52 protein-coding genes (1 of these 52 only partly in view) are annotated in these 55128 nt (G+C 68.5%); 31 read left to right on the top strand and 21 right to left on the bottom strand.

What is annotated here, in order from left to right:
- The 3 genes from FBZ83_RS29625 to guaB all read left to right on the top strand — a co-directional run.
- A protein-coding gene (locus FBZ83_RS29625) for a Ppx/GppA phosphatase family protein (RefSeq protein ID WP_145690385.1) crosses the window boundary here: on the top strand, positions 1–105 show its 3' end. 924 nt of this gene lie to the left of the window's left edge; only the last 105 of its 1029 coding nucleotides appear in the window; its start codon lies off the left edge, out of view; it ends in the stop codon at positions 103–105.
- Between the two features lie 14 nt (positions 106–119).
- Entirely contained in the window at positions 120–830 is a 711-nt protein-coding gene (locus FBZ83_RS29620) for an RlmE family RNA methyltransferase (RefSeq protein WP_035676587.1), read from the top strand.
- Positions 831–994: 164 nt separating this feature from the next.
- On the top strand, positions 995–2473 hold the full coding sequence (gene guaB / locus FBZ83_RS29615) for an IMP dehydrogenase (protein ID WP_114857453.1): 1479 nt from the start codon (positions 995–997) through the stop codon (positions 2471–2473).
- 84 nt (positions 2474–2557) lie between these two features.
- On the opposite strand, the gene FBZ83_RS29610 is transcribed toward guaB, so the two are convergent.
- Positions 2558–3319, bottom strand: a complete 762-nt coding sequence (locus tag FBZ83_RS29610; RefSeq protein WP_145690383.1) for a TrmH family RNA methyltransferase — start codon at positions 3317–3319, stop codon at positions 2558–2560.
- A 321-nt stretch (positions 3320–3640) separates the two neighbouring features.
- Here FBZ83_RS29610 and FBZ83_RS29600 point away from each other — a divergent pair, with 321 nt between their 5' ends.
- Positions 3641–3889: a DUF1272 domain-containing protein gene (locus FBZ83_RS29600; protein WP_186466228.1), complete on the top strand. Its 249-nt coding sequence runs from the start codon at positions 3641–3643 to the stop codon at positions 3887–3889.
- 7 nt (positions 3890–3896) lie between these two features.
- Here FBZ83_RS29600 and FBZ83_RS29595 read toward each other — a convergent pair whose 3' ends face one another.
- Both FBZ83_RS29595 and mltA read right to left on the bottom strand, forming a co-directional pair.
- Positions 3897–4415: a GNAT family N-acetyltransferase gene (locus FBZ83_RS29595; RefSeq protein WP_145690381.1), complete on the bottom strand. Its 519-nt coding sequence runs from the start codon at positions 4413–4415 to the stop codon at positions 3897–3899.
- 13 nt (positions 4416–4428) lie between these two features.
- A complete protein-coding gene (gene mltA, locus FBZ83_RS29590; protein WP_247888536.1) occupies positions 4429–5571 on the bottom strand; it encodes a murein transglycosylase A in 1143 nt (380 codons plus the stop codon).
- Positions 5572–5872: 301 nt separating this feature from the next.
- On the opposite strand from mltA, the gene FBZ83_RS29585 reads away from it, so the two are divergent.
- Complete coding sequence (locus tag FBZ83_RS29585; protein ID WP_145690376.1) at positions 5873–7219, top strand: RsmB/NOP family class I SAM-dependent RNA methyltransferase; 1347 nt, start codon at positions 5873–5875, stop codon at positions 7217–7219.
- Positions 7220–7268: 49 nt separating this feature from the next.
- Here the strand turns inward: FBZ83_RS29585 and FBZ83_RS32185 are convergent, their stop codons facing one another.
- Entirely contained in the window at positions 7269–8495 is a 1227-nt protein-coding gene (locus FBZ83_RS32185) for a hypothetical protein (RefSeq protein ID WP_247888535.1), read from the bottom strand.
- 884 nt (positions 8496–9379) lie between these two features.
- Between FBZ83_RS32185 and FBZ83_RS32180 the strand changes: the two genes are divergently transcribed.
- The 4 genes from FBZ83_RS32180 (at position 9380) to guaA (ending at position 13677) form a co-directional block, all read left to right on the top strand.
- Entirely contained in the window at positions 9380–10213 is an 834-nt protein-coding gene (locus tag FBZ83_RS32180; protein ID WP_247888534.1) for a calcium-binding protein, read from the top strand.
- Positions 10214–10389: 176 nt separating this feature from the next.
- On the top strand, positions 10390–11409 hold the full coding sequence (locus FBZ83_RS29565; RefSeq protein WP_145690375.1) for a purine-nucleoside phosphorylase: 1020 nt from the start codon (positions 10390–10392) through the stop codon (positions 11407–11409).
- 124 nt (positions 11410–11533) lie between these two features.
- Positions 11534–12091, top strand: a complete 558-nt coding sequence (locus FBZ83_RS29560) for a GNAT family N-acetyltransferase (protein WP_145690369.1) — start codon at positions 11534–11536, stop codon at positions 12089–12091.
- Positions 12092–12126: 35 nt separating this feature from the next.
- Positions 12127–13677 carry a glutamine-hydrolyzing GMP synthase gene (gene guaA, locus FBZ83_RS29555; protein ID WP_145690367.1) on the top strand — a complete coding sequence of 517 codons (1551 nt, stop codon included), beginning with the start codon at positions 12127–12129 and terminating at the stop codon, positions 13675–13677.
- A 177-nt stretch (positions 13678–13854) separates the two neighbouring features.
- Here guaA and FBZ83_RS29550 read toward each other — a convergent pair whose 3' ends face one another.
- From FBZ83_RS29550 to erpA, 3 genes are all read right to left on the bottom strand, one after another.
- Positions 13855–14427 carry a hypothetical protein gene (locus FBZ83_RS29550; protein WP_145690364.1) on the bottom strand — a complete coding sequence of 191 codons (573 nt, stop codon included), beginning with the start codon at positions 14425–14427 and terminating at the stop codon, positions 13855–13857.
- A 73-nt stretch (positions 14428–14500) separates the two neighbouring features.
- Positions 14501–15286, bottom strand: a complete 786-nt coding sequence (locus FBZ83_RS29545) for an exodeoxyribonuclease III (protein ID WP_137105085.1) — start codon at positions 15284–15286, stop codon at positions 14501–14503.
- 60 nt (positions 15287–15346) lie between these two features.
- Positions 15347–15715, bottom strand: coding sequence for an iron-sulfur cluster insertion protein ErpA (gene erpA, locus FBZ83_RS29540; protein WP_040134010.1), 369 nt, complete (start codon positions 15713–15715; stop codon positions 15347–15349).
- Positions 15716–15935: 220 nt separating this feature from the next.
- Between erpA and FBZ83_RS29535 the strand changes: the two genes are divergently transcribed.
- The 11 genes from FBZ83_RS29535 to tatC all read left to right on the top strand — a co-directional run bounded on the left by FBZ83_RS29535 (position 15936) and on the right by tatC (position 26378).
- Complete coding sequence (locus FBZ83_RS29535; protein ID WP_145690362.1) at positions 15936–17135, top strand: deoxyguanosinetriphosphate triphosphohydrolase; 1200 nt, start codon at positions 15936–15938, stop codon at positions 17133–17135.
- Positions 17136–17166: 31 nt separating this feature from the next.
- Entirely contained in the window at positions 17167–18927 is a 1761-nt protein-coding gene (argS, locus tag FBZ83_RS29530; RefSeq protein ID WP_145690360.1) for an arginine--tRNA ligase, read from the top strand.
- Positions 18924–19877 carry an SPOR domain-containing protein gene (locus FBZ83_RS29525; protein ID WP_145690358.1) on the top strand — a complete coding sequence of 318 codons (954 nt, stop codon included), beginning with the start codon at positions 18924–18926 and terminating at the stop codon, positions 19875–19877. Before argS ends, FBZ83_RS29525 begins: the two co-directional genes overlap by 4 nt.
- Before the next feature lie 25 nt (positions 19878–19902).
- On the top strand, positions 19903–20943 hold the full coding sequence (gene nagZ, locus FBZ83_RS29520; RefSeq protein WP_247888533.1) for a beta-N-acetylhexosaminidase: 1041 nt from the start codon (positions 19903–19905) through the stop codon (positions 20941–20943).
- A gap of 70 nt (positions 20944–21013) precedes the next feature.
- Positions 21014–21700, top strand: coding sequence for a site-2 protease family protein (locus tag FBZ83_RS29515; RefSeq protein ID WP_145690354.1), 687 nt, complete (start codon positions 21014–21016; stop codon positions 21698–21700).
- A 4-nt stretch (positions 21701–21704) separates the two neighbouring features.
- The gene (locus FBZ83_RS29510) at positions 21705–22520 is read left to right on the top strand and encodes a segregation and condensation protein A (protein ID WP_145690352.1); all 816 of its coding nucleotides are present in this window, start codon (positions 21705–21707) and stop codon (positions 22518–22520) included.
- Positions 22517–23170 carry an SMC-Scp complex subunit ScpB gene (gene scpB, locus FBZ83_RS29505; RefSeq protein WP_145690349.1) on the top strand — a complete coding sequence of 218 codons (654 nt, stop codon included), beginning with the start codon at positions 22517–22519 and terminating at the stop codon, positions 23168–23170. The genes FBZ83_RS29510 and scpB overlap by 4 nt, the downstream gene beginning before the upstream one ends.
- 108 nt (positions 23171–23278) lie before the next feature.
- Complete coding sequence (locus tag FBZ83_RS29500; protein WP_145690345.1) at positions 23279–24601, top strand: ABC transporter ATP-binding protein; 1323 nt, start codon at positions 23279–23281, stop codon at positions 24599–24601.
- A 99-nt stretch (positions 24602–24700) separates the two neighbouring features.
- Entirely contained in the window at positions 24701–24979 is a 279-nt protein-coding gene (locus tag FBZ83_RS29495) for a twin-arginine translocase TatA/TatE family subunit (RefSeq protein ID WP_145690343.1), read from the top strand.
- Between the two features lie 48 nt (positions 24980–25027).
- Positions 25028–25552 carry a Sec-independent protein translocase protein TatB gene (tatB, locus tag FBZ83_RS29490; RefSeq protein WP_145690337.1) on the top strand — a complete coding sequence of 175 codons (525 nt, stop codon included), beginning with the start codon at positions 25028–25030 and terminating at the stop codon, positions 25550–25552.
- Between the two features lie 22 nt (positions 25553–25574).
- Positions 25575–26378: a twin-arginine translocase subunit TatC gene (gene tatC / locus FBZ83_RS29485; RefSeq protein ID WP_114858907.1), complete on the top strand. Its 804-nt coding sequence runs from the start codon at positions 25575–25577 to the stop codon at positions 26376–26378.
- Positions 26379–26390: 12 nt separating this feature from the next.
- Here the strand turns inward: tatC and FBZ83_RS29480 are convergent, their stop codons facing one another.
- Positions 26391–27602 (bottom strand): GGDEF domain-containing protein, encoded by a 1212-nt coding sequence (locus FBZ83_RS29480; protein WP_186466226.1) that lies wholly within the window; start codon positions 27600–27602, stop codon positions 26391–26393.
- 138 nt (positions 27603–27740) lie between these two features.
- On the opposite strand from FBZ83_RS29480, the gene serS reads away from it, so the two are divergent.
- From serS to FBZ83_RS29460, 4 genes are read left to right on the top strand one after another with little or no spacing between them, the layout of a single operon-like run.
- Complete coding sequence (gene serS, locus FBZ83_RS29475; RefSeq protein WP_145690333.1) at positions 27741–29006, top strand: serine--tRNA ligase; 1266 nt, start codon at positions 27741–27743, stop codon at positions 29004–29006.
- A complete protein-coding gene (surE, locus tag FBZ83_RS29470) occupies positions 29006–29788 on the top strand; it encodes a 5'/3'-nucleotidase SurE (RefSeq protein ID WP_114858910.1) in 783 nt (260 codons plus the stop codon). Before serS ends, surE begins: the two co-directional genes overlap by 1 nt.
- 28 nt (positions 29789–29816) lie before the next feature.
- Positions 29817–30470 carry a protein-L-isoaspartate(D-aspartate) O-methyltransferase gene (locus FBZ83_RS29465; protein WP_145690331.1) on the top strand — a complete coding sequence of 218 codons (654 nt, stop codon included), beginning with the start codon at positions 29817–29819 and terminating at the stop codon, positions 30468–30470.
- 14 nt (positions 30471–30484) lie between these two features.
- Positions 30485–31774 (top strand): peptidoglycan DD-metalloendopeptidase family protein, encoded by a 1290-nt coding sequence (locus FBZ83_RS29460; RefSeq protein WP_247888532.1) that lies wholly within the window; start codon positions 30485–30487, stop codon positions 31772–31774.
- Here the strand turns inward: FBZ83_RS29460 and FBZ83_RS29455 are convergent.
- Positions 31731–32588, bottom strand: a complete 858-nt coding sequence (locus tag FBZ83_RS29455) for an ATP-binding protein (protein ID WP_145690329.1) — start codon at positions 32586–32588, stop codon at positions 31731–31733. The genes FBZ83_RS29460 and FBZ83_RS29455 overlap by 44 nt on opposite strands.
- 138 nt (positions 32589–32726) lie before the next feature.
- On the opposite strand from FBZ83_RS29455, the gene FBZ83_RS29450 reads away from it, so the two are divergent.
- The 5 genes from FBZ83_RS29450 (at position 32727) to FBZ83_RS29435 (ending at position 36955) form a co-directional block, all read left to right on the top strand.
- A complete protein-coding gene (locus tag FBZ83_RS29450) occupies positions 32727–33467 on the top strand; it encodes a hypothetical protein (RefSeq protein WP_145690327.1) in 741 nt (246 codons plus the stop codon).
- Between the two features lie 111 nt (positions 33468–33578).
- Positions 33579–33950, top strand: coding sequence for a preprotein translocase subunit YajC (yajC, locus tag FBZ83_RS29445; RefSeq protein ID WP_145690325.1), 372 nt, complete (start codon positions 33579–33581; stop codon positions 33948–33950).
- Between the two features lie 36 nt (positions 33951–33986).
- Positions 33987–35585 (top strand): protein translocase subunit SecD, encoded by a 1599-nt coding sequence (gene secD, locus FBZ83_RS32175; protein WP_247888531.1) that lies wholly within the window; start codon positions 33987–33989, stop codon positions 35583–35585.
- Positions 35586–35597: 12 nt separating this feature from the next.
- On the top strand, positions 35598–36551 hold the full coding sequence (secF, locus tag FBZ83_RS32170) for a protein translocase subunit SecF (RefSeq protein WP_247888530.1): 954 nt from the start codon (positions 35598–35600) through the stop codon (positions 36549–36551).
- A gap of 26 nt (positions 36552–36577) precedes the next feature.
- Positions 36578–36955, top strand: a complete 378-nt coding sequence (locus tag FBZ83_RS29435) for an Mth938-like domain-containing protein (protein ID WP_145690323.1) — start codon at positions 36578–36580, stop codon at positions 36953–36955.
- 85 nt (positions 36956–37040) lie between these two features.
- Here FBZ83_RS29435 and FBZ83_RS29430 read toward each other — a convergent pair whose 3' ends face one another.
- The 4 genes from FBZ83_RS29430 to FBZ83_RS29415 form a co-directional block, all read right to left on the bottom strand.
- The gene (locus FBZ83_RS29430; protein WP_014197280.1) at positions 37041–37646 is read right to left on the bottom strand and encodes a superoxide dismutase; all 606 of its coding nucleotides are present in this window, start codon (positions 37644–37646) and stop codon (positions 37041–37043) included.
- A gap of 69 nt (positions 37647–37715) precedes the next feature.
- Positions 37716–39026, bottom strand: a complete 1311-nt coding sequence (gene hpnE / locus FBZ83_RS29425; protein ID WP_145690321.1) for a hydroxysqualene dehydroxylase HpnE — start codon at positions 39024–39026, stop codon at positions 37716–37718.
- A gap of 9 nt (positions 39027–39035) precedes the next feature.
- Positions 39036–39986 (bottom strand): squalene/phytoene synthase family protein, encoded by a 951-nt coding sequence (locus FBZ83_RS29420; protein ID WP_145690319.1) that lies wholly within the window; start codon positions 39984–39986, stop codon positions 39036–39038.
- 39 nt (positions 39987–40025) lie between these two features.
- Positions 40026–40898: a squalene/phytoene synthase family protein gene (locus tag FBZ83_RS29415; RefSeq protein WP_040134027.1), complete on the bottom strand. Its 873-nt coding sequence runs from the start codon at positions 40896–40898 to the stop codon at positions 40026–40028.
- A gap of 120 nt (positions 40899–41018) precedes the next feature.
- Here FBZ83_RS29415 and FBZ83_RS29410 point away from each other — a divergent pair, with 120 nt between their 5' ends.
- Complete coding sequence (locus FBZ83_RS29410; protein WP_145690317.1) at positions 41019–41873, top strand: phytoene/squalene synthase family protein; 855 nt, start codon at positions 41019–41021, stop codon at positions 41871–41873.
- A gap of 10 nt (positions 41874–41883) precedes the next feature.
- Here FBZ83_RS29410 and FBZ83_RS29405 read toward each other — a convergent pair whose 3' ends face one another.
- From FBZ83_RS29405 to uvrA, 5 genes are all read right to left on the bottom strand, one after another.
- Complete coding sequence (locus tag FBZ83_RS29405) at positions 41884–43929, bottom strand: methyl-accepting chemotaxis protein (RefSeq protein ID WP_145690315.1); 2046 nt, start codon at positions 43927–43929, stop codon at positions 41884–41886.
- 152 nt (positions 43930–44081) lie between these two features.
- A complete protein-coding gene (trmFO, locus tag FBZ83_RS29400) occupies positions 44082–45446 on the bottom strand; it encodes a methylenetetrahydrofolate--tRNA-(uracil(54)-C(5))-methyltransferase (FADH(2)-oxidizing) TrmFO (protein ID WP_145690313.1) in 1365 nt (454 codons plus the stop codon).
- Between the two features lie 142 nt (positions 45447–45588).
- A complete protein-coding gene (locus FBZ83_RS29395) occupies positions 45589–46065 on the bottom strand; it encodes an SRPBCC family protein (RefSeq protein ID WP_145690310.1) in 477 nt (158 codons plus the stop codon).
- 185 nt (positions 46066–46250) lie between these two features.
- Complete coding sequence (locus FBZ83_RS29390; protein ID WP_137105112.1) at positions 46251–46451, bottom strand: hypothetical protein; 201 nt, start codon at positions 46449–46451, stop codon at positions 46251–46253.
- Between the two features lie 115 nt (positions 46452–46566).
- The gene (gene uvrA, locus FBZ83_RS29385) at positions 46567–49419 is read right to left on the bottom strand and encodes an excinuclease ABC subunit UvrA (protein WP_145690306.1); all 2853 of its coding nucleotides are present in this window, start codon (positions 49417–49419) and stop codon (positions 46567–46569) included.
- A 487-nt stretch (positions 49420–49906) separates the two neighbouring features.
- On the opposite strand from uvrA, the gene FBZ83_RS29380 reads away from it, so the two are divergent.
- On the top strand, positions 49907–50407 hold the full coding sequence (locus tag FBZ83_RS29380) for a single-stranded DNA-binding protein (protein WP_145690304.1): 501 nt from the start codon (positions 49907–49909) through the stop codon (positions 50405–50407).
- A 567-nt stretch (positions 50408–50974) separates the two neighbouring features.
- On the opposite strand, the gene FBZ83_RS29375 is transcribed toward FBZ83_RS29380, so the two are convergent.
- From FBZ83_RS29375 to FBZ83_RS29365, 3 genes are read right to left on the bottom strand one after another with little or no spacing between them, the layout of a single operon-like run.
- Positions 50975–51799 carry a glycosyltransferase family 2 protein gene (locus FBZ83_RS29375; RefSeq protein ID WP_247888537.1) on the bottom strand — a complete coding sequence of 275 codons (825 nt, stop codon included), beginning with the start codon at positions 51797–51799 and terminating at the stop codon, positions 50975–50977.
- A 5-nt stretch (positions 51800–51804) separates the two neighbouring features.
- The gene (locus tag FBZ83_RS29370; RefSeq protein WP_145690299.1) at positions 51805–52200 is read right to left on the bottom strand and encodes a hypothetical protein; all 396 of its coding nucleotides are present in this window, start codon (positions 52198–52200) and stop codon (positions 51805–51807) included.
- An 8-nt stretch (positions 52201–52208) separates the two neighbouring features.
- Positions 52209–54917 (bottom strand): glycosyltransferase, encoded by a 2709-nt coding sequence (locus tag FBZ83_RS29365; protein WP_211101716.1) that lies wholly within the window; start codon positions 54915–54917, stop codon positions 52209–52211.
- Positions 54918–55128 lie beyond the last annotated feature (211 nt).

The following is a 55128-nucleotide window of genomic DNA, read 5'->3' as shown; positions in this document are numbered from 1 at the left end:
GCGCTGTGCGACTGTTGGCCGGTGGAGCGCCTGCGCATCGCCGACCGCGGCTTGCGCGAGGGCATCCTCGTGGAGCTGATCGGGTCGACGCGGCAAATCTATTAAGGAAATGTGAGACCATGGTTGGAAAGCCTCCGTCCTCCTCGACGCCGGGTGGGCGCCGTGCCACCGTCCGCGTGAAGTCTGCGGCCAAGCGCACCACCTCCTCGGCCCGCTGGCTGGAGCGGCATCTGAACGACCCCTACGTGCACGAGGCGACGAAGCGCGGCTTCCGCTCCCGCGCCGCCTTCAAGCTGCTTCAGCTGGACGAGAAGTTCCATCTCCTGGGGCCGGGCAAGCGCGTGGTCGACCTCGGCGCCGCCCCCGGCGGCTGGACCCAGGTGGCGGTGGACAAGGTGCAGACCGGGCGCGAAGGCTGGAAGGTCGTCGGGCTGGACATCCTGCCCATGGACCCGGTGCCCGGCGCCACCACCATGCAGGCCGACTTCTTGGAGGAAGGCGCCGCCGAGCGTCTGAAGGAGGCGCTGGGCGGCCCCGCCGACGTGGTGCTGAGCGACATGGCCGCCCCGACCATCGGGCACCAGTCCACCGACCATCTGCGCATCATGGCGCTGGCCGAGGCCGCCTACGACTTCGCGGAGGAGGTTCTGGCCCCCGGCGGGGCGTTCGTCGCCAAGCTGTTCCAGGGCGGGGCGGAGAAGTCCCTGCTGGAGCGGCTGAAGCGTGATTTCACCACGGTGCGCCACGCCAAGCCGCCGGCCAGCCGTGCCGAATCCTCCGAAACCTATGTGGTCGCCACCGGTTTCCGTGGGGCCAACATGAACGACTAGGTCCACCTCCGGCTGCGGTCCGTTCGCGCAGGTCATGGCTGGCTTGCGCGGATGAGGCCCGGCACACGACAGTTTGTGGTTCAGGCGCCTTCACAAGCCCACGGTCTTGTGTATAGTGCGCCAAATTTTTTTCCGGCCCCTTTTTATCTCCCGGGAGACCGCCGATGGCCCGCTCGTCCACGATCCGCGAAGCTCTGACCTTCGACGACGTCCTCTTGGTTCCGGCCGAAAGTTCGGTCCTGCCGAACGAGGTGGACACCCGGACGCGCCTGACCAAGACCATCGAATTGGGCATCCCGCTGATGTCCTCCGCGATGGACACCGTGACCGAAAGCAGCCTCGCCATCGCCATGGCCCAGGCCGGCGGCATCGGCGTGGTCCACCGCAACCTGACCATCGAGCAGCAGGCCGAGGAGGTCCGCAAGGTCAAGCGGTACGAGTCCGGCATGGTGGTCAACCCGATCACCATCACGCCGGGCCAGACGCTGGCCGACGCGCTCCAACTCATGGCCGACTACCGCATCTCCGGCATCCCGGTGGTGGAGAGCCGCGATTCCCGCGGCAGCGGCAAGCTGGTCGGCATCCTGACCAACCGCGACGTCCGCTTCGCCACCAACCCGAACCAGCCGGTCAGCGAGTTGATGACCAAGGACGTGGTGTCGGTGCGCGAGGGCGTCAGCCAGGACGAGGCCAAACGCCTGATCCATCAGCACCGCATCGAGAAGCTGCTGGTGGTGGACGAGGCTCACCGCTGCATCGGCCTCATCACGGTCAAGGACATGGAGAAGGCCCAGGCCTACCCCAACGCCTGCAAGGACGCCCAGGGCCGTTTGCGCGTCGCCGCCGCCACCGGCACCGGCTCGGACGGGCTGCGCCGTGCCGAGGCGCTGTTCGACGCCGGCGTCGACGTTCTTGTGGTCGACACCGCCCACGGCCATTCGCTGAAGGTGCTGGACCAAGTACGCGCCGCGCGCAACATGTCCAACTACACCCAGGTGATCGCCGGCAACGTGGCGACCGCCGAGGCGGCGAAGGCGCTGGTCGATGCCGGCGCGGACGCCGTGAAGGTCGGCATCGGCCCCGGCTCCATCTGCACCACCCGCATCGTGGCGGGCGTCGGCGTGCCGCAGCTCACCGCCATCATGGACGTGGTCGAGGCCTGCGAAAAGATGGGCATCCCGGTGATCGCCGACGGCGGCATCAAGTTCTCGGGCGACCTCGCCAAGGCCATCGCGGCGGGCGCCAGCGTGGCGATGCTCGGCAGCCTGTTCGCCGGCACCGACGAGAGCCCCGGCGAGGTCATCCTCTACCAGGGCCGCTCCTACAAGAGCTACCGCGGCATGGGCTCGGTGGGCGCCATGGCCCGCGGCTCGGCCGACCGCTACTTCCAGCAGGAAGTCTCGACCATGAAGCTGGTGCCGGAAGGCGTCGAAGGCCGCGTGCCCTACAAGGGGCCGGTGTCGGCGGTGATCCACCAGCTCGTCGGCGGCCTGCGCGCGGCCATGGGCTACACCGGCAGCCAGTCCATCGCCGAGATGCAGACGAAGTGCGAGTTCGTCCGCATCACCAACGCCGGCCTGCGCGAGAGCCACGTCCACGACATCACCATCACCAACGAGTCGCCGAACTACCGTCAGGGCTGATCGGACGCTCCTTTGGGGTGAAGGTCGAGAAGGCGAGGGGCGTTCCCCTCGCCTTTTTCATGTCCGGGTTTCAGCGTTTCTCTGTCAGCGGTTGGCGGCGAAGTGGCTGAACAGCGCCACGCTGGCCGCAACGGTGGCGTTGAGGGATTCCACGGCGCCCGTGGTCGGGATGGACAGGCGCTGGACGGGCAGGGCGGCGGGAATGCCCTGGCCCTCCTCGCCCAGCACCAGACGAACGTCGCGCGGCCAGCGGTAGGCCGCCATGTCGGCGCCACCGGCATCCAGGGCGACCAGCGGCCCGGCGGCCCGGTTCACATCCTCCCACCGGCCGCCGCGCAGCAGGGTCAGCTCGAACTGGGCGTTCGACGCGGCGCGCAGGCATTTGGGGTGGTAGGGGTGCGCCGCCCCGTCGAGCAGGATCACCCGCCGCGCGCCGAAAGCGGCGGCGCTGCGCAGCAGGGCGCCGAGGTTGTTGGGATCGCCGAGCGCGCAGATCAACTCCAGCCCCTGCGGCGGTTGCGACAGGTCGATCAACGGCGTGTCCGGCACCGTGCCGACGAGCAGGGGAAAGCCGGTGCCAGGAGCGTCCAGCGTGCGGAACAGGGCGGGAGCGAGTTGAACGATCTCCAGCCCCGCGGGCAGGCGCCAGCCCTCGGCCTGCGCCGGGTCGGTGACGAGCAGGGTGGAGAAGCGCTCCGGCCAGCGGGCCAGCGCTTCCGGCACCGTCTTCAGCCCCGCGAGCAGGAACCTGCCCTGTTTCTTCAGGCCGCGGCTCTCCAGCAGCGACTCCCACAGCTTGAACTGCGGATTCTGCGGGCTTTCGATCAGGCGCGGCGGGCGGATCATGCGGGACGGGCTTTCCAGGGCGGGCGGTCGTCAACGTTGCTGCGGACCTTAAGGCGCGGGGCGCCGCGTTGGGAAGGGGCATCAAAGGCCTTTGCCTGGGTTGGCCTTGATAGCCCTCTCCCCTCTGGGGAGAGGGTGGCCCGGAGGGCCGGTGAGGGGGTTCCGCATAGCGGAACGTCCGGCAAAAGTGCACCCCCCTCACCCCAAACCCTCTCCCCAGAGGGGAGAGGGAGCTTCGGAGGCGGGGGCTGCGCCACCGCCTGTTCTCCCACCGCCTTCCCGCTGCTATCATCGCGGAACCACGGAAAGGCGATCCCCATCATGCTTGCGCTGCGGCCCAACTGCGAATGCTGCGACCGGGATTTGCCCCCGGACTCCCGCGATGCCTACATCTGCTCCTTCGAATGCACCTTCTGCGGTGACTGCCGGGATGGGTTGCTCAAGGGGCATTGTCCGAACTGCGGCGGCGAGCTGGTGCGGCGGCCCGTCCGTCCGGCGGCGAAGCTGGCCAACAACCCGGCGTCCACGCAACGGGTGCTCAAGGCCGACGGTTGTCCGCCCGCTTTCTAAACGGTGCTCAATCCAGGCGTCGGCCGAGGAACAGCAGCGCTCCCCGCTGGGTCGCCGTGGTGAAGCCGGCGCGCTGGTAGAAGCTGACGTTCCGCGCGAACACCCCGGTCACCAGATGCAGGCCGGGCAGGCCATCGGCGCGGCAGTCCTCCGCGAAGCGGTCCACCAGCGCCCGCCCGACCCCGTGATCGCGGAAGCCGGGCCGGACGTTGACGTGGAGATGGGCGGGAAAGGCGGCGAAGCGGTCGGCGAAGACTTGGTATTTCGGGATGATGCGGGCGAGGTCCAGCGCCCCCGCGCTGTCCTTGCAGCCGGTCAGATAGCCGATGATGACGCCATCCCCGGCCAAGGCGAACCACACGTCGTCCGGCGCCCGCTCCACATACCAGCCGGTCCAGGTCCGGAAGAAGGCGTCGCGCTCCGCCGCCGAGGCGAAGTCCTTGCGCAGCGTGGACAGGAAGAAGATGTCCTCCAGCGCGGCGAGGGCGGCCTCCCGGTCGGGCAACTCCGGCAATCGTACCAGCATCGGCGACCAGACCTCAGCGGCGTTGCGCCAGCGTGAAGGAGGTGGTGCGCGGCGCCAGCATTGTGTAGCGGCCCTTGGCCTTCATCACGCCGGCGCCCTCCGCGGCCTCCGCCCCGTGGCCCCAGAACAGATCGCCGCGCACCGCCCCCTTGATGGCGCCGCCGGTGTCCTGGGCGACGACGAGACGCTTGATCTCGCCCTGCGGCACCGGCGCCTCGCGCACGTCCAGCCACAGCGGCACGCCGAGCGGGACGTAGCCCGGATCCACGGCGAGGCTGCGGCCCGCCGTCAGTTCCATGTTGCGCGCCCCGCGCGCGCCGACGTCGGGGCGGAGCTGGAAGAAGACGTAGGACGGGTTCAGGTTCATCACCCGCTTGGCCTCGCCGGGATGCTCGGTCAGCCAGCGGCGGATCAGCGGCATGGTCACCTGCTCCGGCGTGGCGTAGCCGATGTAGATCAGGTGCCGCCCGATGGGGACGTAGCGGTGTCCGTTTTGCCCGCCATAGCCCAGAGCCACCACCGACCCGTCCGTCATCCGCACGCGGCCCGACCCCTGGATTTCCAGGAAGAAGGCGTCGATGGGGTCGTCCACCCACAGGATCTCCAGCCCCTTGCCCTTCAGCGCGCCGTCGGTGATGCGGGCGCGGCTGGGCAGGCCGCGTTTGGTCCGCTTGGGCGCCTTGTAGAGGGGGACGTTGTAGCGCTCGGTCCGGGTCCAGCTGCCGCGCAGTTCGACCTCGTAGTAGCCGGTGAACAGGCCCTCCTGCCCCTCGGACAGGGCGACGGGAGTGAAGTGATCCTCGAAGAAGCGGCGGGCCGTTTCGGGCTGGGCGTCGGGCAGGCCGCGCAACGCCTCGCAGATCGGGCGCCAGTCCGACGTGGTGCCAGCGGCGGGGTTGGGGCCGAGCGGCTTGCCGGCCGGCTGCGATGCCACCCAACGGCAGGTGCGATGAAGGGCGGGCAGGGCCTGCGCGTGGTCGTCGTCGATCCAGCCCGGCAGGCCGCGGAAATCCGCGGAGACCTTCTCCATGCCCGGCCGCCAGGACGCTGCGGTGAGGCCGCCGCCCGGTCCCGACCCGGTCGCCGCGTCGCCCGCACAGCCCGCCAGCAGGCCGAACGCAAGAAGGGTGGAGACGCGCGCCAACGCACGCGCCATGACACTGCCGACCGCAGCCGTCATCGCGGACCCCGCACCAGATTTCAAGAAGACGCCGAAGAAGAGGAAGCGCTGGACTTGCCGCCCGCAAGAGAGCCGGCGCAAGAACAACTACCCCTTTTTTGCCTCATTCATGGGATTGCGGTCAACCGCTCTTCGTGCGGATGGTTTCGATCGGGCCGTCTTGTCACAGGGCGCGTGCCCTGGAGCGGCGACTCGAAAGGCTGCCGCGCGTGCGCGGGGGATGACAAGCGCCCCCTGCTCGGGTTATCGAGCAGGGAATCTATCCGAGGACCATCCCATGACCCCCGCCGCCCGCCTTCAGGCGGTCATCGACCTGCTGACCGAGATCGACGAAACCCCGCGCCCCGCCGACGCGGTGATGAGCGCCTATTTCCGCGCCCGCCGCTACATCGGGTCGAAAGACCGCACCGCGGTGGCGCAGACGGCCTACGCGATCCTGCGGCGGCACGCCCGGCTGTGCTGGTGGCTGGAGCGTCAGGGCCATCCGCCAACCCCACGCGCCCGCGCGCTCGCCAACGAGATCCTGGCCGAGGGCAAGGCCGCGGCGACGGTGAAGGCGCTGTTCGGCGCCACCAAGTTCGCCCCGGACCCGCTGGCGCCGGAGGAGGCCAAACTCGCCAACGAGCTGGACACCCACACGCTGGAGCATCCGCAGATGCCGGAGAGCGTGGCCGTGGAATGCCCTCCCTGGGCGGAGGAGCCGATGCGCGCCGCCATGGGCGACCGCTTCGCGGTGGAGATGCGGACGTTGCTGGACTCGGCACCGCTCGACCTGCGCATCAACCCGGTGAAGGCCAACCGCGAGAGCGCGATCAAGGCGCTGGCCCGCGCCCACATCACCGCGGAGCCGACGCAGTGGTCGCCGCTGGGCCTGCGCGTCCAGGGCCGTCCGCCGCTGGGCACCGTGGACGCCTTCAAGGATGGTCTAGTCGAGATCCAGGACGAGGGCTCTCAGCTCGTGGCGATCGCCGTGGCGCCGAAGCCGGGGCAGCAGGTGGTGGATTTCTGCGCCGGGGCCGGCGGCAAGACGCTGGCCATCGCCGCGCTGATGAAGAACAAGGGCCGCGTCGTCGCCTGCGACGTGCTGGCCGGGCGCCTGAAGCGCGCCGCCGAGCGGTTCCGCCGCGCCGGTCTGCACAACATCGAGGCGCACCCGCTGTCCAGCGAGCGCGACCCCTGGGTGAAGCGGCACAAGCGCAAGTTCGACCGCGTTCTGGTCGATGCGCCGTGCAGCGGCACCGGCACCTGGCGCCGCAACCCCGACAGCCGCTGGCGCCAGCTCGGCCCCGGTCTGGCGGAGTTGGTGCCGCTTCAGGCCAACATCCTGGACAGCGCGGCCCGTCTGGTGAAGCCCGGCGGACGGCTGATCTACGCCACCTGCTCCCTGCTGCCGGAAGAGAACGAGAAGCAGGTGGCCGCCTTCCTGGAGACCCATCCCGACTTCACCGTGCTGCCGGTCGCCGAGGTTTGGGCCGAAGAGGAAGCGGGCACCCCGCCCGCCGAAGGGCCGTACCTGCGCCTGACCCCGGCCCGCCACGACACCGATGGCTTCTTCGCCGCCGTGATGGTGCGCAAGGCGGAAGAGGAACCGGTGGAAGCGGCTGACGAAGAAAAGCCCGAGTGACAGGCTGCCGCGCGGCGTCGGCCACGGTGTGGCAAGACGCCCGTGGGGGCTACCGGTAATCGAAAGCCCCCTCGCCGATCAGGCGACGGACGGTGTCGCCGAAGGCGCCGAACGGATTCAGGCTGATGCCAAGATCGGCGATCCTCTTCGCCGAATCGTCGCCTCCCTCCTCAATGGCGAGGAAATAGGCGTTGGCCTGAGCGTCCCTGCCGGTTGCCGGGGAGGATGAAGACGATGGCTTGTCGACGCGGATCGGGGAGTTGTCCGGCTGCGTCGGCCTGTCCGACCGGCGCTGGCCGCGCTCAAGGAGTGGCGCTCCGCCGAGCGCGCGATTAGCGGCTTCCGAATCAAGATCGACGGCGGCAACATCGACCCCGGACTGAGCGAAGCCGACGCGTTTCAAACGTGTCGTCAAACCCTTCGCCACGTCGTCGCTGGTCAGGCCGCCAACGCGCACGGCGTCATCCAGTTTTCGGCGATCATCCTCGGTCAGCGCCTCCTTGAACATGGTGAGGGCATTGCCTTTGAGCGCTTCGGCCAGTTTGAGCGTGAGGCCGGAGTCCGAGGGTTTGTCCGTGACGGCTTGATTGTCCAGGCCGGGCGGCGGCGCGGGCGCGTCGGATTTGCGCCCGACGCCGGGAATGTCCACGGTTTCCGCGAATTTCTGGAACGCGTTGCCGAAGACGGTCCGGTCGAAGCCGAGTTCCTGAAGCTTCTGCTCGGCGGCTTCGCCGGCCGGCGCGTACAGATCCGTGAAGCCGGCGTCCTCCCCCATGGAGGCCAGCGCGGACTTGAAGCCCTGAAAGTTTTTCGTGAATCCACTGGCGTCGCTCAGAATGGCCGTCTGGTCGGTCGGCTTTCCATAGGCGCCACGGGTCGCCGCGATCTCGCCCTTGAACGCGTCCTGGACCGGCTTCAGGCGTTCGTTCATCTCGTCCATCGAGATGTCGCCGCGCTGCTGGGCTTCCTGAATCTCCTGGGTTTTGCGCCCGACCTCGGACAACGCGCCGGACATCCGGCTGCCATAGGCCTGCAGTTTCTGCCAAGCGGCCTCCGAGTCGGCGAGCCGCTGCTTGTCCTCCTCGTCACGGGGGCGTTCCGCGACGTAGCGGTTGAAGGTCGCCTTGGTCGCCAGCGATTTCAGCCCGGTCACCGCGTCTTCGGCGCTGATCTTGCCGGAACTGACGAGCCCTTCCAGCATGCCGCGCGCCTTGGCATCGAGCTGCTTGAACGCGTCGGCGGCGGCCCCGCCCAACGCCTGCCCGAGCTTGCTCACGGACACCGCGTCCGTCTTTCCGCTGCTTCCCGCGCTCAAGGGTTGAGGCCCGAAGGAGCCGTTCCCGGACGGCACAGGTTTCCAGTATCCGACGGCGGACGAGGAAAGAGAGGAAATGTTTGAACTCCCGACCATGGGTTTTCTCCCTGCCTGTCGGTGACGATCAATTCTTTGATTTCAATGAAGCAATAAATGCTAAAACCATATTAATGATCGTTAGGTTTCTAAGTATAAATCCGAAGCAAAGGGGAACTTGTTAGTTCATTAGGTAATTTTATCTCGTGATTCTTGTCTTGAGTGATGGGGCGTGTGGCGGCTTCCCGGCCTGTATGGCTTCCCGTTCTCTTCCAGACGGCACCCATGAAAAGGCTGTCGCAGGACTTGGGCGCGATCAGAGCGGTGAGGCGATTGGCGGTGGAAGGAAAACCGCCGACACCGATCTCGGGCGGAACGCAAGCCGGCTTGCCCTGCCCACCATCGCGGCATGATCGTGCGACACTGCCTTTGCGCTAACGGCTCATTCTCTTTGCACCATTGGACGACCGGCTTCGGCGGCTGGAACGGCGCCGGGAACCTGGGTTGTCGGTCACGCCAATCTTGAAATCATTATTCCTATGGAAAGGCCGCCCTTTTTGCTGCGATAACCCCTTTGGTTGCGCTTTTTCGGCGGAGCGCATACTGTGATATGTATCGCAAAGGAATGAGCGTCAATGGCAAGAAATCCGTACTGGAGTGACAACCTCGCGACCCAGGTGCGTCGGCTTGAGGCGTGGCAGCATCCTGACGCCCATGTGTCATTTGCGAAAAGCAGCTCAACATTCTATGAAAATGACGGCGGCGCCAGAGGCTCCTTCACATCGACCGAAACGCTGGATTTCGTGACGGTGAACCTCTCGACGAACGCCGAATACACGTTTGTGGGGGTCGGGACTTATCAGGTATCCATCAACCTGTACGACTCCGGCGGGTATCTTCTCCTGACGGTGGACGGGGACGACATCGGCTACCGCGATCCCTACCGCGCCGACTCCATCGTCCAATTCCGCCCGGACGCCCCGGGCACCTATTATCTGAGCATCTCCAACTCGTACACGGCCGGCTCCGGCGATTGGGGGCTCGGAGTCGCCGAGGATATCGGTGGCGATGAGAAGAACAGCGGCCCGGCGGCCCCCAGCGTTTCGGTGACCATGAAGCGCACCGTGGGCGGCGTCACCGAGGACGTGAGGGTGGCCGCCTATGACGGGCCGGTTCCCGGTCTGCAATGGACCTTCCTGGGTGACGCCCGCAACGAGGTGCTGGGCGGGTCCGACGGCAACGACTTCATCAACCTGCTGGGCGGAGACGACGCGGCGACGGGCGGCGCCGGCGACGACGTGCTGGACGGCGGATCGGGGTCCAACTGGTTGGTCGGCGGGGCCGGCAAGGACACCTTCTTCGTCGATGGCCGCGGGGGTGTAACGACCTGGTCCACGGTCACCGATCTGGAACGTGGCGAGTTGTCCACCCTGTGGGGCTACAAGGAGGGCGTCTCCAAGCTGTCCTGGGAGGAGATTGGCGGTGCCAGCGGCTACAACGGTGCCACCGTCCACTGCGACATCGATGGCAACGGCACGATCGACGCCAGCATGACCTTCAGCGGAAAAACCGTCGGGGCGATGACGTTCTCGACCGGCACCACCGCCGATGCCAACAGCTACGTCGCCTTCTTCCAGGCCTGAGGCGACCGGCGGGCTTCGCTGTGGCGGCCCCGTTCCCTGCCGCCGACATGATGCGGGTCCGGATCGCCGCCGCCACTCATGCGGGGACACACGGAGGGGCCTGCTGATTTGTAGCGGGTCATAGCGTGAGGTTTGCGGTTAGGGTGCGACCTTTCCCCGCATGTTGGAGCGCAATGATGTGGAACACGTCCCGCTGGCGGAGCGCCGCCCTGTCCGCCCTTTTCCTGTTGGGGCTGGGCACTTCCGCCGAGGCGGCTGAGCCGGTCAAGGTCAAGGTGTTCGTCGGCGCCATGTTCGAGATCGGCAAGAACACCGGCGACCGCGCCGGAGAGTTCCAGAACTGGTACGAGCGCTACTGGCAGTCCGCCGAGCCGATCGCCGTGAAGGGCGCGCTGAACCCCGTCTACTGCAACGCCGACGGCGTCTGCGGCGCGGTCCTGGGGATGGGCAAGGTCAGCTCCTCCGCGTCCATGCAGGCGATCCTGCTGAACCCGCAGCTCGACCTGTCGCAGGCCTATTTCATCATCTCCGGCGTGGCCGGCACGCCGCCGTCGCGCGGCACCATCGCCGAGGTCAACTGGGCGACTTGGTTGGTGGATTACGATCTGGGCCACCGCTGGGCACCGGAGGAGGGCAAGCCGGGCGAGCCGACCTTCATGCCGCGCAAGGGCTACGAGTCCGTCCGCCTGTTCCAGATGAACCCGACGCTGGTGTCCTGGGCGATGAAGCTGACCGGTGATACGCCGCTGAAGGATTCCGACAGCGCCCGTGCCTACCGCCAGCGCTATCCGCAGGATGCCGCCCGGCGCGCGCCCTTCGTCGGCACCGGTACGCACATGACCGGCGACACCTTCTTCCACGGCCCCGGCATGTCCGAGCAGGCGCAGTACATCGCGAAGCTCTATGGCGCCGACGATTACGTCATCACCGAGATGGAGGCCGCGGCGATCACGCTGGTCATCAAGCGGACGCTGGGCTCCGACCGGGTGATGAGCTTGCGTGGCGCGGTCAACTTCGACCAGGGCAACCCCAAGGAAACCACGCTGGAGCATCTCGACCCGAAGCCGGGCGAAACCGCCGGCGGCTTCGCCGAGACGGTGGAGAACGTGGCGGTGGTCGGTGCGCGCATGACCGACCACATCGTGTCCCACTGGGACCAGTGGCAGGCGGGCGTTCCGGCCCTTCCGGCCCAGTAACCCGAAGGCCGGCGGTGCGGCGGCCGTCCACCGTCGCTCCGTTCCGGCCCATTTGGCTGACTGGACATCCTCCAGCCCGGCTCCCAGTTTCCAATGGGGTGGGAAACGGGTCCGGAGATGTCCCATGGATGAAGCGCTGGTGATTCGCGACGCGCGGCCGTCGGACGCGGTGGGCATCGCCAAGGTCCATGTCGCCACGTGGCAATCCACCTATCCGGGGCTCGTCCCCGATGCCTACCTCGTCAACCTGTCGGAAGCCGCCGCGGCGATGCGCTGGCACAACGCCGTCCAGGCGCACGGGCCGGGGCAGGGCGCCCTGGTCGTGGCGGACGCTGCGGACTCGGTGGTGGGATTCGCCACCTACGGCGGGCGCCGCATTCCCGTCGAGGGGTACGAGGGGGAATTCTACGCCCTCTACCTGCTGGACGAGGTGCAGGGGCGGGGGCATGGCCGCCGCCTGATGGCGACGATGGCGGAGCGGCTTCAGGAGGGCGGCAAGCGCACCGCCGTGGTCTGGTGCCTGCGCGAGAATCCGGCCCGCTGGTTCTACGAGCGGCTGGGCGGTGTCCGCGTGGCGGAGCGGCCGATCCGCTTCGCCGGGAAGGAACTGGTGGAGATCGCCTATGGCTGGCGCGACCTCGCGCCGCTTGCACGCTTGTCCACGGGCCCCGAAATGCGGTAGTCAGGGGCTTGTCCCCCCGCATCAGGTTGTCGTCCATGTCCGCCGAGCGCGTTCTCATCCTCGATTTCGGGTCGCAGGTGACCCAGCTCATCGCCCGCCGCGTCCGCGAAGCCGGCGTCTATTGCGAAATCCATCCGTTCAGCATGAGCGAGGAGCGGATTCGCGAGTACGCGCCGAAGGCGATCATCCTGTCGGGCAGCCCGGCCTCCGTCACCGAAGAGAACGGCCCGCGCGCGCCGGAGCTGGTCTTCACGCTGGGCGTTCCGGTCCTGGGCATCTGCTACGGCCAGCAGACGATGTGCCACCAGCTCGGCGGCACCGTGTCGGGCTCCGACCACCGCGAGTTCGGCCGCGCCTTCATCGAGGTGAAGCAGACCTGCGCCCTGTTCGACGGGCTGTGGGCGGTCGGCTCGCGCGAGCAGGTGTGGATGAGCCACGGCGACCGCGTCACCGCCCTGCCGGACGGCTTCCAGGCGGTGGCGGTCAGCGACGGCGCGCCCTTCGCCGCCATCGCCGACGACGCCCGCCAGTTCTACGGCGTGCAGTTCCACCCGGAGGTCGTGCACACCCCGCACGGCGCGCAGCTCCTGTCGAACTTCGTGCACCGCGTCGCGGGCCTGAAGGGCGACTGGACGATGGCCGCCTTCAAGCAGCAGGCCATCGAGAAGATCCGCGCCCAGGTCGGCACCGGCAAGGTGATCTGCGGTCTGTCGGGCGGCGTCGATTCCTCGGTGGCCGCCGTGCTGATCCATGAGGCCATCGGCGACCAGCTCACCTGCATCTTCGTCGACACCGGCCTGATGCGCGCCGGCGAGGCGGAGGAGGTGGTGACGCTGTTCCGCGACCACTACAACATCCCGCTGGTCCACCGGAACGCGTCCGAGCTGTTCCTGGGCAAGCTGGCCGGCGTCACCGACCCCGAGCAGAAGCGCAAGATCATCGGCGGCCTGTTCATCGAGGTGTTCGACGAGGAGAGCGCCAAGGTCGGCGGCGCGCAGTTCCTGGCCCAGGGCACGCTGTACCCCGACGTGATCGAGAGCGTGTCCTTCACCGGCGGCCCCTCGGTCACCATCAAGTCGCACCACAACGTCGGCGGCCTGCCGGAGCGCATGAAGCTGAAGCTGGTGGAGCCGCTGCGCGAGCTGTTCAAGGACGAGGTCCGGGCGCTCGGCCGCGAACTCGGCCTGCCGGCCGCCTTCATCGGGCGCCACCCGTTCCCCGGCCCCGGCCTCGCCATCCGCGTCCCCGGCGAGATCACCCCGGAGAAGCTGGACATCCTGCGCAAGGCCGACACGGTCTATCTGGAGGAGATCCGCAACGCCGGCCTCTACGACGCGATCTGGCAGGCCTTCGCGGTGCTGCTGCCGGTGCGCACCGTGGGCGTGATGGGCGACGGGCGCACCTACGACCATGTGCTGGCGCTGCGCGCGGTGACCTCCACCGACGGCATGACCGCCGACTGGTATCCGTTCCCGCACGACTTCCTGGCCCGCGTGTCGAACCGCATCGTCAATGAGGTGCGCGGCGTCAACCGCGTCGTCTACGACATCACCTCGAAGCCGCCCGGCACGATCGAGTGGGAGTGACGCTCAAGGTTTCGGCGGCGCGGCAGCCGGTTCGGTTGCCGCCCGGATAGGGCTGGGGCACATCCGCTGTGGGGAGGTCCGTGGGGACACCCCCGCGGCGGAGACGCCGGAAGGAGCGGGCTCGATCACCAAGCCGTGGTCCGGGGCCCTTGGGCGCGGCCGTCCCACGCGGGTGCGTCACATCCGGATCGGGCGGCCGAGATTCGACAGCCGCTTCGTCGGCTTCGGCGGTGTCGGGGAATCCGAGAAATCGGGCAGGCTCGGCGCGCGGCTGATGACCTTGCGGATCATGACGCCGGTCGCCTCCAGGTCCTCGATCACCGTGGCCGACACGCGGCCGGCGTAATGCGGGCGGTCCAGCTTGCCGCGCATCTCCTCGATGATCCTCAATTCCGGCTCGAACAGCTCGCGCGCCCCGATGGGAAGCGCCTGATCGTCCCGCATGCGTTCGAAGTAATTCCGAGTGGCGCGGGCCAGCAGGCCGGTCAGCAGCAGGTCGATCCGCTCGAACTCCGTGCGCAGGTCGGCCAGCTTGGCCGTGTTGACGGTGGTCAGGCGCTCTTCCGTTAGGGCGACGAGGGCACGCACCTCCTCCACCTTGCGGCGGAAGCCGAGGAAGGAGGAGAAACGGTCCTCCTCAATGTCGCGCTGCGCGCGCGCTCCCAAAGCGATGGCTTCGCCGGCCTGCTGCTCGATGGCCGTCAGCAGTTCTTCGATCGCTCTGCGGCCGCTGTCCTGTCCCCAGACCATCGTCTTGCCGCCTCTCCCTGCGGGTGGACGCTCGCTCGGTTTCCGAGTCGGTCTTGAGGATGCGTGAAAAAATTTAAGAAATGTCTGACCCGTCGCGCAGATCGAGCAGGACGGGCGTGTGGTCGGACGCTTTTTCGGCGCCGCGCGGGCGGCGGTCGATGCGGCACTCCACCAGACGGTCGGCGGCCTGCGGGGACAGCAGGAAGTGATCGATGCGCAACCCGAGATCGCGCGGCCAGCAACCCGCCTGATAGTCCCAGAAGGTGTAGGCGTGGTCGTCGTCGTGCAGGGCGCGGTAGGCCTCGGTCAGCCCCAGATTCAGCAGGGCGCGGAATTTCGCCCGCGATTCCGGCTGGAACAGGGCGTCGCCGGCGAAGGCCACCGGATCGAAGACGTCGCGCGGTTCCGGAATGATGTTGTAGTCGCCGCCCAGGACGAAGGGGATCTCCTGAGCCAGCAGGCCGCGGGCATGGGCATGCAGCCGGTCCATCCAGCGGAGCTTGTAGGCGAACTTCTCCGTCCCGAGCGGGTTGCCGTTGGGCAGGTAGAGCGAGGCGATGCGCACGCCGGCCACCGTGGCCTCGACGTAGCGGGCCTGCTCGTCCTCCGGCTCGCCGGGCAGGCGGGTCAGCACATCCTCGTGCGGCGCCTTGGAGAGGAACGCCACGCCGTTGTAGGACTTCTGCCCCACCGGCGTGACGTGATAGCCCAACTCCTCGAAGGCGGCGCGGGGGAAGGCCGCGGTCTCGCATTTGATCTCCTGGAGAAGCGCGACGTCCGGGGACTCCGCGCGCAGCCAGTCGGTGATCAGCGGAAGGCGGGCCTTCGCCGAATTGACGTTCCAGGTGGCGATCTTCACGTCGTGTTCTTCTTGTTCGGCAAAGGCCAGGAGGGAAAGGCCAAGGGGTAAAAGGTCCCGTCAGGCGGCGAAGGAGTTGCCGCAGCCGCAGGATGCCGTGGCGTTCGGATTCTTGATCTGGAAGGCGGCCCCCATCAGGTCCTCGACATAATCGAGGGTGGAGCCGGCCAGCAGGTCCAGCGAGACGTCGTCGGTGACCACCTTCACGCCGTTCTTCTCAAACACATGGTCGTCCTCGTTCGCCGTGGCGTCGAAGGCGAAGCCGTACTGGAAGCCGGAGCAGCCGCCGCCCGACACGGTCAGGCGCAGCATCAGGGCCGGATCGCCCTCGTGCTCGATCAGGAAGGCGACGCGCTTGGCGGCGCTGTCGGACACGGTCAGAACGCGCGCACCCTCTTGCGCGGTGGCGGGAAGGGCGGTGTCGGGCATGGGACGGACCTCGGTGTTTCGCGGGCGGGGTTTCGCGGGACAGACGACACGATGACGAATGTAAGGGTGTGTCCGCCTTTCGTCAAAGGCATGTCCGGCGAACTCATGCCTGACCTGCGGTTCGCCTGCGCCCGAATGCCTGCAAGCGGCTGCCGGATGTCTCGGCCGGTCTCCGCCTTCGCCGTTGCACAGTGCGGTTTGCGTCGGTAGTGTCCGCGCCATGACGGCGGACTTCTTCCAGGATCGCCCGGCGCCCTATGGCTGCGACCCCGCACAGACGCGCGGCCGGCTGTTCCCGGAGCCGGAAAGCCCGACGCGCTCGTGCTACCAGCGCGACCGCGACCGCATCGTGCATTCCGGTGCCTTCCGCAAGCTGAAGTACAAGACGCAGGTCTTCGTCTATCACGAGGGCGACTATTTCCGCACCCGCCTGACCCACAGCCTGGAGGTGGCGCAGATCGCCCGCTCGATCAGCCGCGCGCTCGGGCTGAACGAGGATCTGGCGGAGGCGGTGGCGCTCGCCCACGATCTCGGCCACACCCCCTTCGGCCATGCCGGCGAGGACGCGCTCGACGCCTGCATGGCGCCCTACGGTGGTTTCGCCCACAACGACCAGACGCTGCGCATCCTGACGATGCTGGAGCGCCGCTACGCCGACTTCGACGGGCTGAACCTGACCTGGGAAGCGCTGGAGGGTGTGGTCAAGCACAACGGCCCGCTGCTGCCTCTGCGTGATGGTGGAGCGCTGCCGACGACGCTGGCCGCCTTCCAGGAGCGCTGGGATCTGGAGCTTCACACCAACCCGGGCGCCGAGGCGCAGGTGGCGGCCCTGGCCGACGACATCGCCTACAACAATCACGACATCGACGACGGGCTGCGCGCCGGCCTGTTCACGGTGGACGAAGTGGCGGAGCTGCCGCTGGTCGGCCCGGTGGTGCGGCAGGTCTGCGACCGCTATCCGGGGCTGGAGCGCTCCCGTCTGATCCACGAGACGATCCGGCGGATGATCAACAACATGATCGTCGACCTTCTGGCCGAGACGCGGGAGCGGCTGGACCGCCACCGTCCGGGCAGCGCCGCCGAGCTGCGTGCCCTCCCGGAGCCGGTCGTCAGCTTCTCCCCCGCGATGGTCGAGGCGCAGCGGCCCTTGCGCGCCTTCCTGAAACAGCGCATGTACCGCCATTACCGGGTGAACCGGGAAATGAGCAAGTGCAAGCGGGTGGTCACCGCCCTGTTCGACCTGTTCCTGGCCGAGCCGAACACCCTGCCGACGCAGTGGCAGGAGGAGATCGCCAAACAGGGCGGGCACGGCGATCGGACGGTGCTGGCGCGGCTGGTCGCCGACTACATCGCCGGGATGACCGACCGCTACGCGCTCGCCGAATACGCCCGCCTGTTCGACATGGACGCCAAGACCTAAACGGCCCAGACCTAAAGCAAGAATTGAACCGATGAACATCTTCAAGGTCTTCGAGAACGACATCCGCAAGCTGCTGGACGAGCTGGCCGCCGAGGGCCAGATCCCGGCGGGGCTGGACACCGCGCGCCTGACGGTGGAGCCGCCGCGCGAGGCGGCGCACGGCGACCTGTCGACCAACGCGGCGATGATCCTGGCCAAGCCGGCGGGCAAGCCGCCCCGCGCGCTGGCCGAGCTGCTGGTGGCGAAGCTGAAGACCCGCCCCGACGTGGCGAGCGCCGAGATCGCCGGTCCGGGCTTCGTGAACCTGCGCCTGACGGCCGACGTCTGGCGCGACCGCATCCGCGACGTGCTGACCGCCGGCACCGCCTATGGCGAGAGCACGCTGGGCGGCAAGCGTCCGGTCAACGTCGAGTATGTGTCGGCCAACCCCACCGGCCCGCTGCACGCGGCCCACGGCCGCGGCGCCGTGTTCGGCGACGCGCTGGCGGCGCTGCTGGAGAAGGCCGGCTACGCCGTCGCCCGTGAATATTACATCAACGACGCCGGTGCCCAGGTCGACGTGCTGGGCCGTTCGACCTTCCTGCGCTACCGCGAGGCGCTGGGCGAGGAGATCGGCGAGATCCCGGCGGGTCTCTATCCCGGCGAATATCTGAAGGAGGTTGGGCAGGCCCTGGCCGAGCGCGACGGCAACAGGTGGGTCGGCGCGGACGAGGCCGACTGGCTGCCGGCCTGCCGTGACTTCGCCATCGCCACGATCATGGAATGGATCAAGGAGGACCTCGGCGTCCTCGGCGTCCGCATGGACGTCTACAGCTCCGAACGCGCGCTGGTGAAGGCCGGGGCGGTGGACACGGCGCTGAAGGCGCTGGAGGACCGCGGCCTGATCTATGTCGGCGTGCTGGAGCCGCCGAAGGGCAAGAAGCCCGACGATTGGGAGCCGCGCCCGCAGACCCTGTTCAAGTCCACCGACTTCGGCGACGACGTCGACCGCCCGCTGAAGAAGTCGGACGGGTCCTTCACCTATTTCTCCAACGACATCGCCTACCACTACGACAAGCACCGCCGCGGCTTCGACCTGCAGATCGACGTGTGGGGCGCCGACCATGGCGGCTACGTCAAGCGCATGCAGGCGGCGACCACGGCGATCACCGAGGGCAAGGCGTCGTTGGACGTGAAGCTCTGCCAGCTCGTCCATCTGATGAAGAACGGCGAGCCGGTGAAGATGTCCAAGCGCGCCGGCACCTTCGTGACGCTGCGCGACGTGATCGAGGAGGTCGGCCGCGACGTCGTCCGCTTCATCATGCTGACCCGCCGCAACGACCAGACGCTGGACTTCGATTTCGCCAAGGTCGTCGAGCAGTCGAAGGACAACCCGGTCTTCTACGTGCAGTACGCCCACGCCCGCTGCCGCTCGGTCCTGCGCCACGCCGCGACGGCTCTGCCGGGGGCCGACCTGTCGCTGGCGGCGCTGGCCGCCAAGGCCAACCTCGCCCGCCTCGACAGCGAGGAGGAGAAGGCGCTGGCCAAGCGCATGGCGACCTGGCCGCGTCTGGTCGAGTCCGCCGCCGAGGCTCACGAGCCGCACCGCGTGGCCTTCTACCTCTACGATCTCGCCAGCGACTTCCACGCCCTGTGGAACAAGGGCCGCGACGACACCAGCCTGCGCTTCCTGATCGAGGGTGACGAGGAGGTGACGGTGGCCCGTCTGGCGCTGATCAGCGCGGTCGCCACGGTGATCGCTTCCGGTCTCGCCGTGATGGGCGTGGAGCCGGTGGAGGAATTGCGGTCATGAGGTATGAGGGCGATGTCAACCACGCCAGCGATCCCTACGGCACGCCGCCGCAGCGGGGAGGTCGGCGCGGTCTGCTCGGCCTCGGTCTGGCGGTGGTCGGCATCGTGGCCTTCGCCGGCGCGATCGTCGTGGTCTATGGCGGCAAGGGGCAGAGCACGCAGGACGGCGGTCCGCCGCTGCTGATGGCCGACAGTGCGCCGACCAAGGCCCGCCCGGAGCAGCCCGGCGGCATGGAAGTGCCGCACCAGGACAAGCTGGTCTACGAGCGGCTGAACGACCGCGGATCGAAGTCGCAGATCGAGCGCCTGCTGCCGCCGCCGGAGGAGCCGCTGCCGCGGCCGGTCGTGGCGCCGCAGGTGCCGCCGTCGCCGACCCTGCCGGAGGCGCCCGCGGTGGCCCAGTTGCCGCCGCCCCCGCCGGGCTCCACCACCACGGTGCCGCGCCAGGACGGGGAGGGGGCACCGCCGCCCGCCGCCGCTCCGGCCCCGCCGCCCGCCGTGGCCGCCCTTCCGGCGCCGGTGCCGGCGGCTCCGGCGCCCAAGCCGCAGCCCGCACCGCCCGCTGCCAAGCCGGCGCCCGCTCCCCCGCAGGCCCAGACGCCGCCCCCGCCGCCCGCCGCGGCGCCCAAGCCGCAGCCTGCGCCGGCCGCCGCCCCGGCTCCGCAGCCGGCACCCGCCCCGGCACCCGCCAAGGCATCGGGTGGGGGGAACTGGCGAGTCCAGCTCGCCGCGGTGCGCAGCGAGGCCGAGGCCTCGACGGAATGGAAGCGTCTGACCAGCCGCTACGGTGCGGCGCTCGGCGGGCTGTCCATGCAGGTCGCCAAGGCTGATCTGGGCGAGAAGGGCATCTTCTACCGCATCCAGGGCGTCGGCCTCGACGAGGAGCGCGCCAAGTCGGTCTGCGCCCAGCTCAAGTCCCAGAATGTGGGGTGTGTGGTTGTCCGTCCCTGATCCGGCTTTGCCGAACGCTCACGCCGTGACCGAACACGACCGCGCGGTCCATCGCGCCGTGGTGTTCGGCGCCGCCGGCACCGCCCTGACCGCGGACGAGCGCGCCTTCTTCCGCGACGCCGATCCGCTGGGCTTCATCCTGTTCCGGCGCAATTGCGAGACGCCAGAGCAGGTCCGCGCGCTGGTGGCGGAGATGCGCACGGCGGTGGGCCGCGCCGACGCTCCCGTGCTGATCGACCAGGAGGGCGGTCGAGTGGCCCGGATGCGCCCGCCGCACTGGCCGGCCTTTCCGCCGATGCGCGCCTTCGGCGACCTCGCCGCCCGCAACGCTGCCGCCGGGCGGGAGGCCGCCCGGATCAACGCCCGGCTGCTGGCGCTGATGCTGGCCGATTGCGGCGTGACGGTGGATTGCGCCCCGGTCTGCGACGTGCCGGTGGAGGGCGCCCACGACATCATCGGCGACCGCGCCTTCTGCGGCGATCCGGCCCGCGTGGCCGATCTGGCGCGGGCGACCTGTGAGGGGCTGATGGCCGGCGGCGTGCTGCCGGTGGTCAAGCATCTGCCCGGCCATGGCCGGGCCTTCACCGACAGCCACGCCGAGCTGCCGGTGGTGGACGCCCCGCGCGCGGCGCTGGAGGCCACCGACTTCGCGCCCTTCCGCGCCCTGGCCGACATGCCGCTCGGCATGGTCGCCCATGTGGTGATGAAGGCCATTGATCCGGACCAGCCGGCCAGCACCTCGGCGATCGTGGTGCGCGACGTGGTGCGCGGCTCCCCCATCGGCTTCGACGGGCTGCTGTTCAGCGACGACCTGTCGATGGGCGCGCTGGCCGGCGGCATGCGCGGCCGGGCCGAGGCGGTTCTCGCCGCCGGGCTGGACGTCGTGCTCCACTGCAACGGCGTGATGGAGGAGATGGCGGCGGTGGCCGAGGGCGTTCCGGCGATGAGCGGCGCGGCCGTCCGCCGCTGGGCGCGGGCCGAGGCGCTGCGCGGCCCGGCGCCGCCGGTGGACGCCGACGAGCTGCGGGCGCGTCTGGCGGAACTGCTGGGAACTCCCCAAGTTTAAGGCCGGCCGGATTCAAGGCCATGCTCAGGCTTCCCGGACGGGTCCGGGGGGCATAACGGGAGAGACGGGCGTGCTGGAAGGTCTGATAGACCGCATACCGATGATCTTCGCGGTCGCCATCCCCGCGATCCTCGCCATCACGATGCACGAGGCGGCGCACGGATTCGTGGCGATGTGGCGCGGCGACGACACGGCGTGGCGGCTCGGCCGGGTGACGCTGAACCCGCTCCGCCACATCGACCCGCTGGGCACGGTGGTGCTGCCGGCGGTGATGTATTTCACAACCGGCTTCGTCTTCGGCTGGGCCAAGCCGGTGCCGGTGAATTTTGGGCGTCTGCACCACCCGCGCCGCGACATGGTGTGGGTGGCGCTGGCCGGCCCGGGGGTGAATTTCGTTCTGGCGCTGGTCTCCGCGATCATCTGGGGCTTCACCAGCCCGCAGGGAGGGGCGACCGAGATGTGGGTCCGCGCCGCGCTGGAGGTGTCGGTCCTGGTCAACGTCGTGCTGATGGTCTTCAACATGATCCCGCTGCCGCCGCTCGACGGCGGGCGCGTGGCGGTCGGCATCCTGCCCGACGCGCTGGCCTTCCCGCTGGCCCGGCTGGAGAAGTACGGCATGCTGATCCTGATCGGCGCCTTCTTCCTGCTGCCCTTCATCGGGCGGGAGCTGGGCATGGACCTCAGCGTCTTCTCCTGGGTGCTCGGCCCGCCGATCGACTACATGATCGACCTGATCCGCATCCTCAGCGGCAACTGACGGCATGGTCGCCCAAAAGCCCCCGGAGCGTGAGGAGGAGAGCGAGGCGGCCAGCCCGGCGGAACAGCTCGTCCTTGTCCTGGACGGGTTCGAGGGGCCGCTCGACATGCTGCTGGCACTGGGGCGCGAGCAGAAGGTGGACCTGACGAAGATTTCCATCCTCCAGCTCGCCGACCAGTATCTCGCCTTCATCGCCGAGGCGCGGAAGGTGCGTCTGGAACTGGCGGCGGATTATCTCGTCATGGCGGCGTGGCTGGCCTATCTGAAGTCCCGCCTGCTGATCCCCGAGGTCGAGGACGAGGAGCCCTCGGGCGAGGACATGGCGGCGGCGCTGGCCTTCCAGCTCCAGCGGCTGGAGGCGATGAAGGGGGCGGCGGCCAAGCTGTTCGCCCGCCCGCAACTCGGGGTGGACCGCTTCGCCCGCGGCGCCCCGGAGGACCTTGACATCCTGCGCAAGTCGGTCTTCCAGGTCACGCTCTACGACCTGCTGAAGGCCTATGGCGAGCACAAGAAGCGGCAGGAGGGCGGCGTCCTGCACATCGAGCCGGTGCGCCTCTATTCGCTGGAGGACGCGGTGCGCCGTCTGTCCGAGCTGCTGGGCCGCATGCCGGACTGGGCCACCCTGTCGAGCTTCCTGCCGGACGGCGTGCGCGGCGGGCTGCTGACCCGCTCGGCGCTGGCCGCCCATTTCGCGGCGACGCTGGAACTGGCCAAGGCCGGGCGGGTGGAGCTTCGTCAGGACGGCGCCTTTTCCCCCATCTACGTCCGCCGGGCATCGCGCCGGCATGAGCACCAGCATGAGCAGGGCGACGAGGAATGAGCGGACCCGACGGCATGATCCAGGAGATCGAGAACCCGGAGGAGGTCGAGCGGCGCTTGCGCGATCTGCGCCTGCTGGAGGCGTTGCTGTTCGCCTCCGCCGACCCGTTGGACGAGGAGACCCTGGGGCGGCGGCTGACCCGCGACGCCGACGTGCGGGCGTTGCTGGAGGAACTGCGCGTCCATTACGCGGCGCGGGGCGTGAACCTGATCCGCACCGGCGCCGGCTGGTCCTTCCGCACGGCGCTCGACCTCGCGCCGCTGCTGCGGCCGGAGGAGGAGGTCTCCAAGAAGCTGTCCCGCGCCGCCATCGAGACGCTGGCGATCATCGCCTACCACCAGCCGGTGACCCGCGCCGAGATCGAGGCGATCCGCGGCGTGGCGACCAGCAAGGGCACGCTGGACATCCTGATGGAGAACGGCTGGATCCGGCCGGGCCGCCGCCGCGAGACGCCGGGCCGCCCGCTGACCTGGATCACCACCGACCATTTCCTCGACCATTTCGGCCTGGAGACGCTGCGCGACCTGCCGGGGGTCGAGGACTTGCGCGCCGCCGGCCTGCTCGATTCGCGGCCCGTGCTGCTGGGCATCGGCGGAGCCGGGCTGGAGGATACGGAACCATCGGAAAACACTGACGATTCCGATACCTGAGCGGAACGCTCGAAAATAAGAACCATTTGCATCGGGGTCGGCGCACCGGTACTAAGGTCAATCGACCGCCATCAAACGACCCCCGGGCCGCTTCAGACTGGGACCGCCATGGATCGTCCGTCCGTCACCGACGCCCGCTCTTTCTCCGCTGCCGGAGACGCCGTTTCCGAACCCCGGCCGGCCGGCCTGCGCACCGCGCTGCGCGACAAGGCCTCGGCCCTGTTCAGCCGCGGGACCGATCCGCGGCAGGGCGCGCCCTGCGAGGCCGCGCCGGTCACGCTGCCGGTCAACGGGCGGCATCTCGACGCCTCCGGTCCGCAGGGCGGCCCCCAGGGCGGCGGCGCCGCCATCACGATGGAAGCCCTGGCGCTGAACGGCGTCACCCACCGCTACGGGCGCGTCGTCGCCGTCGACGATGTCAGCGTGACCATCGGGGCGGGGGAGATCGTCTGCCTGTGCGGGCCGTCGGGCTGCGGCAAGTCCTCGCTGCTGCGCATCGCGGCGGGGCTGGAGGCGGTGCAGACCGGCTCCGTCCGGATCGGCGGCACGGTGGTGGCGGACGAGCGCGGCGCGGTGCCGCCGGAACGCCGCGGTGTCGGCCTCGTCTTCCAGGATTACGCGCTGTTCCCGCACCTGTCGGTGCTCGACAACGTGCGCTTCGGCCTGACCGCCCTGTCCGGCGAGGCGCAGCGCAAGCGCGCGCTGGAGACGCTGGGGCAGGTCGGCATGGCCGGCTACGCCGACTCCTTCCCGCACCATCTCTCCGGCGGGCAGCAGCAGCGCGTGGCGCTCGCCCGCGCGCTCGCCCCGAACCCGGCGGTTCTGCTGCTCGACGAGCCCTTCTCGGGCCTGGACGCCCGGCTGCGCGAGCAGGTGCGCGACGAGACGCTGCACGTGCTGAAGCAGAACGGCGCGGCGACCATGCTGGTCACCCACGACCCGGAGGAGGCCATGTTCCTGGCCGACCGCATCGCGCTGATGCGCGCCGGCAAGGTCGTTCAGGTCGGCAACCCGGTGGACCTCTACACCCGTCCGGTCAACGCCTTCGCCGCCGAGTTCTTCGGCGAGGTCAACCGGCTGTCCGGCGTCGTGCAGGGCGGGGCGGTGGACACCCCGGTCGGCCCGATCCCCACGGAGGTCGCCGACGGCACCGCCGTCGACGTGCTGATCCGCCCGGAGGCGCTGAAGCTGTCCGCCCAGCCCGCCGCCACCGTTCCCGCCGGCGACCTGCCGGTCCTGGCGCGCGTGATGGCGGCGCGCCTGCTGGGCCGGACCAGCCTCGTCCATCTCGATGTGCCGGACGGGAAGGGCGGTTCGGTGCATCTGCACTCCCGCATGCCGGGCCAGTTCCTGCCCGCCGAACAAAGTCACGTTTCGGTGTGCATGGACCTGTGTCAGGCCTTCGTTTTTCCAGCCGGTGCACCCACTTAGTCGTTTGAGCGGTTTCGCCCGACCGATCGTTGCGGGAGGGGAACCTTTCTGCCATAGTGCCGCCCCGCCATTGGGCTGCCTGTTCAGGAAACGTGTGTCATGGGATTCTCCAGCGTCTGGCATTGGGTCATCGTCCTTCTGATCGTCCTGCTCCTGTTCGGCGCCGGCAAGCTGCCGAAGGTCATGGGCGACCTCGCCAAGGGCATCAAGAACTTCAAGGCCGGCCTGAAGGACGAGGAAGAGGGTACCGCCACCGGTGCCGACTCCAAGGTCCTGCCGAACCAGCCGGTCCCGCCGGCCCAGCCGGTGTCCTCGGTGCATCCGGTTCCGCCTGCCGCCGATCCCGGCGTGAAGAAGGACGAGACGGCCCGCACCTGACCGTCCGGCGCCCGTCATCCCCGCGCCGCTTCGAAAGGCTGAGGAGCCATGTTCGACATCGCATGGTCGGAACTGATGGTCATCGCGGTCATCGCCCTCGTGGTGATCGGCCCGAAGGACCTGCCCAAGGCCATCTACACCCTGGGAAAATGGGTGAAGAAGGCGCGCCTCGTCGCGCGCGATTTTCAGGGCCACATCGACGACATGATGCGCGAGGCGGAGCTCGACGAGCTGCGCAAGGAAGCCCTGAAGGTCCGCGACACGAACCTCCAGAAGATGGTCGAGAACACGATCGATCCGAAGGGGGAACTCAAGGGCGCCTTCGACGTGGCGGCCGACATCGGGGCCAACGGCGGCCATCCCGGCAGCCCGCCGGAAGATGGTCCCGCTCCCGTGCCTCCCGTCGGCTCGCCGCAGGTGACCGCGGCCCAGCCGCTGCCGGCGACCGAGCCGCCGGTCACGGCCCCGCTTCCGCCGGCTCCGCCTGCGGAGTTCGTCCCGGCTCCGGCCCAGCCCCCGGTTCCGGCCTCCGCCGACTCCGCTGCGGCGGCAACCACGAACAAGCAGGCGTGATCCAGTGTCCGGCGAAACGCGCATGACCGGCGAGTCCGACGACGAGCTTGAAGAAAGCAAGATGCCGCTGATCGACCATCTGGTCGAGCTGCGCAACCGGCTGATGTACGCGACGCTGGCGATCCTGATCGCCTTCTTCGTCTGCTACGCCTTCTCGGACCGCATCTACAACTTCCTCGTCCAGCCCCTGGCCGACATCCTGGCCGGGCAGGGGCGGCGGATGATCTACACCGGCCTGACCGAAGCCTTCTTCACCTACGTGAAGGTGGCTTTCTGGGCCGGCTGCTTCCTGTCCTTCCCCATCGTCGCCAGCCAGATCTGGATGTTCGTCGCGCCCGGCCTCTACAAGCACGAGCGCAAGGCCTTCCTGCCCTTCCTGGTGGCCACCCCGATCCTGTTCTTCCTGGGCGGGGCGATGGTCTATTACTTCATCTTCCCGCTGGCTTGGCGCTTCTTCCTGGGATTCGAGTTCCACCCGGGGATGGACGCCGGCGCCCTGCCGATCGAGTTCGAAGCCCGCGTCAGCGAGTATCTCGGCCTCGTGATGCATCTGATCTTCGCCTTCGGTCTGGCCTTCCAGCTTCCGGTCCTGCTGACCCTGCTGATCCGGGCCGGGCTGCTGACGACGGAGACGCTGGCCGCCAAGCGGCGCTACGCCATCGTGTTCGTGTTCATCGTCGCGGCGGTGCTCACCCCGCCGGACGTCATCAGTCAGGTCGGGCTCGCCATCCCGCTGCTGGCGCTCTACGAGGTGTCCATCCTGATCGGCCGCCGCATCGAGAAGACGCGCGGCGACGCCGACGAGACGGAAGCCGAACAGGCGTAAGGCCGTCGCGCCCTACGCCGTCGCTTCGTCGACCACCACCTGATTGCGGCCGTTCCGCTTGGCCCGGTAGAGGGCCAGGTCGGCGGCCGCCAGAGCGGCATCGAGATCCTCACCGCTGCGGCAAGCGGCGATGCCGATGCTGACGCTGGCGGCGATCTCGTGGCCCTGGAAGGGCAGCGGCCGCGCCGCCACGTCGCGTCGCAGCGCCTCCGCCAATGCTGCCGCCCCGCTCCGGTCGGTGTCGGGCAGCAGAAGGCAGAATTCCTCCCCGCCATAGCGCCCGAACAGGTCGGTGCGGCGCAGCCGCGTCGTGACGGTCTCGGAGAAACGCCGGAGAAGCGCGTCGCCGGCGAGATGGCCGAAGGTGTCGTTGACCCGCTTGAAGCGGTCGAGGTCGAGCAGCAGCAGGGTCAACGGCGCCCCGTTGCGTTGCGCCCGCAGCAACTCCCGCTCGGCGTGCTTGAGGAAGGCCCGGCGGTTGTAGGCGCCCGTCAGCGGGTCGATGGTGCCGATGCGGTCCAGATCGGCCTGAAGCTTCTCGCTGGTCATGGCGAGGAAACCGAATCCCCAGCCCGTGACCGCCAGGATGGCCTCCAGGAATCCGGCGCTCTGCACCAGGTTGGGTGACAGGATGCTGTCCACCGGCCCGCCCCAGGCGGTCAGCACGGCGCGCCCTGCCACGAACAGGGCGTGGGCCAGGAAAACCAGGGCGGTGACCCGTTGCGCCCGGCGCGGCCGGTCCCCCGGCCCCGTCCACCACAGCTCCAGAGCCGCCAGCAGCGACAGGCCGGTGATTCCGGCGGACATGATCAGGACACGCGCCGTCACGTCGTTGGTTGCCACCACGAACCACGCGATGCCGGCGGTCAACACGGCGAGCAGCGCCATCCCGAAGCGCCAGGGGATGGACCGTCCGGCGAAGCTGCGCACGCCGAACCAGTTCAGGATGTAGGTGGCGGCCACCAAGGCGTTGCTCAGCGGCACGACGGCGGCAGCCGGCCAGACGCCGTAAGCGGTGACCATGGCCATCCCGACGGTGCCGAGCAGCGCTCCCCCGGCCCAATAGGCCAGCGCGGTGATGTGGCGGTGCGCTCTCCAGGTCAGGAAGGCGGCGATGGACAGCAGAGCGCCGATGCCCACCAGGACGATGATGAGGGTGCGGGTGTCGAGGATCATGTCCGGAGTGGAGAGGGGCAGCGGTCGATTCCGGGGTTCTGCACGCATTCGCGTTCCCGGCGCCACCGATAAGTATAGGACACCAATCATTTCAGGGTCTTTCCCATCGGCGGGGCTCCGCCTCTGGACCTTCACCCGGCGGCGGACTATAACCAGCCTCCCACCCATTCCGTATCGCCGTGAGCCATGCACGACCTTCGCGCCATCCGTGAGAACCCCGAATCCTTCGACCGCGGTCTCGCCCGCCGGGGCCTTGAGCCGATGTCGCCGACGGTGCTGGACCTCGATTCGCGCCGCCGCGCCGCGCAGACCCAGTTGCAGGAGATGCAGGCGCGCCGCAACGAGGCGGCGAAGGAGATCGGCCTCGCCAAGCGGGAGGGCCGCGACGCCCAGCCGCTGATGGACGAGATGGCGCAGCTCAAGGAACGGCTGCCCCAGGTCGAGGAGGAGGAGAAGGCGCTGGGCGCCGAGCTGGAGGGTCTGCTCGCCTCCATCCCGAACCTGCCCGCCGACGACGTGCCGGAAGGCCCGGACGAGAGCGCCAACGTCGAAATCCGCCGTTGGGGCGAGCCGAAGGCGATCGCCGACGCCAAGCAGCATTTCGAGCTGGGCGAAGCGCTGGGCCTGATGGATTTCGAGGCGGCGTCGCGCATGTCGGGCGCCCGCTTCACCGTGCTGAAGGGCGGCCTGGCCCGGCTGGAGCGCGCGCTCGCCGACTTCATGCTGGATATCCACACCGGCGAGCACGGCTACACCGAGATCGCGCCGCCGCTGATGGTCCGCGACAACGCCCTGTTCGGCACCGGCCAGCTTCCGAAGTTCGAGGAGGACCTGTTCCGCACGGGCGACCACTACCTGATCCCGACCTCGGAAGTGCCGCTGACCAACCTCGTCAACGACCAGATCGTGGCGACGGAAGAGCTGCCCTACCGCTACACCGCGCTGACCCCCTGCTTCCGCGCCGAGGCCGGGTCGGCGGGCCGCGACACCCGCGGCATGATCCGCCAGCACCAGTTCTGGAAGGTCGAGATGGTCAGCGTCACCGCGCCGGACCAGTCGGAGGCGGAGCACCAGCGCATGACCCAGTGCGCCGAGACCATCCTGCAGCGGCTGGGGCTGCCCTACCGCGTGGTCACGCTGTGCACCGGCGACATGGGCTTCTCCGCGCGCAAGACCTACGACATCGAGGTCTGGCTGCCCGGCCAGAACATGTACCGCGAGATTTCGAGCTGCTCGAACTGCGGCGACTTCCAGGCCCGCCGCATGAAGGCCCGCTGCCGTCCGAAGGGCGAGAAGCAGACGCAGTTTGTCCACACGCTGAACGGCTCGGGCGTGGCGGTCGGGCGCTGCCTGATTGCGGTGCTGGAGAACTACCAGCAGCCCGACGGCTCCATCCTGGTCCCCGAAGCGCTCCGGCCCTACATGCGCGGGCTGGAAAGGATCACCGCCTGATGTTCGATCACCCGCTCGACCTGTCGAACGCGCGCATCCTCGTCACCAACGATGACGGCATCCACGCGCCGGGCCTGAAGGTGCTGGAGGCCATCGCGCGCTCCCTCACCGACGACGTGTGGGTGGTGGCGCCGGAGATGGAGCAGTCGGCGGCCAGCCATTCGCTGACCATCAACCGGCCGCTGCGCCTGCGCCAGCTGGACGAGCGGCGCTTCACGGTGGACGGCACGCCGACCGACTGCGTGCTGCTGGCGGTCAACAAGGTGATGCGGGACGCCCGGCCGACGCTGGTCCTGTCCGGCGTCAACCAGGGCTCCAACATCGGCGAGGACGTGACCTATTCGGGCACCATCGCGGCGGCCATGGAGGCGACCCTGCTGGGCGTTCCGGCCATCGCGCTCAGCCAGCATTACGAGACCCGCTCCCAGATCGACTGGTCGGCGGCGGAGCGCTGGGGGGCCGAGGTGGTCCGCAAGGCGGTGTCCACGCCCTGGCCGAAATACGTCCTGCTGAACGTGAACTTCCCGGCCTGTCCGGCGGACCGGGTCACCGGCATCCAGGTGGTCCGCCACGGCAAGCGCAAGATCGGCGACGAGCTGGTGGAGCGTGTCGATCCGCGCGGCAAGCCCTATATCTGGATTGGGACGCTGCGCGGCGAGGCGGACGTGGCGCCGGACACCGACATCCATGTGGTCTTCCACGGCGGCATTTCGGTGACGCCGGTCTATCTGGACCTGACCCACACGCCGACGCTCCAGACGTTGCGGCACGCGTTCGAATAGAGGTGTTTCCGAGGGGAATGGGCAGGGTGTGACCGTCGAGGCACGCAAGATCCGGCTTCTGATGGCGTTGCGCCGCAACGGCGTGACCGACACCCGGGTTCTGGCCGCGATCGAACGGATCCCGCGCGAGCGCTTCGTCCCAGACCCCTTCCAGGATCAGGCATGGGAGGACACGGCGCTTCCCATCGATCTGGGCCAGACCATCAGCCAGCCGCTGATCGTGGCGCTGATGACCCAGGCGCTGGAGCTTGGGGAGCGCCAGCGGGTGCTGGAAATCGGCACCGGCTCCGGCTACCAGGCGGCGGTTTTGTCGCGGCTGTGCCGGCGGGTCTACACCGTCGAGCGGCTGCGCCCGCTGCTGACCGAGGCGGAGAGCCGATTCCAGGCTCTGCGCCTGCACAACATCACGACCCGCCACGGCGACGGGACGAAGGGCTGGCCCGAACAGGCGCCGTTCGAGCGCATACTGGTCACGGCTGCCGGAGGTCCCGATGCGCCAAAGGACTTGACGGATCAGCTCGCCGTTGGTGGTGTCATGGTCATCCCGCTGGGGGGCGACTACCGCGGTCAGCGGGTCGTCCGCATCCGGCGGACCGAAACCGGTCTTACACGGGAGGATTTGTGGCCCGTCCGCTTCGTACCGTTGCTGTCCGACCCTCCGTCCCCTCCCGGAACGGAGTAGCCGGCCCGTTCCGCGTGTCCGGGCGCGCCCTCCTCGCGGCGCTGACGATGATCCCGCTGCTCGCCGCCTGCCAGCAGCGCACGGGAGAGCTGGCGCCGGTCACCTCGGTGTCCAACACCCCGGATTCCATCGGCGGCGCGGTGATCGTGCAGCGCGGGGACTCCGCTTATTCGCTGTCGCGGCGCTACAACGTGCCGCTGCGCGACCTGTTGGAGGTCAACCACCTGTCGCCGCCCTACCAGCTCCAGGTCGGGCAGCGCTTGGTCCTGCCGGTGTCGCGCCAGTACATCGTCCAGCGCGGCGACACGCTCTACGGCATCTCCCGCATGTTCAGCGCGGACATGAGCGAGCTGACCCGCCTCAACGGCCTGACCGCCCCTTACGCGGTACAGGCCGGGCAGCCGCTGCGCCTGCCGGGCGGTGGCGATGCGTCGGGGGGCACCGCGGTGGCCCAGGCGCCGTCCTCCAACGCCGGGGCCGCGGTCGGCGGCGTGGTCGCCTCGGCGCCGGTCAAGCAGGTGTCGCGCGGGTCCATCCAGGCGGCGGAGCTGCCGCCGCCGGGCGCCTCGGCTCCGGCACCGGTCGAAAGGGCCCCGGTGGACAGCCCGCCGTCGACCGCGACCGTCCACGCCCCGGTGCCCGCCGCCAAGCCGGGCGCCGCGCCGGAGGCGACGACCGGAGCACCAGTCTACCAGCCTGGGCAGGCCCCGACATCGCTGCGCCCGCCCGGCCAGAAGCCCGCCGTTCCGGAGCCGGCGCCCGCGCCGCGCGTCGTCGAGGCCGCTCCGGTCCCGGCTCCGCCGCCGGCACCGGCCCAGGAGGTCGCCGCCGCCCCGCCCCCGCCGCCAAAGGCCGCGGAGCCGGCGACGGCGCAGCGCGCCACCGGGCGCCTGCTCTGGCCGGTGAAGGGGAAGGTGATCTCGACCTTCGGGCCGAAGCCGGACGGCCTGCACAACGATGGCCTGAACATCGCCGCCACCAAGGGAACGACCGTGGTCGCCGCCGACAACGGCGTCGTCGCCTACGCCGGCAACGAGCTGCGCGGCTTCGGCAATCTGCTGCTGGTGAAGCATTCCGACGGCTTCATCACCGCCTACGCCCATCTCGACCGCATCGACGTGGAGCGGGGCGTGGCGGTGAAGCGCGGGCAGGCCATCGGCACGGTCGGCCAGACCGGGTCGGTGACGAGCCCGCAGCTTCACTTCGAACTGCGCAAGGGCAGCCAGGCGGTCGATCCGCGCGACCGCATGGAGCCGCGGGTCAGCGAAGGGGCTTCTCCAGACGGCCAGCCAGGTCCTGGATGAACTGCCAGGCCACCCGGCCGGAGCGGCTGCCGCGGGTCACCGACCATTCCACGGCCTCGGCCCGCAGCTGCTCCGCCGGGATGTCCAGCCCGAAGCGGGCGGCGTAGCCCTCGATCATCGCGAAGTAGGTCGGCTGGTCACAGTTGTGGAAGCCCAGCCACAGGCCGAAGCGGTCGGACAGCGACACCTTCTCCTCGACCGCCTCGGCCGGGTTGATGGCGGTGGAGCGCTCGTTCTCGATCATGTCGCGCGGCATCAGGTGGCGGCGGTTGGAGGTGGCGTAGAACACCACATTCTCCGGACGCCCCTCGATCCCGCCCTCCAGAACGGCCTTCAGCGACTTGTAGTGGGCGTCGTCATGGTCGAAAGAGAGGTCGTCGCAGAACAGGATGAAGCGGCGCGGCTCGTCCTTCAGCCGGACGAGCAGGCGGGGCAGGGTGGGAATGTCCTCGCGGTGGATCTCCACCAGAGCCAGCGTGCCGGGATGCTCCTGCGCCACCGCGGCGTGCACCGACTTGACCAGCGAGCTTTTGCCCATGCCGCGCGAGCCCCAGAGCAGGGCGTTGTTGGCGGGCAGGCCGGTGGCGAAGCGGGTGGTGTTGTCGAGCAGGATGTCGCGCTGCCGCTCGACGCCGCGCAGCAGGCCGATCTCGACCCGGTTGACGGTGGGCACCGGCTCCAGCCGGTCGGGATCGGCGTGCCAGACGAAGGCGTCGGCGGCGCCGAGGTCGAGCCGGCCCGGCGGCGGCGGGGCGAGCCGTTCCAGGGCTTCGGCGATGCGGGTGAGGAGGGGCAGCAGTTGGGCGTCCGACATCGTGTTCCTTCGCAGGCGTTTCTTCCGGTTTCGTTGCGCCGACCCTAACCCGTCGCTGCGCCGCCGGACAAGGCGGCGCGCTTGCGGGGGAGGGGTGCGCGCCGCTAAGGTGCGCGCAACGCGAACCGAGGGCCGGCCATGCACGCAGAACGTTCCGCCGATCTCCCCAACCCGGCCGGAAGCGCCGCTCATGTCCTGCGCCGGCTGGAGGAGACGCCCTTGCGGGAGGACCCTTTCCCGCATCTGGTGGTGCCGGACGCCCTGCCGGCGGACCTCTACGCCCGCGCCGTCGCCCAATGGCCGAGGTTCGAGGCGCTGGCCCTCCTGCAGATGGACACGCTTCCCCAGCGCCATCAGATGGTGCTGACCGACCGCGCCCTGAGGGAGATGGAGCCGGAGGCCGGAGCGGTCTGGCGGGAGGTCCGCGATTGCCTGTTCGGTCCGGAGACGCTGAAAAGGCTCGCCCCGCGCTTCCCCTCGCTCGCCGCCAAGCTGGAAACGCCCGTCGCGGCCCGGCCGGCGACGGTCTACGCACGGCTGGTCGAGGACCATGCGGGCCACGCCATGCTGCCCCACACCGACGTGTTCGGCACCTTCCTGTCCATGCTGCTCTACATGCCGGCGGACGGCCGCCGTCCCGATCTCGGCACGGCTCTGTACCGGCCCCGCGACCCGTCCTTCACCGCCAACACCGGGCGCTCGACGGAGCGGTTCCCGCGCGAGGATTTCGAGTTGGCCGGCACCGCGCCTTTCCTGCCGAACCATCTTCTGGCCTACGCGCCGTCCGACCGATCCTTCCACGGGGTGGAGCCGGTCGAGGCGCCCTGCGTGCGCCGCTTCCTGCTTCTCTTTGCCGTGATGGACAGCCGCGGCCCTTGAAGCCCGGCGGGCGTACCCCTATTCCATTGCATCGACGGCCCGGACCGTTATAGTCGCCGCGTCCGCGAGCGCCCGCTGCGCCTTCGGAACCAAACCACAGGGAGCCTCCAGATGTTCGTTTCGACGGCCTATGCACAGACCGCCGCGCCCGCCGCCGGTGGGGCCGACATGATCGTGCAGTTCCTGCCGCTGATCCTGATCTTCGTCGTCTTCTATTTCCTGCTGATCCGTCCGCAGCAGAAGAAGATGAAGGAACACAAGGGCATGCTGGAGGCCATCCGTCGCGGCGACCGCGTGGTGACCGGCGGCGGCATCATCGGCACCATCACCAAGGTCGGCCCGGACGACGAGCTCCAGGTCGAGATCGCCGAGAACGTCCGCGTCCGCGTCATGCGCTCCACCGTGAATCTCGTGCTGTCGAAGTCCGAGCCGGCCAAGAGCGCCGACGAGAAGGCTGAAGAAAAGGTTGCGGACCGCAAGTAACGCGGTTCTCCGGTAGCGAACGGGACTGGTTTACGAATGCTGTATTTTCCGCGCTGGAAGATTTTTCTGATCGTCGCGATCTGCGTGCTCGGGACCATCCTCACGCTGCCGAATTTTTTCAGCCGCGAGACGCTGTCGGCCCTGCCGAGCTGGTACGCACACAGCCGGGTCAATCTCGGCCTCGATCTGCGCGGCGGGTCGCACCTGCTGCTCGAGGTGGACATGGGCGCGGTCATCCGTGACCGCGTCGAAGGCCTGGTCGATTCGGCGCGCACCCAGCTGCGCAACGACAATGTCGGCTACACGGCGATCAACCCGGGCGACCGCGGCATCACCGTGCAGCTCCGAGACCCGGCGCAGGCCGACACGGCGGTGCGGGCGCTGCGCCAGCTCGCCAACACCATCGGCGGCGGCCCGCTCGGCGGCGGCCAGCCGGACCTGGAGGTCGCCTCCAGCGGTGGCAGCGTCACCGCCCGGCTCAGCGAGATCGCCCTGCGCGAGCGCGCCACCCAGGCCATCGAGCAGTCCATCGAGATCGTGCGGCGCCGCATCGACGAGACCGGCGTCAACGAGCCGACCATCGCCCGCCAGGGCGCCGACCGCATCCTGGTCCAGCTTCCCGGCGTCGAGGACCCGGACCGCGTGAAGCGGCTGCTCGGCACCACCGCGAAGATGACCTTCCGTCTGGTCGACATGAACGCCGACCCGAGCGCCGGCCGCGCCCCTCCGGGGACCGACATCCTGCCCTCGGCGGAAGGCGGGCGGGCGCAGAGCGCCTACGTCATCCGCAAGAAGGTCGAGGTGGACGGCGCCAACCTGACCAACGCCACCGCGGGCAGCAACCCGCAGACCGGCGAGTGGGTGGTCAATTTCGAATTCGACAGCATCGGCGCCCGCCGTTTCGCCGACGTGACCCGCGCCAACGTCGGCCGGCCCTTTGCCATCGTGCTCGACAACAAGGTCATCAGCGCCCCGGTGATCCGCGAGCCGATCACCGGCGGACGCGGCCAGATCAGCGGCAGCTTCACCGCCGCCGACGCCAACGATCTCGCCGTCCTGCTGCGCGCCGGCGCGCTGCCGGCCCCGCTGAAAGTGATCGAGGAGCGCACGGTCGGCCCCGACCTCGGCGCCGATTCGATCCGCGCCGGCCTGATGTCGGTGGGAATCGGCTTCGTGCTGGTCTGCGCCTACATGATCGCCGCCTACGGCCTGTTCGGAGCCTTCGCCTGCTTCGCCCTGCTGGTCAACACCGTCCTCACCCTGGCCGCGCTGTCGCTGCTCCAGGCGACGCTGACGCTGCCGGGCATCGCCGGTGTCCTGCTGTCGCTCGGTCTGGCGGTCGACGCCAACATCCTGATCAACGAGCGCATCCGCGAGGAAACCAAGAAGGGGCGTGGCGTCTTCGGCTCGGTCGAGGCCGGTTTCAACCGCGCCTACTCCACCATCGTGGACGCCAACCTGACCACCGCCATCAAGATGGCCATCCTGTTCGTGCTGGGCACCGGCGCGATCAAGGGCTTCGCCGTCACCATCACCTTCGGCATCCTGATTTCGCTGTTCACGGCCACCGTGCTCGTGCGTCTCATGATGGTCAGTTGGCTGCGCAAGACGCGGCCGGCCGCCCTGCCGGTGTAAGAGGTCATTCCCATGTTCCGGCTTCGTCTGGTCCCTGACAACACCAACATCCAGTTCATGCGCGGGCGACACGCCGGCCTGATCGTGTCGGCGTTCCTGTCGATTGCGTCGGTGGTGCTGTTCTTCTATCCCGGCCTGAACTACGGCATCGACTTCCGCGGTGGCATCGTCATCGAGGCGCGGACGCCGCAGGCCGCCGACTTCGCCTCGCTGCGCCACACGCTGACCCAGCTCAACATGGGGCAGGTGGCGTTGCAGGAGTTCGGTTCGCCCCAGGACGTGCTGATCCGCCTGGAACGCCAGCCGGGCGACGACGCGGCGCAGCAAGTGGCCGCCGACAAGGTGAGGGCCACGCTCGCCCAGGAGATTCCCGGCACCACCGTGCGCCGCGTCGAGGCGGTCGGCGCCTCGGTCAGCGGCGAGCTGTTCTTCAACGGCATGCTGGCGCTCGGCCTCGCGCTGCTGGCGATGCTCGTCTACATCTGGTTCCGCTTCGAATGGCAGTTCGGCTTCGGCGCCATCGTGACGCTGCTGCTGGACGTGACGAAGGTGGTCGGCTTCTACGCGATCACCGGGATGCAGTTCAACCTGACGGCCATCGCGGCGATCCTGACGATCATGGGCTATTCGACCAACGACAAGGTCGTGGTCTATGACCGCATGCGTGAGAACCTGCGCATCTACAAGAAAATGCCGTTGCGCGAGCTGATCGACCGCTCGATCAACGAGACGCTGAACCGCACGCTGGGCACCTCCATGTCGACGCTGCTGTCGATCCTGCCGCTGGCCTTCTTCGGCGGCGAGGCGCTGCAGGACTTCGGCATCGTGCTGATCTTCGGCATTTTCCTGGCCACCTCCTCGTCCATCTTTATCGCCGCCCCCATCTTGCTGTTCCTGGGCGAGAACCGGCTGCGCCGCAACGCGCCGGCGGAGAACGCGGCCCCGGCCGCCAACCCGACGCCCTGAGCGACAAGAACAGGAACGGATCAGAGATGGCGGACATCACGCCGATCATCCCGTCGGACCGTCAGGTCATCGACGGCTACGGGGACGGGCAGTTCTGCGTGTCCGGGCAATGGCGCACCGGGGCGGTCGTGGTCCTTCCCGACCGCACGGAGCCCTGGCGCCCCCGGGACTTCGCCGCCCTGACGGCGGAGGACTTCGCCCAGGTCATCACGGCGGAGCCGCGGGTGGAGTTCCTCCTCCTCGGCTCCGGCGCCCGGATGCAGCTTCTGCCCAAGGCGCTGCGCCAAGGCCTGCGCGACGCCGGTCTGGTGGTCGAAGTGATGGACACCGGGGCGGCATGCCGCACCTACAACGTCCTGCTGGCCGAAGGCCGGCGGGTGGGGGCGGCGCTCTTGCCGGTGTGAGCCGGGTCTGTAGCCCGGCCGGAATGGAGCAACAAAAAAGGCCCCCGATCGGGGGCCTTTTCCGTTCTGGCGATCCGGGGAAGGATCAGGCCGGGGCCTTCGACAGGCGCTCGGCCACGAATTCCCAGTTCACCAGGCTCTCCAGGAACGCCTTCACGAAGTCCGCGCGGCGGTTCTGGTAGTCGACGTAGTAGGCGTGCTCCCACACGTCGGCGGTCAGCAGCGGGAAGTGACCCTGGGCCAGCGGGGTGTCAGCGTTGGAGGTCTTGGTGACCTTCAGCTTGCCGCCGTCGATGTACAGCCACGCCCAGCCCGAGCCGAACTGGGTGATCGCGGCGTTCGAGAACTCTTCCTTGAACTTATCGACGCTGCCGAAGTCGGCGATCAGGCGCTTCTCAAGCTCGCCCGGGATGGCGCCGCCACCGTTCTTCTTCATGCTCTGCCAGTAGAAGGTGTGGTTCCACACCTGACCGGCGTTGTTGAACAGGCCCTGCTTGGAGGCGTCGCCGTAGCTCTGCTTGATGACGTCTTCCAGGCTGGCGTCGGCCAGCGGGCTGTCCTTCGTCAGGTTGTTCAGGTTGGTGACGTAGGTCTGGTGGTGCTTGTCGTGGTGCAGGTGCAGCGTCTCCGACGACATGAACGGCTGCAGAGCATCATAACCATACGGGAGCGGCGGCAGTTCGAACGCCATTGAGTTACCCTCTCTTCTTGGATTGTCCCATCTCGGCCCGCGCCTTGGCGGCACGGCACCTCCGTCCGCTCAAATAGGCCCGCGGCGCGGCAAAGTGAAGGCTGGAAAAAGGCCGAGGCGCGAAAAGGTGGTAATCCCAGCGGTTAGAACCGCCCGCGCGGCGAACTCGCCGGAGCGGACCGCACCTTCGAGCGTTGCCGGAAGCCCCATGTTCGTCCAATCGCCGGCCAGAACGAGGTTTTTCAAAGCGGTTCGGGCACAGGGGCGATTCGCCGCATGGACAGGGGACTGGTCCGGAGTCGCCCGGCGCTCCTTGATGATTCGGAAAGGCGGCAGGGCTGCATCGGGGGTGCCCAGCGCTTGTGCCGCGTCGCGCCACAGCGTGGCGGCGACCGCGTCGGTGGGCTGGGCAGCCAGCGCGTCGGCATCGCTGACCGTTACCGACAGCACGTCGCCGCGCCGGAACAGCCAATCGGCGGTGCCACCGACCAGCCCGAGGAAGGGCAGGCCGTCCGGCAGCGCCGTTGCGGCGGGCAGCCGGAAGTGGGCATTGACGATGGCCCGGCCGGCGGCGGGAACGGGTACGGCTTCGGGAAGCAAGCGCGCGGCGATCCAGGCCGGCGCCGCCAGGATCACCACGTCACCGCCGCCGAGGGCGATGCGCTCCCCATCCACCGACAGGGCGGCGATGCGATCCCCCGCGCGCTCCAGCCCATCCACCCGCGCGCCGGTGCGCAGCTCGGCGCCGTGCCGGTCCAGCCACGCCACCGCCGGATCGACCAGGGCGGCCGACAGACCCTTCTCGGCGAACAGGGGGCGGCAGGCGGCCTCGCCGCGCAGCAGCGTTTCCCGCAGCACGGCGCCGAACAGCCGGGCGGACACCCGCTCCGGCGCCCCGTTCATCACCGACACGGCCAGCGGCCGCCATAGGCGGTCGTACAGCGCTCCGCCGGGGGGCAGGGCATCGGCGACCGCCGCCTCGGGGCGGGCGGTCAGCGTCCGCAAGGCGGCGAGGTAGTCGGCGGGGCGGCTTTCCGGCACGCGGCGCGCCTTGTCGAACAGCCACATCCCGCCGGGCCGCAGGCACCAGCGCTCGCCGCTGCTGAGATCGAGGAAGGGAAAGGCGGCGGGGCGCAGTTCGGTCAGGGCGCCGCCAGCGCCGACCCGCTCTAGATAGCCGAGCAGGGAGCGGTTGCCGCTGAGCGCCAGATGGCTGCCGTTGTCCACCACACGGTCCAGCGTGGCGTCGTAAAAGGAGCGGCAGCGTCCCCCGGCCTGCGGCGCGCTCTCGTGCAGGATGACCCGGCGCCCGGCCTCGGTCAGGCGGACGGCGGCGGACAGACCGGCAAGGCCGGCGCCGACGATGTGGACGGTGCCCAAGCCGGCCCGTCAGGCGGCGGGCGGATAGCCGAGCGCGCAGCGCACGGCCACCAGGGCGCATTCGCGCTTGCCGACCCGCACCCGCCGGCCGAGATCGCGCCAGCCCCGTGCCCGCAGCCGCACCAGAAGCCGGTGGTACAGCACCATCATGGCGACCGCCGCCCACAGCGAGCCGCGACGCCCGGCGGACTGCCCCTCGGCAAGCGCCCGCCGCGCCTCGGCGAATCGCTCCTCGGCGAGCACCGCCAGCGCCTCGCAGGTCTGCGGCAGGTTGGGGTGGGCGAGCACCGTGGCGGGGTCGGAGCTGCCGATGCCGGCCTCGTCGAGCAACTCGCGCGGCAGGTAGAGGCGGCCGATGTCGGCGTCCTCGGTCAGGTCGCGCAGGATGTTGGTCAACTGCAGGGCCTCACCCAGCGCCAGGGCGAAGGCCTCGGTGGAGGCGTCCGCCCGGTCGAACACGCGAATCGCCAGCATGCCCACCGCGCCGGCGACGCGGCGGCAATAGAGCCGCAGGGTCGGCAGCGCCGGGCCGGTCATACCCCCGCTGTTGCCGGCCCCGTTGCCGCCGGTCCCGTTGCCACCATCCGCGGGAATGTCCATCGCCATGCCGTCGATCAGCGCTTCAAGCTCGCCGCGCGGCAGGCCGTAGCGCTCGATGGCGCCCTTCAGCGCCGCACCCAGGGAACTGGACGGCGCGCCGCCGGCGTAGAGGCCGCGAATCTCGGTCCTCCAGGCGTCGAGCGCCGCGCGCTTCTCCGCAGGGTCTCCGGGCTCGTCCGCGATGTCGTCGATTCGCCGGCAGAAGGCGTAGATGGCGAACATCGCCGCCCGCTTGGAGCGGGGGAGAAGCAGCATTGGCCAGTAGAAGGTGCTGCCCGACCGCCCGGTCACCGCCGCCGCCGCGGCAGCCGGGCTGCCGGCGGTGTCGCTCTGCGTCGAATCCAGCGATGGCTGCGGCATACGTCGGTCCTGCGTGGTGGCGGTCGAAGGGGGCGGAGTCTATTTGCTCCCGATGGCGCGCGCCAGCCCGCGTGCGGTGGCGAACAGCTTATGATGCGTGCCGAGCACCACCCGCTTCTTCAGCGGGTCGCGGCTGCGCAGCCGCTGCGCCAGCGACTCGGCGAGGCTGAGGATCACCGACGCCTCCATCCGAAGGCCGCGGTGCTGGATCAGGCCGGGCAGGGGGGCGGCGCGCTCCAGCAGCCGGTCGGTGTGTTCCAGCGTGCGGTCGAAGATGGCGCGCAGCTTGGCGTCGCTCTCCGTCTCGACCAGCCGTTCGACGCTGATCGCCGAATCGTCGAACCAGACCAGTGGGATGTAGCAGCGCCCGAGCTGGCTCCAATCCTCCCGGCAGTCCTGGAGGTGGTTCAGCACCTGCAGGGCGGTGCACAGCGCGTCCGACGCCGGCCCGGCGGCCACGCCCTCGCCGTGCAGGTCCAGCAGGTAGCGCCCGACCGGGTTGGCGGAGAAGCGGCAGTAGAGCAGCAGGTCGCTCCAGCTGTGGCAGCGCGCGCCGACCGCGTCGCGCCGGAAGGCGCGCAGCACCTGCCGGGGGTGGCGGTCGCTGACGCCGGTCGCCTGCAGGCTGGCGCGCAGATCCAGCGCCGGCTTCAGATAGGCGTGCTTGGCTTGGCCCGTAGTCAGCGAGCGTTCCAGCGCCTCCAGATAGGCGAGCTTGGTCTCCGGCTCGAGATCGGGATCGTCGGCGATGTCGTCGCCCAGCCGGACGAACCGGTAGAAGGCCATGACATGCGGCCTGAGATGCTTCGGCAGCAGGCGCGAGGCGACCGGAAAATTCTCCGAGTCCGTGTCCTTGCGGGCGACCGGGCTGGGTTTGCGGGGCTTGGTGGGGGCGACGTTGAAATCGGCCATTGTTCCGCCTGCTGCGCGTCGGGGCTGGTGTGGAGAGCCTGTCTGCCTAATATAAGGCGCGAGCGGGCTTTGCCCCGCTTCCAAACTGTGCCACCCCCATTTTTCCAGAACAGGCATCACATGGCGAAGGCGACCCCCGACCTGTCCTATTGCGGACGGGAGGTGAGGAAATATGACAACGACCGTTTCCTGACGTGCCTTTTCGCCCCGGCGGAGCGCCGCGAATCGCTGTTCGCCCTCTACGCCTTCAACCTGGAGATCGCCAAGACCCGCGAGGTGGTGACGGAGCCGGTGCTGGGGCAGATGCGGCTGCAATTCTGGCGCGACGGGCTGGACAAGGTCTACGAGGGGGCCGCCGTGCCCAAGCACGCGGTGATGGAGCCGCTGGCCGCCGCCGTACGCGAGAGCGCGCTGAGCCGTTCCCTGTTCGACCGGCTGATCGACGCGCGGGAGGCCGATCTGGACGACACGCCGCCGGCCAACCTGTCCTGCCTCGTCAATTACGCGGAGGTCACCGGGGCGCCGCTGGTCCAGCTCGCTCTGGAAATCCTCGGCGCGAGGGATGCCGACGCGGCGGAGGCCGGGCGTCAGGCCGGGATCGGCTACGCGCTGGCCGGCATCGCCCGGGCGGTGCCGTTCCACGCCCGCCAGCACCGCCAGCTTCTCCCCGCCGACCGCATGGCGGCTCACGGCGCCAAACAAGGGGATCTGTTCGAGCTGCGCTCCACTCCCGAACTGCGCCCCGTGGTGCGCGAGGTGGCGCAGGCCGCCCGCGACCATCTGGCGAAGGCCCGCGCGCTCCGCCGGTCCGTGCCGCGCGGCGCCTTGTCGGCCCTGCTGCCGGCGGTGCTGGCCGGGCTGCATCTGGACGCGCTGGCGAAGGAGGGCGACGACCCCTTCGCCCCGCGCGTCCTGATGCCCCACCCGCTGCGCCACGCCAAGCTGGCCTGGGCGGCGCTGCGCGGGCGGTTCTGAGCCCTTTCGGTCAGGCGGCGCGGATCATCGCCACGAACCGCTCCACCTCCTGGCGGAGCTGGTCGGCCTCCCGCGACAGGTCGCCGGCGGCGCCGAGCGCCTGATCGGCCATCGTGCCGGTGGAGCCCGCCGCCTGGGTGACCCCGCCGATGTTGGCGGACACGGCGGCGGTGCCCATCGACGCCTGCTGGACGTTGCGGCTGATCTCCTGGGTGGCGGCGCCCTGCTGTTCCGCCGCGGCGGCGATGGCGGTGATCGTCTCGTTGATGGCGATGATGCTCCGCCCCACCGTCCCGATGACGCTGACCACCGTGCCGCTGACCGTCTGCATGTCGGCGATCTGGCGCGAGATGTCCTCGGTCGCCTTGGCCGTCTGGTTCGCCAGATTCTTCACCTCGCTGGCGACCACGGCGAAGCCCTTGCCCGCCTCCCCGGCGCGGGCGGCCTCGATGGTGGCGTTGAGCGCCAGCAGGTTGGTCTGCCCGGCGATGCCCTGGATCAGATTCACCACGTCGCCGATCTTCTGCGCGGCGGCGGACAGTCCCTCCAGAGTGGCGTTGGTGCGCTCCACCTCGGCCACCGCCTCCGTGGCCATCTGCGAGGACCGGCCGATCCGCTCGTTGATCTCGCGGATGGAGCAGCTCAGCTCCTCCGCCGCGGCGGCCACCGTCTGGACGTTCTGGCTGGCCTCTTCGGCGGCGGTGGAGACGGCGGCGGCCTGACGGTCGGTCTGGGTGGCGATGGCCGACAGGTTCTGCGCGGTGCCGCGCATCGCGCCGGCCTGTTCCGACACGTTGCGCACGACACCGCCCACCGACGCTTCAAACCGGCTGGCGACGTCGGCGAGGTCGCGCTTGCGGCGTTCGGCGGCGCGCTGCTCCTCGCGGTGGCGCTCCTCCTCCAGTTCCGCCATGCGGACGGCGTTGTCCTGGAACAGCTTCAGAGCCTTGTTGATGGCGCCGATCTCGTCGGTGCGGCCGGTGTCGGTGACGACCACGCCGCGGTCTCCGGCGACCACGGCGTCCAGCGTCGCGATGGTGCGACGCAACGGCAGGCCGACGATGCGGCGGCTGGCAAACAGAAGCGCTGACACCAGGGCGGCCAGCAGGACCAGACCGCCGATGATGGTGACGTTGCGCAGCTCGCGGACCGGGGCGTTGACCTTGTCGAGCGGCAGGTTGACCTGCAGGGCCCAGGGGGTTTCCGTTCCCGCGACCTTCACCGGCAGGAACAGCTGCTTCACGGGCTGCCCATCGGCGACCGCCGTCTGCTCGAAACTCCGGCCCGCGCGGATGGCCGGCTTGGCGGCGTCGAGCGCTGGATCCGACTTGCCGATCGGTTGCCCCATCCGCTCGCTGTCGGGATGGCCGGCCCAGACGCCGTCGTTGGAAATCAGGTGGATGGACCCGCTGTCGAACGGCTTCACCGTCTTCAGCATGGACCAGATGCCGTCGGTGGACAGATCGATGCCGGCAACCCCGATGACCCGGCCGTTCTCGACGATCGGGGCGGACATGGACACCATCAGCACCTTCCGGCCGGCGACCGTGTAGCTGTAAGGCTCCACCACCATGGCGCGCCCGGTGCGCTTGGGGATCTGATAATAGGCGCCGTCGGAACCCGGATCGTCGTAACCGACAAGGGCCTCCAGCGCCACCGCCCCCGACCCGCGGTTCCAATAGGGGAGGAACCGGCCGGAGGCGTCGGAGCCCGGCTTGTTGGCGAACTCAGCGTCACGGCCGTCCAGGGCGTTCGGCTCCATGCCCACCCACACGCCGAGGAAATCCGGGTTGGCCTCGGCGATGCTCTTGAGCCAGGTGGAGAGCTGCTCCCGGTCGGCCCGGCCCGTGGCCTTCAGGCCGACCAGGGAGGCCGCAATGAAGCGGCTGGCTTCCATCGCGGTGCCCAGCCGGGCCTGCACCATCTCGCCATAGCGGTGGCCAAGCTGCTCTCCGCTCTGGAACGCCAGGGATTCGATGTCCGACCCGCTCTTGGTTGTCAGGGCCGCGATCCCCGCCGCCAGGGAAACGATCGTCACCATCACGATGATGATCACCTGTTTGGCAACCAATGATTTTGTTTTAATCATAACCATCCCGTTGGAAGACTTTTCCGCTCTTTCGAAAGAAAGTGTTCCACGGAGATGGTTAAGCCTCACTTATGATCTTTATTATGGTTCAGTAACATTTTGACTGGAATCACCGCTCCTCAGGCCGTGACGCCGGGCGCGGCGGCGAGCCAGCCGCCCAGATCCTCAAGCGCGCGGCGGGTGTAGGCCAGCTTGCGGTCGCGCCCGCGGATGCGCTCGTCCACCGGAGGGAACAGGCCGAAATTGACGTTCATCGGCTGGTAGGTGTCGGCGTTGGCGCCACCGGTGATGTGGCCGAGGATCGCCCCCAGCGCCGTGGTGACCGGCGGGGCGGACGGTTCGCCGCCCAGCCGCTCGGCGGCGGCGAAGCGCCCGGCGAGCAGGCCCACGGCGGCGCTTTCCACATAGCCCTCGCAGCCGGTGACCTGCCCGGCGAAGCGGATGCGCGGCTGCGCCTTCAGCCGCAGCGCGCCGTCCAACAGGCGCGGGCTGTTCAGGAAGGTGTTGCGGTGCAGGCCGCCCAGCCGCGCGAACTCCGCCTTTTCCAGGCCGGGGATCATGCGGAAGATCCGCGTCTGCTCGGCGTGGCGCAGCTTGGTCTGGAAGCCGACGAGGTTGTAGAGCGTGCCGAGCGCGTTGTCCTGGCGAAGCTGGACCACCGCGTAGGGGCGGCGCTCCGGCTTGTGCGGGTTGGTCAAACCGACCGGCTTCATCGGGCCGTAGCGCAGCGTGTCCACCCCGCGCTCCGCCATCACCTCGATGGGCAGGCAGCCTTCGAAGTAGGGCGTGCTCTTCTCCCACTCTTTGAAGTCCACCTTCTCGGCGGTCAGCAGGGCGTCGATGAAGGCGCGGTATTCGTCCTTCTCGAAGGCGCAGTTGATGTAGTCCTTGCCGGTGCCGCCGGGGCCGGGCTTGTCGTAGCGCGACTGGAACCACGCCTTGGACAGGTCCACGCTCTCCAGATAGACGATGGGGGCGATGGCGTCGAAGAAAGCCAGCGACTCCTCGCCCGTAAAGCCGCGGATGGCCTCGGCCAGCGGCGGCGAGGTGAGGGGGCCGGTGGCGATGACGACGCTGTCCCACTCCTCTGGCGGCAGGTCGGCGACCTCGCCGCGCTCCACGGTGATGAGCGGATGGCCGGTGATCGCCTCGGTCACCGCACCCGCGAAACCGTCGCGGTCCATGGCCAGCGCGCCGCCCGCCGGCACCTTGTGCGCGTCGGCGCAGCGCAGGATCAGCGAGCCGCAGCGCCGCATCTCCTCATGCAGCAGCCCGACCGCGTTGTACTCCGCGTCGTCCGACCGGAAGGAGTTGGAGCAGACCAGCTCGGCGAGTTGGTCGGTGCTGTGCGCCTCGGTCGGGCGGACGGGCCGCATCTCGTGCAGCACGACGGGAACGCCGCGCTGGACGAGCTGCCAGGCGGCTTCGGACCCGGCGAGACCGCCGCCGATGACGTGAACGGGGGAAAGGGACGTGTCGACCATATCAGCAACTTTCACAAAGTTGCCGAACAAGTAGTCCGTCATTGTCGCCACGGCAAGGCCAACCCGGACCACGGTGAGGAATCGCGGCCAGGATCGTCCGCCGGTTCCGGCGATCCTGGTCGCTCCGCCGAACAGCGGTGACTTACTGGGCGGCGAGCTTCTGCTTCAGCCCGTCGAAGCCGGAGGTGAAGATGCCGGAGATCACCTTGCGCGATTCCTCGTCGCTGGCGCCGTTGGAGGTGTAGCGCGCCTTCCACACGACGCGCGTGCCCTTGCCCGCCGGTTCGGCCGACAGGGAGGCCGCGTAGTCCTTGACCGGCAGAGGGCTGGTCAGGATCGAATAGCGGATGCGGTGGCTGCTGGCGGAGGAGGAGAGCAGCCGCTCCTCAATGGCGCCGCCGCCCTTGAGGGCCAGCACGCGCTCCTGCGCGCCGTCCTTCCGGCGCAGGGTGCAGCTTTCCACCGCCGGGTGCCAAGTGCCGAGGTTGCAGAAGGGGCCGATCTGCTGCCAGACCTTTTCGACCGGGTAGGGCAGGGTCGTCGATTCCGTGACTTCGACGGCCAGGGCCGGGCTTTCCAGAGCGGCCAGGATGGCCGCGACCGCGAACAGGGTGCGCATGGGGTTCCCTCCGTTGTTCGGCTGTTCCGGCGCGCATCGTTGGGCGCGCATTGAAATCCTAGCCGAGCGGGAAGGGCTTGAAACTTGTACGTTGGTAGGACGAACAGGTGAAGGATCGGCAAGACAACGGCCGGTCCCGCCTGTGCGGAGCCGGCCGTTTCATTTGGGAGCGAAACGGAAAGTCCTTATTCGCTCTTGGTCGTCGTCGTGCGCTCGGTGGTGGTCGACCCGCTGCCCGGCGGGGTGGTCAGGCTGGAGTTGCCGTAGTTGGGCGAGGTGGTCGTGGTGGTGGTCGTGGTGCTGGTGGTCTCGTCGGTTCCGCAGGCGCTGACCAGCAGGGCCGCGCCGAAGGCCAGCGCCACACCGGACATCATGGTCCTGGACATGCTCCGTCTCCATCCTGTTTGGCGAACGATGAAGAGGAAACGCCCCCGCCGCGGCTTTGTTTCCGAGGCAAAAATCGGTCGAAAGAAAAAGGCCGGGGATGACCCCGGCCCATCTTCACGCCCTCTTCCGGCTTTTCGGCTTCGCCTTCAGGTAGGGGGCGAGATACTGGCCGGTGTAACTCCGCTTGACCTTCACCACATCTTCCGGGGTGCCCTCCGCGACGATCTCACCACCGCCGGTCCCGCCTTCGGGGCCGAGATCGATGATCCAGTCGGCGGTTTTGATGACCTCCAGATTGTGCTCGATCACCAGCACCGTGTTGCCCTGGTCGACCAGCGCGTGGAGCACCTCCATCAGCTTCTCGACGTCGGCGAAATGCAGGCCGGTGGTCGGCTCGTCGAGGATGTAGAGGGTGCGGCCGGTGGCGCGGCGGCTCAGCTCCTTGGACAGCTTCACCCGCTGCGCCTCGCCGCCGGACAGAGTCGTGGCGGGCTGGCCGATGTGGATGTAGCCGAGGCCCACCCGCTCCAGGGTCTCCAGCTTGTCGCGGATGCCCGGCACCGCCTTGAAGAACTCCTTGCCCTCCTCGACCGTCATGTCGAGCACATCGGCGATGGTCTTGTCGCGGTAGGTGACCTCCAAGGTCTCGCGGTTGTAGCGCTTGCCGTGGCAGACGTCGCAGGTGACGTAGACGTCGGGCAGGAAGTGCATCTCGATCTTGATGACGCCGTCGCCCTGGCACGCCTCGCAGCGCCCGCCCTTCACGTTGAAGGAGAAGCGGCCGGGGCCGTAGCCGCGGGCCTTGGCCTCCGGCAGGCCAGCGAACCAGTCGCGGATCGGGGTGAAGGCGCCGGTGTAGGTGGCCGGGTTGGAGCGCGGGGTGCGGCCGATCGGCGACTGGTCGATGTCGATGACCTTGTCGAGATTCTCCAGCCCCAGCAGTTCGTCATGCTCGGCCGGATGCTCGCGCGCGCCCATCAGCTTGCGCGCCACCGCCTTGTAGAGCGTTTCGATGATCAAGGTGGACTTGCCGCCGCCTGACACGCCGGTCACGCAGGTGAAGGTGCCCATCGGGATGCGCGCCGAGACGTTCTGAAGGTTGTTGGCGCGCGCGCCCTTCACCTCCAGGAACTGGCCCTTGTGGCCGGGGCGGCGCTCGTCCGGCACCGGCACGAAGCGGGTGCCGTTGAGGAACTGGGCGGTGACGCTGTCGGGGTTGGCCTGGACCTCCTCCGGGGTGCCCTGGGCGATCACGGTGCCGCCGTGCTGGCCAGCGCCGGGGCCCATGTCCACCAGATAGTCGGCGGTGCGGATGGCGTCCTCGTCATGCTCGACCACGATCACGGTGTTGCCGAGGTCGCGGAGCCGCTTCAGGGTCGCCAGCAGCCGGTCGTTGTCGCGCTGGTGCAGGCCGATCGACGGCTCGTCCAGCACGTAGAGCACGCCGGTCAGGCCGGAGCCGATCTGCGAGGCCAGCCGGATGCGCTGGCTCTCGCCGCCGGACAGCGACCCGGAGCCGCGGCTGAGCGTCAGGTATTCCAGCCCCACCGCGTTGAGGAAGCCCAGCCGCTCGTTGATCTCCTTGAGGATGCGGTAGGCGATCTCCTTGTCCTTCGGACGCAGATGGTCGTTCAGCGTGCTGAACCACGCCGCCGCGTCAGCGATGGACATCTCCGCCGCCTGGGAGATGTGCTGGCCGTGCACCTTGACGGCCAGCGCCTCCGGCTTCAGGCGGGCGCCCTTGCAGGTCTCGCAGGGCTGGGAGGACTGGTACTTGGACAGCTCCTCCCGCATGTGGGCGCTTTCCGTCTCGCGGTAACGCCGCTCCAGGTTGTTGACGATGCCTTCGAAGGCCTTGTTCGTCTGGTAGCTGCGCAGCCCGTCGTCGTAGGTCATCGTGATCGGCGCGCCGTCGGAGCCGTAGAGGATGGTCTGGCGGACCTTCTCCGGCAGCGTCTCCCACGGCGTGTCCATGGCGACGCCGAAATGCTTGGCGATGCTCTCCAGCGTCTGCACGTAATACTGGGAGGAGGAGCCGGCCCAGGGGGCAATGGCGCCCTTCTTCAGCGACAGCCGCTCGTCCGGAACGACCAGCATGGGATCGAAGTAGATCTTGCTGCCCAGCCCGTCGCAGGCCGGGCAGGCGCCGAACGGGTTGTTGAAAGAGAACAGCCGGGGCTCGATCTCCGGGATCGTGAAGCCGGACACCGGGCAGGCGAATTTCTGTGAGAAGACGGTCTGCTCGTGCGACTCGGCGTCCTCGACGAAGACGATCCCGTCGGCGAGGCCGAGCGCCGTCTCCAGCGAATCGGCGAGCCGGTTGCCCAGCCCCTCGCGGACGACGATGCGGTCGACCACCACGTCGATGTCGTGCTTCAGCTTCTTGTTGAGCGCCGGGACCTCGTCGATCTCGTGCATCGTGCCGTCGACGCGCACGCGCTGGAAGCCGCGCTTGCGGAGGTCCTGGATCTCTTTCTTGTACTCGCCCTTGCGGCCGCGGATGAGCGGCGCCAGCAGCAGCAGGCGCGTGCCCTCCGGCATCGCCAGGATGCGATCGACCATCTGGCTGACCGTCTGGCTCTCGATGGGCAGACCGGTGGCCGGGGAGTAGGGGATACCGACCCGCGCCCACAGCAGGCGCATGTAGTCGTAGATCTCCGTCACCGTGCCGACGGTGGAGCGCGGATTCTTCGAGGTCGTCTTCTGCTCGATGGAGATGGCCGGCGACAGCCCCTCGATCGAATCGACGTCCGGCTTCTGCATCAGCTCCAGGAACTGGCGCGCGTAGGCCGACAGGCTCTCGACGTAGCGTCGCTGGCCTTCCGCGTAGATCGTGTCGAACGCCAGCGATGACTTGCCCGATCCCGACAAGCCGGTGATGACGATCAGCTCGTCCCGAGGCAGATCGACATCGACGTTCTTGAGGTTGTGCTCCCGCGCGCCGCGGACACTGATGTGCTTGTTCATGGAGTGTTCTTAGCCGAAACCGGAGGGGAAGGGAAGGCGCCAAAAAAGCTCCGAAAGCCCGGACAGATATGTGCCACGCGCAGGCGTTTGCCACCGGCGCGCGTCCCTTTCCGGCCGCGTCGGACGCAGGGGCGGGATGCGGGAACCCTGGGAGGTGGTGGGGAGGCGCCGGGGAGACGATGATGGGGAGCCCCCAAGGAATCGGTTGGCGGCACGGACTCTCTCTGCTATGTTTGTTCATGGAGTGTTCTCTTCCGTGCGGGCCGGGCGGGTTGTTCCGGACGGAAGGGGCAAGGCGCTCCGGCGGCGGCGGTTGACCCGTGCCTGTCCCCCGTGCTTTGTGAAGCGCAAGGCGGGGCGGGCATGGACCGGACCACGGATCAAACCGGCCCTGCGAACAGACACCCCCGGTATCTGGACGCCCTTCCGCCGGGCGCCCGAACGGGTCGGATGGGATACCGGGAACCCGCGCTAGGAGACACGTGCGATGAATGTATGGACGTTTACGGGGCGCCTCGGCGCGGATGGCGAGCTTCGCTCCACGCAGAGCGGTGAAAAGGTTCTGGGCTTCCGCGTTGCCAACGACGTCGGGTTTGGCGACCGCAAGACCACCCAGTGGGTGGACTGCTCCGTCTGGGGCCGCCGTGCGGAGGCTCTGGCACCGCACCTGACCAAGGGCAAGGCCGTGGTGATCTCCGGCGAGGTGACGCTCCGCGAGTTCGAGAAGCGCGACGGCACCCGTGGCGCCGGCCTGTCGGTGCGTGTCGCCGAGATCGATTTCACCGGCGGTCGTGAGGGCGAAGGCGGCGGTGGTGGCGGTTACGGCGGCGGCGGTGGCGGCGGCTACGAGTCGCGTGGCGGCGGTGGTGGCGGTGGCTACGGCGGTGGCAGCAGCGGCGGTGGCGGCTACGGTGGTGGCGGTGGCGGCCGCAGCGGCGGCGGCGCTCCGCCCAAGCACGACGATCTGGACGACGAAATCCCGTTCTGAAATCGGTCGGCTGATCTCGTGCAAGGCTTCGCGAGCCGAGGACCTTTCCCCGTCTGAGGGGCTGTTCCTCCCACCGGCCCTCATCTCATCCGTGTGAGATGAGGGCCGGAAAGGGCACGCGGAGAATACCGGCCAATGGCGTCTGCATGACCGTCATGGAGCAGGGCGATCTCGTCCTGCCGTGATGGACGGCATGGTTGGGCTCCCGAGGGAGCAAGCGGTCGATAACGAAGATGCCGCGGTTCCTGCGACCAAGCCCGTCTGGAGTCGCTCGGCTGGCATCGAACGCGATGGCAATCGGCAAGTTGTTCACGCGACCGTCGCCAGCGTCACATCCGAGTGGCCGAGGCACCGTCGGCGTGAATGGCTGTGCCCGGAAACGGGACAAGATCAACGGGAACCTGTCCCCCGGTGCGGATTGCGGCCGGTGGCGGGCGACCGATGGTCCGAAGGTGGCCATGTCCGAAGGTGGCCATGTCCGAAGGTGGCCATGTCCGAAGGTGGCCATGATGGACCGGAACTTGGCCGTGGCGACGACGCGGATCGGCATCGGGCCGTCACGCCGCCCTAACCGGGTCTCCGCACGGCTTCCGTCCCATGGCCCGGCGGCACAAGCCCCGGCAGCACGAGGGTTGTGCCGGTTTCGGATTCCAACAAATGCCTTTCGGCGTCATCCTGCCACGGCAGACGGTGGATCGGGGCGTCCTGGAGGGTATGGAAAACGGCGCGGTTTCGTTCGACCGCGGTCAGGTCGGCGCCAGACGGCATGTCAAGGATGGTCAGCCCGCCGGGGATCATGACGAAGGAGGAAATGGCGCCCTCCGGCCGCTCAATCTCGCGCACGCCGAATCCGGCGCGGCGGTTGCGAATGGTGAGGTCCAAGTGCTCGAAGCCGTACCCTCGGAATCGGGTGTCATAGAACCCGACCTCGGCCAGCGAGCGCAGCGAGAACGCCATGCAGAGGCCGTGCAGATACTCACAGACATAAGGCTCTTCCGGAGTTCCATGGCCACCGTAGAACATTCCTTCCGTTACGAAGGGAATGTGCGAGGCACCCATCCAGTTGACGTGATGCCAGCGGTCGATGGCCTCGATCCATGATCGGTTCCAGCCGTCTTCGGTTACTCCCGTGTCGTCCTCCAGAAGGATGAACCGGTCGCACCCCCGCCCAATCAGCCAATGGAGGGCGCGATTCTTGTTCCATGCCACCCCGCGGTTTGCGCCCGTGACGAAGGGCACGTCCGCCCGCCGACAGACATCGAGCGTCTCGTCACCGCTGCCGTCGTCGGCGACCACGAGGCGGTGGTCTCCGTGTGTCGCCCGCCGCAACGCATCAAGCAGCGTGGCAAGCGCGGCCGGGCGCCGGTGCGTGACGACACCAATCCCCAACATCCCGCTCAATTCCACCCTCCCTGGCCTCGCTGACTGAACAAGGCTCCGAACAGCAATCGCATCGCGATGTTCGTCTCCATCACGTTGAGATTGGCGATGGGAACGGAAAAATTCTCGATGACGATCTCGTCAAGAGCCACCTTCAGGGTGCGCGGTCGCTGTTCCATATCCTGGGCAAGGATCGGAAGAACGAAGCCGTGGCGCCCATTACCGATGCCCGCCTTCTCCAGATCGGGGCGGTATTGGGTTGCATCGACGCTGCGCACGATCCAGCCGTCCAGCAGCAATTGTACGCTAACGGGCCGGTCGGGCCGGTCGGGCCGCCAAACCCACCCCTCCAGTCGATCGGCGGTCAGCAGATCGAGGCACCCGACCGCGCCATCCGCTTTGAGGTCATGCATTGGTGCGCTCACTTCTGTTTGGGGCACTGATACAGCAAGCCACGTCCCGCGCCCTGCGGTGTCAAGCCCAGTCCCTTCAGGCAGGACTCGAAGGCAGCATAACCCCGCTGCTCACCAACCCGGTGCGCAAGCGCTTGACCGCCCCGGCGCAGGTCTTCCAAGTCTGATTGTTCGATGGTGGCGATGGTGCGCGCGACCGCATCGATGTCCAGGAAGTTGTCGATGAAGACGGCGTCCCGGCCATGCGTAAAAATGGTCTCCGGCGCCCCTTTGCGCGTCATGACGGGAATGGCGCCGCAGAAGGCCGCCTCGAGCGGAAGCAGGCCCAGTCCCTCGTAGAGCGAGAAATCGAGGTAGAATTCGACCTGCGAGAAGAGCTGCGCCACCTTGGCGGGTTCGAGGAAGCCATGCACCTCGCCGAACCCGGCCAGCGCTTCGGCCGTATCGGTCTGCTTCCCGAAGAAGGACAGGGAGAAGCCTTGTTCCCGCAGCACTTCGGCGACGGGAAGGGCCAAGCCGGCCCCCTTTTCGACGCTGCCCGGAATGGCCATGGCGATCGACCGGGGGCGCCGCGGTTTTCCTGTGCGTGGGTAGAAAACGAGCGGGTTGGGGCCGAACGGAATCGTCGCGATCGATCGCCCGGACAGCGTTTGGGCGAAATTCCTGAGATAGTCCGACACGCCGACGATGTGGTCGACATTACGCAACGCGTCGCGAAACGCCGGGAATGTCTTGCCGCCGTCGAAATAGGCCTCCGGTCCCTGGAGAAACCAGAGAATCGGCGCCTTGAAATGACTGCTCAGCAGGCGCGCCGTTTCAATGGTGTCGATGCAGGTCGGAACCACCACGGTCAGTTCGGTGATGTCACGCAACGCATGATTGAGGTCGACGTAGGGCCGAACGCCGCCCTTCCAGCCCGATGCGATCTGGTGGGCCTCGGTCAGGCAGAGGATCTTGGCGTTCCATCCCCGGGCCACAAGATACTCCACCAGGCTGACCGTCGCGCGGACCCCGCCATATTGGAGTGCGTCGGTCGGCAGGATGAACAGGGCGTCCACCGCCTGGTTCGCCAGCAGGGCGTTGAGGTTGCCATGCCCGTCCATGAGGTGCCGGAGCGAGCCGGACAGGTTGTAGCTCAACTCGTCGGCGATGTGGGTCTGGCCCCAGCGTGAGAAGAACACCCGCCGGTTTCGCGCCTGGATGCGTGACAGGTCGGGCTGAAGCAGGTAACTGGCTGATCCGTGATGGTGGATCACCAGATTGTCGCAGATGACCGAGCGCGCGCCGCGGCGTTTGACCCGGTAATGCAGGTCGGAGTCCTCGCCGTAGCCGTGGGAGTAGACCGGGTCGAACAGCGGTCCTGTCGGCAGGGCGGTCCGTCGGATGGCGAGGCAGTAGCCAATGGCGGTGCACGCATCGGCGTAGCGGGGGCTGCGTTGGCCGGCGATGGCGTCGGCCTCGCGCCAGTCCTGTCCCGGCTGCAGAGTGACGGTAAGGTTGGCGCCCGAGGTCGCCAGCGGTGTGACCAGCCCGATCGACGCGTCGTGAACGAAGGGAGCCATCAGCCGATCGAGCCAACCGGTGGGCAATTCGATGTCGGAATTCAGCAGGATGACGAAGGGGGCCTGGGACGCCGAGAAGGCACGGTTGCAGCTTTCCAGGAAACCCAGATTTTCGCGATTGCGCAGCAAGATGAACTTGCGGCCCAACACTTCGCCCAATCCCTCGAGGTAGCGCGCGGTGAAAGGATCGCTCGCGTCGTCGATGATGATGAGCCGCTCGATCCGTTCATCCGGCAGGTCATCCAGCAGCGTGTTCAGCAGACGGTCGAGGAGGTCGGGCCGCTGGTAGACCGGAATGATGATGTCCACGGACATCGGTGCCCCCAGCTCGATGGCTTTGGGCGCCGCGGGGAGCGTGGGCAGGCGGACGGCGTGAATGCCGATTTCCACATCGTCGGACAGCGGAGCCAGCGGAGCGTTGACGAAGCTTGTCCCGTCGTCGGCAAAGGCAATGCCACACGGGTGGTTGACGCTCACTTCCACCGGCAACGAGAATTCCCCAAGCAGGAGCGTAAACCCCTCCAGGGTGGTCCATTCCTTCAGGGGGACCGGAACCGTCCTCCGGATGGCCCGGTGCGTGACGGCGATCTTCACCTCGAAGGGAGCCGAGCGCCCCCCGACGGCCACGGCGATGGTGACCTGTCCGCCGCGCTGGTAGGCAATCATGCCCAGACGCGCCGGCGGAGCGGTGTCTGGACGCGTGAGCATGGTGTGCAGGACGTGTTGCGTGAAATTCAGCAGCAAGTCGCTGCTCGCCGACTGTTGTGCCGCCCGGCTGAGGCAGGCCGTCATGCGGACGAGGTCCCCGCGCTGGCACGCGATGAACGCGTGAAGCAGACTGATCTCCGAATGCTGCGGCGCATACAGGTTCGCAACGCGCAGCATCTTGGCCGCCGTCGCAAGGTCACCTTCGATCAGAGCCGAGGTGATCAAATACACGAGCGGCGTGACAGCCGCCGGATCGCCGATCAGGAAGCGGTGAGCGATCTCCTCGCTTAATCCTTCAGGCAATGACGTCCGGAAGGCGAGTATCGCAGAGACATCCAGCTCCGTGAGCGGCTTGGACGCCCGGCCATCCGAGGACAAAAGGTTGATGCCGGTGGTATGATGCAAGGCGATGAGAAGTGGAGCCGCTTCGTGATTTTGCATAGCCATGATGAGTTGTCTTTGAATGCCAGCTTCCATTCAAGCTGGTCGATAGCGGCTTCCGGACGGATGTCGCATCAACGTGCGATTGGTTTCGCGTCGCTCATCTCATAGAAGTGTCCAGCCGGTCTGCGGGGTGGCCGACAGGATCTGAGCGGACTGGACGGTGGTTCCGTTCATGGCCCAGAGCGACAGCGCGCCGGTGCTCTGCGAGCGCCAC

The organism is Azospirillum brasilense (genome assembly GCF_007827815.1).
In the GTDB taxonomy this organism is placed as follows: Bacteria; Pseudomonadota; Alphaproteobacteria; order Azospirillales; family Azospirillaceae; genus Azospirillum; species Azospirillum brasilense_C.
Note: the sequence above shows the minus strand (reverse complement) of the source record. Positions and strands in the feature narration are given on the sequence as shown.

What these genes read in the sequence shown, in the direction of transcription:
- FBZ83_RS29610 (WP_145690383.1), bottom strand. Translation starts at nt 3,319, where the DNA reads ATGATCCGCCCGCCGCGCCTGATCGAAAGCCCGCAGAATCCGCAGTTC.
- FBZ83_RS29455 (WP_145690329.1), bottom strand. Translation starts at nt 32,588, where the DNA reads ATGTCGGACGCCCAACTGCTGCCCCTCCTCACCCGCATCGCCGAAGCC.
- FBZ83_RS29560 (WP_145690369.1), top strand. Translation starts at nt 11,534, where the DNA reads ATGGATGAAGCGCTGGTGATTCGCGACGCGCGGCCGTCGGACGCGGTG.
- FBZ83_RS29495 (WP_145690343.1), top strand. Translation starts at nt 24,701, where the DNA reads ATGGGATTCTCCAGCGTCTGGCATTGGGTCATCGTCCTTCTGATCGTC.
- FBZ83_RS29535 (WP_145690362.1), top strand. Translation starts at nt 15,936, where the DNA reads ATGACGGCGGACTTCTTCCAGGATCGCCCGGCGCCCTATGGCTGCGAC.
- FBZ83_RS29375 (WP_247888537.1), bottom strand. Translation starts at nt 51,799, where the DNA reads ATGTTGGGGATTGGTGTCGTCACGCACCGGCGCCCGGCCGCGCTTGCC.
- FBZ83_RS29390 (WP_137105112.1), bottom strand. Translation starts at nt 46,451, where the DNA reads ATGTCCAGGACCATGATGTCCGGTGTGGCGCTGGCCTTCGGCGCGGCC.
- FBZ83_RS29480 (WP_186466226.1), bottom strand. Translation starts at nt 27,602, where the DNA reads ATGCGTGCAGAACCCCGGAATCGACCGCTGCCCCTCTCCACTCCGGAC.
- FBZ83_RS29435 (WP_145690323.1), top strand. Translation starts at nt 36,578, where the DNA reads ATGGCGGACATCACGCCGATCATCCCGTCGGACCGTCAGGTCATCGAC.
- FBZ83_RS29410 (WP_145690317.1), top strand. Translation starts at nt 41,019, where the DNA reads ATGGCGAAGGCGACCCCCGACCTGTCCTATTGCGGACGGGAGGTGAGG.
- surE (WP_114858910.1), top strand. Translation starts at nt 29,006, where the DNA reads ATGTTCGATCACCCGCTCGACCTGTCGAACGCGCGCATCCTCGTCACC.
- FBZ83_RS29370 (WP_145690299.1), bottom strand. Translation starts at nt 52,200, where the DNA reads ATGCATGACCTCAAAGCGGATGGCGCGGTCGGGTGCCTCGATCTGCTG.
- FBZ83_RS29365 (WP_211101716.1), bottom strand. Translation starts at nt 54,917, where the DNA reads ATGGCTATGCAAAATCACGAAGCGGCTCCACTTCTCATCGCCTTGCAT.
- FBZ83_RS29500 (WP_145690345.1), top strand. Translation starts at nt 23,279, where the DNA reads ATGGATCGTCCGTCCGTCACCGACGCCCGCTCTTTCTCCGCTGCCGGA.
- FBZ83_RS29450 (WP_145690327.1), top strand. Translation starts at nt 32,727, where the DNA reads ATGCACGCAGAACGTTCCGCCGATCTCCCCAACCCGGCCGGAAGCGCC.
- FBZ83_RS29550 (WP_145690364.1), bottom strand. Translation starts at nt 14,427, where the DNA reads ATGGTCTGGGGACAGGACAGCGGCCGCAGAGCGATCGAAGAACTGCTG.
- secF (WP_247888530.1), top strand. Translation starts at nt 35,598, where the DNA reads ATGTTCCGGCTTCGTCTGGTCCCTGACAACACCAACATCCAGTTCATG.
- FBZ83_RS29525 (WP_145690358.1), top strand. Translation starts at nt 18,924, where the DNA reads ATGAGGTATGAGGGCGATGTCAACCACGCCAGCGATCCCTACGGCACG.
- FBZ83_RS29600 (WP_186466228.1), top strand. Translation starts at nt 3,641, where the DNA reads ATGCTTGCGCTGCGGCCCAACTGCGAATGCTGCGACCGGGATTTGCCC.
- trmFO (WP_145690313.1), bottom strand. Translation starts at nt 45,446, where the DNA reads ATGGTCGACACGTCCCTTTCCCCCGTTCACGTCATCGGCGGCGGTCTC.
- yajC (WP_145690325.1), top strand. Translation starts at nt 33,579, where the DNA reads ATGTTCGTTTCGACGGCCTATGCACAGACCGCCGCGCCCGCCGCCGGT.
- erpA (WP_040134010.1), bottom strand. Translation starts at nt 15,715, where the DNA reads ATGCCCGACACCGCCCTTCCCGCCACCGCGCAAGAGGGTGCGCGCGTT.
- uvrA (WP_145690306.1), bottom strand. Translation starts at nt 49,419, where the DNA reads ATGAACAAGCACATCAGTGTCCGCGGCGCGCGGGAGCACAACCTCAAG.
- tatC (WP_114858907.1), top strand. Translation starts at nt 25,575, where the DNA reads ATGACCGGCGAGTCCGACGACGAGCTTGAAGAAAGCAAGATGCCGCTG.
- tatB (WP_145690337.1), top strand. Translation starts at nt 25,028, where the DNA reads ATGTTCGACATCGCATGGTCGGAACTGATGGTCATCGCGGTCATCGCC.
- argS (WP_145690360.1), top strand. Translation starts at nt 17,167, where the DNA reads ATGAACATCTTCAAGGTCTTCGAGAACGACATCCGCAAGCTGCTGGAC.
- FBZ83_RS29595 (WP_145690381.1), bottom strand. Translation starts at nt 4,415, where the DNA reads ATGCTGGTACGATTGCCGGAGTTGCCCGACCGGGAGGCCGCCCTCGCC.
- mltA (WP_247888536.1), bottom strand. Translation starts at nt 5,571, where the DNA reads ATGGCGCGTGCGTTGGCGCGCGTCTCCACCCTTCTTGCGTTCGGCCTG.
- scpB (WP_145690349.1), top strand. Translation starts at nt 22,517, where the DNA reads ATGAGCGGACCCGACGGCATGATCCAGGAGATCGAGAACCCGGAGGAG.
- FBZ83_RS29430 (WP_014197280.1), bottom strand. Translation starts at nt 37,646, where the DNA reads ATGGCGTTCGAACTGCCGCCGCTCCCGTATGGTTATGATGCTCTGCAG.
- FBZ83_RS29380 (WP_145690304.1), top strand. Translation starts at nt 49,907, where the DNA reads ATGAATGTATGGACGTTTACGGGGCGCCTCGGCGCGGATGGCGAGCTT.
- guaA (WP_145690367.1), top strand. Translation starts at nt 12,127, where the DNA reads ATGTCCGCCGAGCGCGTTCTCATCCTCGATTTCGGGTCGCAGGTGACC.
- FBZ83_RS29415 (WP_040134027.1), bottom strand. Translation starts at nt 40,898, where the DNA reads ATGGCCGATTTCAACGTCGCCCCCACCAAGCCCCGCAAACCCAGCCCG.
- FBZ83_RS29510 (WP_145690352.1), top strand. Translation starts at nt 21,705, where the DNA reads ATGGTCGCCCAAAAGCCCCCGGAGCGTGAGGAGGAGAGCGAGGCGGCC.
- FBZ83_RS29620 (WP_035676587.1), top strand. Translation starts at nt 120, where the DNA reads ATGGTTGGAAAGCCTCCGTCCTCCTCGACGCCGGGTGGGCGCCGTGCC.
- FBZ83_RS29420 (WP_145690319.1), bottom strand. Translation starts at nt 39,986, where the DNA reads ATGCCGCAGCCATCGCTGGATTCGACGCAGAGCGACACCGCCGGCAGC.
- serS (WP_145690333.1), top strand. Translation starts at nt 27,741, where the DNA reads ATGCACGACCTTCGCGCCATCCGTGAGAACCCCGAATCCTTCGACCGC.
- secD (WP_247888531.1), top strand. Translation starts at nt 33,987, where the DNA reads ATGCTGTATTTTCCGCGCTGGAAGATTTTTCTGATCGTCGCGATCTGC.
- FBZ83_RS29585 (WP_145690376.1), top strand. Translation starts at nt 5,873, where the DNA reads ATGACCCCCGCCGCCCGCCTTCAGGCGGTCATCGACCTGCTGACCGAG.
- guaB (WP_114857453.1), top strand. Translation starts at nt 995, where the DNA reads ATGGCCCGCTCGTCCACGATCCGCGAAGCTCTGACCTTCGACGACGTC.
- FBZ83_RS29395 (WP_145690310.1), bottom strand. Translation starts at nt 46,065, where the DNA reads ATGCGCACCCTGTTCGCGGTCGCGGCCATCCTGGCCGCTCTGGAAAGC.
- FBZ83_RS29565 (WP_145690375.1), top strand. Translation starts at nt 10,390, where the DNA reads ATGTGGAACACGTCCCGCTGGCGGAGCGCCGCCCTGTCCGCCCTTTTC.